Genomic DNA, 57671 nt, shown 5'->3' with positions numbered 1-57671 from the left:
GGCGACGTCTGGCCCGAAATATCCGCTTCAACGACCAGCGCATCGGCGCTCTTCAGCAGTTTCATCAGACCGGCTGGCAGCGGGGACATATCCTGCGTGCCCATATGGATGCTGCCCACCAGGTGAAGGTGCTGCCCGCCGGGAAGCGAGATATCCATGCCGGGCCAGGCATAACGGCGGGGGAAGAGGGCGCGAAACGATGTTTTTATACGATTAAACAGACTCATACGCGCTCCATAAACGGAAAGGTTCATGCTAGCGCGTAGGAGAAGAAGGTTCAATCTTTCGGTTTAAACCGCAACAACCGGTTTGCGTTGCTCACCACGGTAATGGACGAGAGCGCCATCGCCGCACCCGCGACAACCGGGTTCAGCAGCGTGCCGGTCAGCGGCCACAAAATACCGGCGGCAATCGGGATACCGAGCGAGTTGTAGACGAAGGCACCCAGCAGGTTCTGCTTCATGTTGCGCAAGGTGGCTTTTGAAATCGCCAGCGCGTCCGCAACGCCCATCAGGCTGTGACGCATCAGGGTGATGGCGGCCGTCTCAATGGCGACATCGCTACCGCCCCCCATCGCAATACCCACTTCTGCCTGTGCCAGCGCCGGCGCATCGTTAATCCCGTCACCGACCATCGCCACCTGGCGACCCTGGCTTTGCAGCGTCTTGATGGCATCTGCTTTGCCGTCAGGTAATACCCCGGCAATGACCTCGTCAATCCCAGCTTCCCGGGCGATGGCGTTCGCCGTCACAGGATTATCCCCGGTCAACATCACCAGGCGATAGCCCGCATGATGCAGGCGTTGCAACGCCTGCACGCTGTCCTGGCGTAGCGGATCGCGAATTGCCAGCAGCGCCGCGGCCTTGCCATCAACGGCAAGCAGAACCGGGGTTGCGCCCTGAGAGGCCTGAGCTTTCAGGTCTTGTTCCAGGGCTGAGGTCTCAACGCCATGCTCCTTCAGCAGTGCCTGATTCCCCAGCAGCAGCGTGTGCCCTTCGGCGGTACCGCTGACGCCTAAACCGCGCAGGGTACGGAAATTGCTCACCTGCGGCAGGCTGGCATTCCCGGCTTTCTCAATAATGGCGTGGGCCAGCGGGTGGCTGGAGCCTTGTTCAAGCGCCGCGGCGAGACGCAGCGCGTCATCCTGCGTGATGCCTGCCGTTATCACGGCCACTACCTGCGGTTTCCCTTCCGTCAGCGTGCCGGTTTTATCAAACACCAGCGTGTCCAGCGTGCTCGCCCGCTGCAACGCATCTGCATCCCGTACCAGCACACCAAATTCAGCGGCACGGCCTACGCCTGAGATGATCGACATTGGCGTGGCAAGACCAAGCGCGCAAGGACAGGCAATGATCAGCACCGTGGTGGCAATCACCAGGGTATAAACAATTTGCGGTGCCGGGCCGAAGACATACCAGATAGCCGCGCTCAGCAGCGCGATACCGACCACGACCGGCACAAAAATGGCGGAGATTTTATCGGCCAGCTGACCAATTTCCGGCTTACTGCTCTGTGCCTGACGCACCATGCGAATAATGCGTGACAGCGTGGTATGGCTGCCGACCGCACTGGCGGTGAAAAGCACGCTACCGTCCTGCACCACCGTACCGGCATGAATGGCATCGCCCTGGGCTTTCTGTTGCGGGACGGGCTCTCCGGTCAGCATCGCTTCGTCAAACCAGGCTTCGCCCTGAGTGATTTCACCGTCGACGGGAACGCGGTCGCCGGTGGTCAGGCGCAGCGTCATGCCGGGTTGAACTTCAGCCAATGGGACATTTTTTTCACCTGCATCCGTCACGACGCGCGCGGTCGGTGGGGTTAAATCCAGCAGGCGCTCCAGCGCTTTGGAGGAGCGCTGACGGGCGCGCGCTTCAAGCATATGGCCGAGGTTAATCAGGCCGATAATCATCGCGCTCGCTTCATAATAGAGATGACGCGCTTCCATCGGGAACCACTGGGGCCAGACGTTGACGCTCATGGAGTACAGCCACGCCGCACCCGTGCCGAGTGCGACAAGGGTGTCCATCGTCGCGGTGCGATTTTTCAGGCTTTTCCAGGCGCTGGAGTAGAAGTGACCGCCTGCGAAGACCATCACGGCAAGCGTAATCAACCCAATGACCAGCCACAGCGTGCGGTTATCGTCGGTGACCATCATATTGTCACCGATCATACCCCACACCATGACCGGCACCCCAACCAGCAGCGCGACGATGGCCTGCCAGCGGAAGCGTTTCATGGTGGCGACGGCCGTTTCCTGCTGGCGTTCCCGACGTTTGAGGTCATCTTCGATGGCCTCTGCGCCGTAGCCCGCTTTTTCAACGGCCTGCACTAAATCTGCGGCGGAGGCACTGCCCATCACCAGCGCAGTACGCTCCGCAAGATTGACCCGTGCCTGCGCGACACCCGGTACAGCCTGCAAGGCATTTTGTACCCGGGAGACGCAGCTGGCGCAGCTCATGCCGTTGATCAGCAGCTGTTGGCTGTCATCAATATCATCAGCTACCGGAAGCTCAGGAGTGGCCGCTGTCAGTGCTTCCGACGGGGATGATGACTCTGCCAGCGGTTTAGCCTTTGGGTGGCTCAGCTCCGCCCCATAACCAGCCTGTTTGATCGTATCAATCAGCGCATCCGCACTGGCGCTACCGGTGACGGCGGCGTGATCAAGGGTCACTTCAGCGCTGTCTACATCAGGACGCTGTTCCAGACTTTCTTTAACGCGTTTGACACAGTGGCCGCAGGAGAGGCCGTCCAGTGTCAGGTCAATAGTGTGAGACATAACAAAACTCCCGTATAATGATCTGGTCAGATGTTGACCGGCATAACGCTTTTCGCTAACTGTTATGAAGGTTAAACCTTCCATCAAGGGGAAGGTCAAGGGGGAAATGTGAATATCAGTGATGTTGCGAAAAAAACCGGATTGACCAGCAAAGCGATCCGTTTTTATGAAGAGAAGGGGCTGGTGACACCGCCGCTGCGCAGTGAAAATGGCTACCGCAGTTATACGCAACTGCATCTTGATGAACTGACGCTGCTGCGCCAGGCGCGGCAGGTGGGATTTAACCTTGAAGAGTGCGGCGAGCTGGTCACCTTATTTAACGATCCGGCGCGCCATAGCGCAGACGTGAAAAAACGTACGCTGGAGAAAGTGGCTGAGATTGAACGCCACATTACCGAGTTACAGGCGATGCGTCAGCAGCTTCTGGCGCTGGCGGAATCCTGTCCGGGGGATGACAGCGCCGACTGCCCGATTATCGATAATCTGTCCGGCTGCTGTCATCGTAAGGCTCATGCCTGACAGGCTTTAACCCGCAGGGTTATCCCTTCCACCGCAATGACCTCAACCTGCGTGCCGGCGCTGAGGTCATCGTCGGCCACCACGGGCCATGAACTGTCGCCCACGCGCATATGTCCGCGCCCGTTAACCAGCGCCGTGTCGAGCGTAAAACGTTTGCCGACAATCTGCTGCCCGCGCTGATTGAGGTGGGCGTCGAGCGGTTTCTGCTCTGTCACCTGGCGGTTAAGCCAGCGCCACCACAGCCAGGCGGCCAACAGCGTCAGCACGGCAAATAACGCTCCCTGCCACGCCCAGTCCAGGGGCAGTAGCCAGACCACTAACCCGGTAATGACAGCGGCAACACCGCTCCAGAGCAGGTAACCGTTGCCGCCAAGCATCTCCGCGGCCAGCAATAAGCCACCGAGGCTTAGCCAGAATGCATGAGGATGTGCGACGATTAGCTCAATCATTTTTTGCGCTCGTTTCCGCTGTCTTTGATAAGTTCCGTGATCCCGGCGATGGAGCCCATCAGGCTGCTGGCATCCAGCGGCATCATCACCACTTTGCTGTTGTTCGCGGAGCCAATCTCTTTCAGCGCGTCAGTGTATTTTTGCGCAACGAAGTAGTTCACCGCCTGGATATCACCTGCTGCAATTGCTTCAGAGACCATCTGGGTGGCGCGGGCTTCCGCTTCTGCAGAACGTTCACGGGCTTCCGCCTGTAAGAAGGCAGACTGGCGTTCACCTTCCGCTTTCAGGATTTGCGACTGTTTTTCCCCTTCGGCTTTCAGGATCTCTGCCTGACGTACCCCTTCAGCTTCCAGAATGTAGGCGCGTTTGGTCCGTTCCGCTTTCATCTGCGCGTTCATGGAGGCGATCAGCTCTGCCGGTGGGCGCACGTCGCGGATCTCTATACGGGTGACTTTGATCCCCCACGGGTTGGTGGCCTCGTCGACAATGTGCAGCAGGCGGGTGTTAATGCTGTCGCGCTGAGAGAGCATCTCGTCCAGCTCCATTGAACCGAGCACGGTACGAATGTTGGTCATCGTCAGATTTACGATAGCCAGCTCCAGATTGCTGACTTCATAGGCCGCTTTTGGGGCATCAATAACCTGAATAAAACAGACCGCATCAATGGTGACGTTGGCGTTATCCTTGGAGATCACTTCCTGGGAGGGAATATCCAGCACCTGTTCCATCATATTAATTTTACGTCCAATCCTGTCCATGAAAGGGACTATCAGGCTTAAACCCGGCTGGAGCGTGTTGGTGTAGCGGCCAAAGCGTTCAACGGTCCACTGATACCCCTGTGGGACAATTTTGACGCCAGCGCCGACAATAACCAGCGCAACGAAAATAAGGACAGGTATAACGATAAGCATAAAAACCTCCTGTTTTGCATGCTGTGACGAAGGGAACTGCGTGTGTGTTATAAGTCAGTATATCGGCTATCGGGCTGAAATTCGCCCCTGTAAAGAAGGGGGCGCGACGAATACCGGTAAAACCTTTACTCCAGCCATCGACACACCCTATTCGCGCTGCGTTCGTGAAAGGATTATTCTACGCATGGTTGCAATAAAGGTGGTTACAGGATGCATGATGAACAATAAAAATACGCTCTTGCAGGTCAGGGATGTCGGTTTTCGTGTGGCAAATGCCACGATCCTTCAGCATGTCGATTTTTGTCTTTCCCCGGGTGAGTTCAAACTGATAACAGGGCCGTCAGGCTGTGGTAAAAGCACGTTATTAAAGATTGTCGCTTCACTGCTCAGCCCCACTGAGGGCGCTATTCTGTTTGAAGGGCAGGATATCGCGACACTGTCGCCAGAAAGCTATCGCCAGCAGGTCTCTTACTGCGTGCAAACCCCTTCGCTGTTTGGGGACACGGTTTATGACAACCTGGTCTTTCCGTGGCAAATCCGTCATAAAACGCCGGAGCCAGAAAAATTTATCGCCGATCTGGCCCGCTTTGGCCTGTCGAAAGAGACGCTGACTAAATCCATCAATGAATTATCGGGCGGCGAAAAGCAGCGCGTTTCGCTGATTCGCAATCTGCAGTTTTTGCCGAAGATATTGTTACTGGACGAGATCACCAGCGCGCTGGATGAGGTGAACAAACGCAACGTTAACGAGATTATTCATCGTTACGCAAGCGAGCAGAATATTGCCGTGCTGTGGGTTACGCACGATTCAAACGAAATTACCCATGCGGATGACGTCATTACGCTTGAGCCGCAGGGCGGAAAAATGCAGGAGGCAAACCGTGGGTGAGCATAATATTACGAATACGTCGCTGGCGTTTTCGATGGTGCTGGTACTGATCGCTATTGTGGTGAGCTACCGGGAAAAGCTGGGCCTGGAGAAAGATATTATCTGGAGTATCTGCCGCGCGGTTATCCAGCTCATTATTGTCGGCTATGTGCTGAAGTATATTTTTAACGTCAACCACGCGGTGCTGACGCTCCTGATGGTGCTGTTTATCTGCTTTAACGCGGCGTGGAACGCGCAGAAACGCAGTAAGTATATCGATAAAGCGTTTGTCTCATCGTTTATCGCCATTACAACCGGGACGGCGCTGACGCTGGCGGTGCTGGTGGTGTCCGGCTCAATCGAGTTTACGCCGATGCAGGTTATCCCTATTTCCGGGATGATTGCGGGGAACGCTATGGTGGCTGTAGGACTGTGTTACAACAACCTCGGCCAGCGGTTTAGCAGTGAACAACAGAAGCTGCAGGAGAAATTAAGTCTGGGGGCAACACCGAAAATGGCCTCGGCGGTACTGATCCGCGACAGCATCCGCTCGTCGCTGATCCCAACGGTGGATTCCGCAAAAACGGTTGGGCTGGTTAGCCTGCCGGGAATGATGTCGGGGCTGATTTTTGCCGGTATCGATCCGGTCAAAGCCATTAAATATCAGATCATGGTGACCTTTATGCTGCTCTCTACGGCCAGCCTGTCGACCATCATTGCCTGCTATTTAACCTATCGGAAGTTCTACAACGTGCGCCATCAGCTGGTGGTGACGCAGTTGAAAAAGGCGGGGTGACCGCCTCTTTTGCAGGCCCGGTGAGCGCTAGCGGCACCGGGCCTGTTCATCAGTAGAGCAGGGCGTACAGCTGACGGCGGTACGTCGACGCCAGCGCATCGCCGGTGCCCAGCGCGGCCAGGATCTCCTGGAACATTTTCCGCGCCTGACCGTCGGCGGCACCCAGATCGTTTTGCAGATGGCTGAACAGCAGTGCCAGCGCTTCTTCGTTACGTCCCACCTGATGCAGCTGCAGCGCCAGCTGGCTTGCCAGCGCGGCATCGGTCGGGTTATCAGCAACCTGCTGTTGAAGCTGCTGGATCTCCGGCGTGTCCGCCGCCTGTTTCAGCAGATCGATCTGCGCGACCAGACCCTGATAACGGGTATCCTGATCCTGCAGTGGAATGGTCTTCAGCACAGCTTCCGCATCGTCGGAACGGTGCAGGGCAATCTGCGTTTCCGCAAGGAGCAGGCCAATCTGGCTGTCCTGTTTCGACAGCTGCCACGCCTCTTTGAGCAGCGGCAGCGCTTCGTCGTATTTGCCTTCCTGCATCAGTCCCATGGCTTCCTGCGCCTTCAGCTCTTCCTCGCGCGGCAGGACTTTATCCAGCAGGGCGCGGATCGCTTCTTCAGGCTGTGGCCCCTGGAAGCCATCAACAGGTTGACCATTCTGGAACAGATAGACGGTAGGAATCGCGCGCAGGCCAAACTGAGACGCCACCATAGGCTCAGCGTCACAATCCAGTTTGGCGAGAATGAACTGGCCATTGTATTGCGCGGCAAGGCTTTCGAGTACCGGCGTCAGCTGCAGACAGTGTTGACTACGCTCAGACCAGAAGTAGAACAGCACAGGTTTGGTCATGGACTGTTCGAGGGTCTGTTGCAGGTTTGCTTCAGTAATATTGACGATATTCTGTACGGACATGCGGCCTTCTCTTTTATCGGTTTGTTATTTACATGGGGGTTAGCGACGACGCTTCAACTCAACCGTGTAAAATTTTGTCCATCATCCGGCCCGGCAGCAGGCGTTTTAACCAGCCTACCGCATGGGTTACCAGCGTCACCGGATAGCGCATTTTTGGGTTTTCGCTTTCAAAAGCATGGCGCACTTTAGCGACGACTGCTTCCGGCCCGAGCGTAAAGCGTGCGGCGATACCGGGGTTTTCGACCGGTTTATCCGCCTGGGTCTGGTTAACGTTTTCCGTAAAGCGGGTGCGGATAGGGCCCGGCTCGATCAGGCTGACCTTAATGCCGCTGTGACGCAACTCCATGCGCAGGGCATCGGACCAGGCCTCCAGCGCATACTTGCTGGCGGCATAGGCCCCGCGGCCCGGGGTTGAAATCAGCCCCATCACGGAGGAGGTCATCACAATGCGTCCTTCACCGTGCGGCAGCATGGCGGGAAGCAGGCGCATGGTGAGCTGATGGACGCCAAAGAAATTGGTGGAAAACTGTTTTTCCAGCTGCTCGCGGGTGAGCGTGTCCAGGGGACCATACACGCCGTAACCGGCATTGTTAAAAAGGCCGTACAGACGGTTGTCGGTCAGGGTCAGCACCTCATCGGCAGCGCGTTCCACGCTTTCCGGTGAGTCTAAATCCAGTAACACACCGGTAAAGCCCAGCCCGTTCATGCGTTCGACGTCGTCGGGTTTACGGCAGGCCGCCAGTACCCAATATCCCTGACGCTTCAATTCGAGTGCACTTTCAAGACCGATTCCGCTGGAACATCCTGTAATTAAGACCGATTTTTGCATAACTTTACCTGTCAGGATCTCCGCTGAATTAGGAGTCATGTTTAACTAAAGGGGCCAGCCGTGTTGCCATCCAGTCGGCAATAAACGGCTGCGCATCGCGATTGGGGTGGATCCCATCGTCTTGCATCCACTGGGGTTTGAGATAGACCTCTTCCATAAAAAATGGCAGCAGCGGAATATCAAACTCGTTGGCAAGCTTTGGGTAGATCGCGCTAAAGGCTTCATTATACCGACGTCCATAGTTGGCGGGCAGGCGAATTTGCATCAGCAGCGGTTGCGCATTCGCGGCCTTAATATCCTTAAGGATCGTGCGCAGGGTCTGTTCCGTTTGCTGAGGCTGGAAACCACGCAAGCCATCATTACCGCCCAGCTCAACCAGCACCCATCGCGGTTGATGCTGTTTGAGCAAGGCTGGCAGGCGCGACAAGCCTTGCTGCGAGGTATCACCGCTGATGCTGCCATTAATAACCGTTGTCTTACTCTGCCATTTGTCATTGAGCAGAGCTGGCCAGGCCGCGTTGGCCGCCATGCGATAGCCTGCACTCAGGCTGTCACCGAGAACCAGTAACGTGTCCGCTGCCGCCGCGCGGAAGGTCATCAGGATTAAAAACAGGAAGGGCAAATGCCAGCGGAAAACATTGTTGAAGTTCATCGTCTTAAGAAGTCCGTCGGTCAGGGGGAACACGAGCTTTCCATCCTCACCGGAGTTGAACTCGTTGTCAAACGCGCCGAAACCATTGCGCTGATTGGCGAGTCCGGCTCCGGGAAGTCCACGCTCCTGGCCATTTTAGCCGGTCTGGACGACGGCAGCAGTGGAGAGGTCAACCTGGTCGGGCAACCGCTGCATCAGCTTGATGAAGAGGCGCGTGCCGCGCTCCGTGCACGTCATATCGGGTTTGTCTTTCAGTCCTTCATGCTGATCCCGACGCTCAATGCGCTGGAAAACGTTGAACTGCCGGCACTGCTGCGCGGCGGTAACAGCCGTGAAAGCCGCGCCCACGCCAAGGCATTGCTGGAGCAACTAGGGCTTGGCAAACGCCTCGACCATCTTCCGGCACAGCTTTCCGGCGGGGAGCAACAGCGTGTGGCCCTGGCCCGGGCGTTTAACGGCCGCCCGGACGTGCTGTTTGCGGATGAGCCTACCGGAAACCTCGACCGTAAGACCGGGGATAAAATTGCCGACCTGCTGTTTTCGCTCAACCGTGAACACGGGACCACGCTGATTCTGGTGACCCACGATCCGCAACTGGCTGTCCGCTGCGACCGTCGCCTGCGGCTGGTTAACGGTGAACTGCAGGAGGAAGCATGATTGCCCGCTGGTTCTGGCGCGAATGGCGCTCGCCCACGCTGTTGATTGTCTGGATGGCGTTAAGCCTGGCGGTAGCCTGCGTGCTGGCGTTGGGCAGCGTCAGCGATCGCATGGAGAAAGGGTTAAGCCAGCAAAGCCGCGAGTTTATGGCCGGAGACAGGGCGCTGCAAAGCTCGCGTCCCGTCCCGCCGGGCTGGCTTGACGAGGCGCGTAAGCGTGGGCTGAAGGTGGGGGAACAGCTGAGCTTTCAGACCATGACCTTTGCCGGCGATACGCCGCAGCTGGCGAGCGTCAAAGCCGTCGACGACCTTTACCCGCTGTACGGTGAACTGCAGACCAGCCCGCCTGGCTTAAAGCCGAAACCGGGCACGGTGCTGCTGGCGCCACGTTTAATGGCGCTGCTGAACCTGAAAACGGGTGACAGCATCGACGTGGGTGACGCCACGCTCCGTATCGCCGGGGAAGTGATTCAGGAACCTGACTCCGGCTTTAACCCGTTCCAGCTTGCCCCGCGCTTGCTGATGAATACCGCTGATGTGGCGAATACCCATGCCGTGCAGCCGGGAAGCCGCGTCACCTGGCGCTATAAGTTTGCGGGAACGCCCGCCCAGCTTGACGCGTATGAAAAATGGCTGCTGCCGCAGTTAAAACCGGAGCACCGCTGGTACGGACTGGAGCAGGACGAAGGGGCGCTTGGTAAATCTCTCGAACGGTCTCAGCAGTTCCTGCTGCTTTCAGCGCTGTTAACCCTGCTGCTGGCCGTGGCGGCGGTGGCGGTGGCCATGGGGCACTACTGCCGCAGCCGATACGATCTGGTGGCGATCCTCAAAACCCTCGGCGCGGGCAGCGCCCAGCTGCGTAAGCTGATTGTCGGCCAGTGGCTGATGCTGCTGGTGTTGTCAGCACTCACCGGTGGGGCGATGGGGCTGCTGTTTGAAAAGCTGCTGATGGTCATGCTGAAACCGGTACTGCCTGCCGCACTTCCACCGGCCAGCCTCTGGCCGTGGCTGTGGGCGATTGGCGCGATGATGGTGATTTCGGTGCTGGTGGGGCTTCGCCCGTACCGGCTGTTGCTCGCGACGCAGCCGCTGCGCGTACTGCGCCGTGACGTGGTGGCCAACGTCTGGCCGCTGAAGTTCTATCTTCCTGTCATTGTTGCGGTGTCGGTTGGGTTATTGGCCTGGCTGATGGGCGGCAGCACGCTGCTGTGGGCCGTACTGGCCGGGGCGGTGGTGCTGGCGCTGCTGTGTGGTGTGGTCGGCTGGGTGCTCCTTAATGTGCTTAAAAAGCTGACGGTGAAGTCGCTTCCCGTGCGGCTGGCGGTGAATCGTCTGCTGCACCAGCCCTGGTCTACGCTGAGTCAGCTGTCTGCCTTTTCGCTGTCGTTTATGCTGCTGGCACTGCTGCTGGTGCTGCGCGGCGATCTGCTGGATCGCTGGCAACAGCAGCTTCCGCCGGAAAGCCCGAACTATTTCCTGATCAATATCGCCCCTGAGCAGGTGACACCGCTGAAGACGTTCCTGGCGGAACACCAGATTGTGCCGGAGTCGTTCTACCCCATCGTCCGTGCGCGTCTGACGCAGATCAACGGCCAGTCCACAGAGGGAAACAAGGATGAATCGCTTAACCGCGAACTGAACCTGACCTGGCAGGAGAAACGTCCAGATCACAACCCGATTACCGCCGGCAGCTGGCCGCCGAAAGCGGGTGAAGTGTCGATGGAAGAGGGGCTGGCGACGCGCCTGAACGTCAGGCTGGGCGACAGCGTGACCTTTACCGGCGATACGCAGGACTTTAGCGCTAAGGTCACCAGCCTGCGTAAGGTGGACTGGGAAAGCCTGCGGCCGAACTTCTTCTTTATTTTCCCCGCAGGCGCACTGGACGGACAGCCGCAAAGCTGGCTCACCAGTTTCCGCTGGGAAAACGGTAACGGTATGCTGACCCGGCTGAACCGCGAATTTCCGACGGTCAGCCTGCTGGATATTGGCGCGATCCTTAAACAGGTCGGGCAGGTGCTGGAGCAGGTCAGCCGGGCACTGGAGGTCATGGTGGTGCTGGTGACGATCTGCGGCGTACTGTTGTTGCTGGCCCAGGTGCAGGTCGGGATGCGGCAGCGTCATCAGGAGCTGGTGGTCTATCGCACGCTCGGGGCGAGTAAGCGACTGCTGCGCACCACGCTGTGGAGCGAGTTTGCCCTGCTGGGGCTGGTCTCGGGTCTGGTGGCGGCGATGGGTGCTGAGACGGCGTTAGCCGTGCTGCAGACCCGGGTCTTCGATTTCCCGTGGGAGCCTGACTGGCGGCTGTGGTTCACGCTGCCGGTCTGCGGTGCGGTGCTGCTGTCGCTGTGCGGCGGCTGGCTCGGCACGCGATTGCTAAAAGGGAAAGCGCTGTTCCGTCAGTTTGCCAGTTAGTTCAAATCCGTGATAATTACGCACCGGTTTATCTGCTGGTGCGTAATAATTTAGTAGCACAAATCGGTAATACCCATGCATTTAGTAGCACAAAACATTAAAAACCCGCGCACACAGCAAGATTATTTCCAGTTAATATTCACCTGCTAAATATTTAGCAGCGTGTCTATAAAGGAAAAATAATGACTATAAAAAAATCAGCGCTGGCAGTAACAATTGGCGCAGCAGTGGCATTGACCTCCTTCGCATCTCAGGCGGAAATCACGGTTCTTAAACAAGACCCTCAGGCAGGTAACCCGCTGAGCCGTCTTAACTTTACCGTTGGCGGCAGTATTCGTCCTCAGTTCAACATGATGACGGGCGACGGCGATAAAGGCTCCTACAAACGTAATGGCTTCGACGGCGGCACCCGTTTCCGTTTCGCAGCAGATTACTATCTGTTTGATGACATCAGCTGGATCAGCTACTACGAGCTGGGTGTGAACATTCCGGCGCTGTTCAACTGGGATAACCACTACGCTGAAGGTGCTAACGACACCTCTCGCCGTATGCTGTACACCGGTCTGAAGAGCGACACCTGGGGTACGCTGACCTTCGGTCAACAGAACAGCGTTTACTATGATGTGGTTGGCGTGAAAACCGATATCTGGGACTACGACATGATTGGTCAGGCTCCAGGTAACGGGATCAACGGTGACTACGACGGCTCTTATCGTTCACGCAAGATGCTGAAATATAAGAAAACCGTAGGCGATGCGGATATCTATGCATCCTACCTGTTTGAAGACAGCGAATACCTGCCGGGCAATGGCCTGCGTTACAAACGTAAAGGCGGCGGTTCACTGGGTCTGGATTACCACCTGACCACCGATCTGACCTGGGGCGCAGCGTGGAACTATACCCGCGCGGACATGCGTAACCCGGACAACGGCGACAGCAAATCTTACGACCAGAATATCCTCGGTACCGCGCTGAGCTGGACGCCGGATAACTGGACCTTCTCGGCTGGCGGCGGCTGGTACCAGAACTTCCTGACCACCAAAAAAGTGTCTACTGACAACTACTTTGCCGGTGATGCATGGGGTATTGAATACTTCGCAGGGTACAAATTCCCAATCGATCAGTATGCGGTGAAATCCATCCAGCCTTACTTCATGGGTGACCGTATTGAGTACGTGAATGGTCGTAACTACCAGCGTATCGATAACGGCGTGGGTGTTAGCGTCCAGCTGGACTACGGTTTCCGTGTTGATTACGAACACGTGTTCACCTCCAGCACGGATAACCTGGGCGACATGAACCTGGTGCGTCTGCGTTACGACTTCTAAGTTCAGTCAGCAGGGGAGTCACCCCGCTATGAAAACGGCAACCCTGGGTTGCCGTTTTTTTTGCGCGTGATTCAGCGATTGAGCCAGTCAGCAACGTCCTCAAACGTTCCGCGATACACAATCTTCTCCGCCTTTTTTGCCAGCTGCCAGGTGTACATCGGGTCGTAATAGTCGTTCAGCAGCGGGGCAAGCCAGCGCAAATGCGCGTCGGTGCTACCAGAACGTTGTTGCTCCTGCAGCGCGGAATTCAGCAGCGCCGTAAAGTCTGCAAAGCGCTGCAGCCCCAGACGGCGGCGAATGGCAAACAGGCCGTGGTGCAGGTATTCGCTGTACGCGTTCCAGCCCGCCTCTTCGCCAAAGGCAGCAGAAAAATCCGCCCACATATGGTCGAAATACTCTTCACGCAGGCGTTCAAGACGGACATCAAACGGGTCTTCTACTACCACAACAGGCGCCTGAACCATGCGGTCTCGCAGGCATTCCGGCAGGTGGTTGGAACCAATCATCCGCCCTTCATCCTCCAGCACCCAGCGTGCGGCCTCTTTTTTCAACAGCACGACGGCGAGCTGATTTTCGAAGCTCGCCTGCGAAAGCTGTGGTGTAAGCGTGCGGCCAAACGACGAGCCGCGATGGTGTGCCAGCCCTTCCAGATCCACGCCCTGCGCGTGCTGTTTCACCAGCAACGTTTTGCCGCTCCCGGTACAGCCGCCGATCAGCACCATCGGTTTTTGCACCTGCTCAGCGGTTACCTCAATCGCGGTCTGACGCAGCGCTTTATAGCCGCCTGCGATCAGCGGGTAATCCACGCCGCGCGCTTTCAACCAGGCCTGAGTGATATGCGAGCGTTGACCGCCACGCGCGCAGCAGAGGTAGCCGGTGGGGTGGGAGAGGCAGGCTTCGCGCCAGGCGTTAATGCGCATCTCACGGGTATTGCCTGCGACCAGGCTATGGCCGAGAGCAAGCGCAGCGTCCGGCCCCTGGCGTTTATAGCAGGTACCGACGGCGGCGCGTTCATCATCGTTCATCAGAGGCAGGTTGATTGCCGCAGGCATCGCGCCCTGGGCGAATTCGATCGGCGCGCGAACGTCGATTAAAGGGGTATCGGATGCGAGGATCGCGCGATAGTCCGTTCCATCGTTCATGGTTTTTCCAGAAGAAAACTAAGCTGCAATGGGCGGGGATTGTACGCCGGGGAGGGGGAAGGTCAACTCCCCGGCAGAGGAGTATTACTTAAGCTTTGATTGCGCCCAGATAATTCCGCTCGCGTATTCCGGCGGCAGGAGAGGAATAATCGCTTCCAGCGTGGCGCTCAGACGATCGGTGTCGGTATCGTTCAGGTTCAGGTGACCGACCTTACGACCCGGACGCACCTCTTTGTCATACCAGTGCAGATGCACCAGCGGCAGCTTGAGCCAGTCGTAGTTCAGATCGGTACCGATCAGGTTGATCATCACCGACGGGCTGTTCACCACCGGCTGCGGCAGCGGCAGGTCAGTGATGGCGCGCAGGTGCAGCTCGAACTGGCTGATGGACGCCCCGTTTTGGGTCCAGTGACCGCTGTTGTGAACGCGCGGTGCCAGTTCGTTAATCAGCAGACCGGACGGCGTGACAAAACACTCCATCGCCATGACGCCCACGTAACCGAGTTCGTGCATGATGGCAGAGAGCATCTCTTCTGCCTGCGCCTGCTGTTCAGCACTGGCCTGCGGGAATGCAACGCTGGTACGCAGGATCCCGTCCTGATGCAGGTTATGCGTCAGCGGATAAAAAACGGTATGGCCGTCCTGCCCGCGAGCGCCCACCAGAGAGACTTCACCGCTGAAGTTAATGCCCTGCTCAACGATGCACTCCCCGTAGCAATCGTCCGGCAGCTCGTGAGTGTCATCGGCGCGCAGACGCCACTGTCCACGACCGTCGTACCCGCCGACGCGACGCTTCACAATTGCCAGCTCGCCCAGCATTGCAAAAACATCCTTCCACTCGCTTTTATCGGACAACAGCTGCCACGGCGCAGTCGGCAGCCCGAGCTTATCGAACAGCTGCTTTTGCGTCAGACGGTCAGCAATAATGGGAAAGACGTCGCGGTTAACGAAGGCATTGTGACGCGCCAGCTCGCGCGTCAGGGCCGTTTGTGGCCAGCGTTCAATCTCCGCGGTGATCACACTCTGGTGAAACGGCACGGCTTCCGGTTCGTCATCCAACCCGACGGGCCAGACGGCAATACCCAGCGGCTCGCCGGCCTGACGCAGCATACGGCCTAACTGACCATTACCGAGGACACATACCTGCTTCATGCCGCACCCCGCGGGTCCGGATTGTCCAGCACCTCGTCGGTCTGAGCTTTACGCCAGTCCGCCAGACGCTGATGTAACGCTTTATCGTGAGTCGCCAGGATCTGCGCGGCGAGCAGGGCAGCGTTGGCAGCGCCCGCTTTACCAATGGCCAGCGTGCCGACCGGAATGCCACGCGGCATCTGAACGATGGAATAGAGGCTATCGACACCACTTAACGCAGCGCTTTGCACCGGAACACCCAGAACCGGTACCAGCGTTTTGGCGGCAATCATGCCTGGCAGATGTGCTGCGCCGCCCGCACCGGCAATGATCACCTCATAACCCTTCTCTTCGGCGCTTTCGGCGAAGCTGAACAGTTTGTCTGGTGTACGGTGTGCGGAGACCACTTCAACGTGGTGCGGAACATTCAGGATTTCAAAGATTTCGGCGGTGAACTGCATGGTAGCCCAGTCGCTTTTGGACCCCATCACGATGGCGACACGCGCCGGATTATTGCGGGAAGACATGCGTCTTAAAACTCCTGTGGTGCGAAACACACTGCTTTCGAGGGCACAGAGAATAGCATGTAATAGGGGCAAGGAAAACGGTTGCGCGGTTAAAAACTGAGCCGTTGTGGCTCTCAGGAGATAACAAAACAGACCGCGTTCTGGCGGTCTGTTTTATCAGGCATCGATGTGCTTTGATGTGCTTTTGACGGGCGGCACGGTCAGCAGACGTCTTATTTGGTCAGTTCTGCCGTCATGTGAACGCGGTTGTTAAACTGAGCGCTGGTGATTTTGTAAGACGCGCCCTGTTCAGCAGCCTGAGCGGCAATTTTCGCTTCTGCGCGGTCAAGGGTAGAGGCAGTGGCGCTGACGCTCTGAGCAAAAGAACCGAAAGAGATCAGAGAGAGTGCGGAAACTACAACGAAAGTTTTGATGGATTTCATGGTCGTATTCCTTAAATGTTTTATCTGGGATAGGGCGTGTTGCCCTGATGTGATAAATAATAGGCCGACCACGGGCTGATTAAAATCGAAACAATTTGCCGATATTGTTCAAAAAAATAGAATGATTTTTTGGCGGATTAAAACGGGAAAGCGATCAGTTCCACACCGTCAGGCGTGACGCTGACCATTGAACCTTCGCTGTGCCAGGCCCCCAGGACGACGCGGTGGGCCGCTTCGCCGTTGGCGGTAAGGGTATGCACATCGGGACGATGAGTATGACCGTGGATCAACCACTGAACGCGGTGTTTTTCCATGACCCTGACTACCGCCTGGGGATTAACGTCCATAATGGCCATGGATTTGCCGCTGTTCGCGGCCTTACTGTCGGCACGCATTCTGGCTGCGATCCGCTTGCGGATAAACAGCGGCAGAGCCAGGAATAGTTTTTGGATCCACGGGGTATGAACCTTAGCGCGAAACGCCTGATAGCCGGTGTCGTCAGTGCAGAGTGTGTCACCGTGCATGATTAACACCTTTCGGCCATAAAGGTCGAGTACCTGCTCTTCCGGCAGCAGCGTCATGCCGCTTTCGCGGGCGTAGCGCTTGCCGAGCAGGAAATCACGGTTGCCGTGGATAAAGAAGCAGGGGACGCCGGAATCGACCAGCGCGTTAATGGCAGCCGCCATCTCACGGTGCAGCGGGTTGGGATCGTCGTCGCCAATCCAGGCTTCAAACAGGTCACCCAGAATGTAAAGTGCATCGGCACTTTTCGCTTCACCGCGTAAAAAACGCAGAAAACCGGCGGTGATCGCCGGTTCTTCTGTTTGCAGGTGCAAATCTGCAATAAAGAGTGTCGCCACGAATTACTCGCTGACGGTCACGCTGTTAATCACGACGTCTTCTTTTGGAACGTCCTGATGCATGCCGCTGCGGCCGGTCGCCACGGCTTTGATTTTGTCGACTACGTCCATACCTTCAACCACTTCTGCGAAGACGCAGTAGCCCCAACCCTGTAGGCTTTCGCCGGAGAAGTTCAGGAAGTCGTTGTCAGCAACGTTGATGAAGAACTGGGCTGTTGCAGAGTGAGGAGCCTGCGTACGCGCCATCGCCAGCGTACCACGGGTGTTTTTCAGACCGTTGTTCGCTTCGTTTTTGATCGCTTCTTTCGTCGCTTTCTGGTTCATGCCAGGTTCGAAACCGCCGCCCTGGATCATAAAGCCGTTGATCACGCGGTGGAAAATAGTGTTGTTGTAGAAACCTTCGCGGCAGTAGTCCAGGAAGTTTTTAACTGTTTCAGGCGCTTTGTCATCAAAGGTTTTGATTACGATATCGCCATGATTAGTGTGGAAAGTAACCATTTTTGCATCCTGTTCCGTTATTGTGGTACGTCGACCCGCGTTTGGGTCATCTATAGGGGCTTGTTATAGCATAACCACAGGATGCGATCACCTTGCATTGTGTGCTGCTTCAGGTTTGAATTACAGGTAGAATAACCGGTTTTCAACCACACACGTGTTTACATGGAATCTTCGATGTTAAAAATCTTTAATACAATGACGCGCCAAAAAGAGGAATTTAAACCTATCCATGCCGGGGAAGTCGGCATGTACGTGTGTGGTATTACGGTTTACGATCTCTGTCATATCGGCCATGGCCGTACCTTTGTTGCATTCGACGTTGTCTCGCGCTACCTGCGTTTTCTGGGCTACAACCTGAAATACGTGCGTAACATCACCGACATTGACGACAAAATCATCAAGCGCGCGAACGAAAATGGCGAAAGCTTTGTTGCGCTGGTGGATCGTATGATCGCGGAAATGCACAAAGATTTCGACGCCCTGAATATTCAGCGTCCGGACAGCGAGCCGCGTGCCACCCACCATATCCACGAAATTATCGACATCACCGAAAAGCTGATCGAACGTGGTCACGCCTATGTGGCCGATAACGGTGACGTGATGTTCTCCGTGCCGACTGACCCTACCTACGGTCAGCTTTCCCGTCAGGATCTGGATCAGCTGCAGGCCGGTGCGCGCGTTGATGTGGTGGACGTGAAGCGTAACCCGATGGACTTCGTGCTGTGGAAGATGTCCAAAGAGGGCGAACCAAGCTGGCCTTCCCCGTGGGGCGAAGGGCGTCCTGGCTGGCACATTGAGTGCTCGGCGATGAACTGCAAACAGCTGGGCAAACATTTCGATATTCACGGTGGCGGTTCGGATCTGATGTTCCCGCACCATGAAAACGAAATTGCACAGTCAACCTGTGCGCATGGCGGCGAGTATGTGAACTACTGGATGCACTCCGGGATGGTGATGGTTGACCGTGAGAAGATGTCTAAATCTCTGGGCAACTTCTTCACCGTGCGCGACGTGCTGAAATATTACGATGCGGAAACCGTGCGCTACTTCCTGATGTCTGGTCACTATCGCAGCCAGCTGAACTACAGCGAAGAGAACCTGAAACAGGCGCGTGCGGCACTGGAGCGTCTGTACACTGCCCTGCGCGGTACCGATAAATCTGTACCCGCGGCAGGCGGTGAGGCATTTGAAGCGCGCTTTATTGACGTGATGAACGATGACTTCAACACGCCGGAAGCCTACTCCGTGCTGTTTGATATGGCGCGTGAAGTTAACCGTCTGAAGTCAGAAGATATGGCGGCAGCGAATGCATTGGCCTCCCATCTGCGTAAGCTCTCTTCGGTACTGGGTCTGCTGGAGCAGGAACCGGATCTGTTCCTGCAAAGCGGTGCGCAGGCGGACGATAGCGAAGTGGCGGAGATTGAGCAACTTATCAACGCGCGTCTGGAAGCGCGTCAGGCGAAAGACTGGGCGGCAGCAGATGCCGCGCGTAACCGTCTGACGGAAATGGGCATCATTCTGGAAGATGGCCCGCAGGGAACCACCTGGCGTCGGAAATAATTCTGGTGCGCGCTGATGCCCTCTCCCACCGGGAAAGGGTGCAAACACTAAAACGGCAACTGGGTTGCCGTTTTGCTTTTACCTCCGCTTCCACCACAACAGCCCCATCAGCACAACTCCTGGCAGCCACACCCACAGCAGCTCCGACATAATCACCTGATGCCCGTAGGGCGTGGTATAGCGTGACAGCGCAAACGGCGCGACCTTAATGACCTGCCACGGTGCAAAGAACCGTTCATCTGACCACGGCCACAGCCAGCCGACGCCTTTCCCACCGGTGGTGATGGAATCCAGCAAGCTGTGCGACAGCAGAGACACGGTTAAGAACAGCCAGCAGCGGGTCAGACTTGCCCGAAACCATCGTCGGCCCATCAGTACGCAAAGTATCGGCACCACAAAGGCAAACAGCAGGGAGTGGGTAAAGCCGCGGTGGCCGAACACATTACCGTAGGCAACGCCGAACTTAAACGCCAGCACGTCGGCGTCCGGCAGCATGGCGAGGACGACGCCGGCAAACAGCAGGCGGGGAGGAATGATTTTACGTCCCAGGCCTAAGCCCAGACACAAAGGCACTGCAGCGTGGGTGATAACGGTAGGCATTGCGATTATCCATGGCAAAGCAGGGAAATATAGCAGCGAATGGGCGCAATGAGGATGGTGTTAGCGTCTTAATTACGCCGATTCCCGGGCAATAAGCTGCCCGGAAAGGGTGATACGCTGTGTTTGCAGTTCCGGCTCTTTTAGCTTGCGGATGATCAACCCCGCCGTCTGACGCCCCGTCTCCTCACTGGCGGAGGAAACGTAGGTAAACGAGGGAGACGTCAGGTTCACGTGCAGCATATCTTCAAAACCAACCAGCGCGACCTGCTGGGTGAGAAACACATCTTTCCCCACGGTGCGCCCCACCTGATGAATGCCGGAGATGGAGCCGATCATCGCATCCGGCGAGTGGCAGAGCAGGGCGGTGATGGTGTTGTTTTTATCCAGCAGCTGGCGGGTGGCGAAACCTGCGGCCAGCGTGTCATCGCTACACGCAGGCGAGTATTCCTCACGCCAGACCAGGCCGTTCTGGGTCATCGCGCTGCGAAAGCCGAGCAGACGCTGCTCGCGGATAAGGCAGCCTTCACGACCCCCAATGTAGGCAATGTTGCGGTGTCCGCGCTCGATAAGATAACGCGCGGCAAGGTTCGCCGCCTGGCGGTTGTCGCGCATCACCAGATTACATTTTTCATCCAGCAGGGACTGAGAGACCACCACCAGCGGCAGCGGGCACTGGCGGATGTGTTCCGGCAGCGAGGATGCCCGGGTATCAGAGGCCAGATAGATAACGCCGGCGACCCCTTGCTGTTTAAACGACAGCAGGCAGCGCTCAAGATGTTCATGGTCGTTCAGCGGCTGGCCGAGGAAAACCATATACCCCTGTCTCTCCAGCTCCTGGACGATGCTCGCCATCACCTTAATGGAAAAGCTGTCGCTAAAGTCGCGCAGGATCAGGCCGATCAGGTTGGAGGTGTTGGCGCGGAGGTTGGCAGCGGCGACGTTGTGAACATAGCCCAGCGTAGTGATGGCAGCATTGACCTTCGCGATCGTTGCGTCTGAAATTTTCCCTTTCTGGCGCAGCACCAGCGACACGGTGGAGACCGAAACGCCCGCATGCTTTGCGACATCAATAATGCTGACTTTCTTCAAAACCGCTCCCTGAAATTTACCGATTATCAGCCAGATAAGACAACGTCCCCCAGCGTACAGGAGACGTGTCGTTCAGGCATCTTATTATTTGCCAATCATGGTGGACATGGTCTGGGCGATAAACTGTGCTCTGGCACCGAAAATCACCTGAATACCGTTATCACCGACGAACACTACGCCGCGGGCGCCAAGGCCGTTCAGACCGTCCTTATCAACCGCTTCACTTTTTGCCACTTCCAGGCGCAGACGGGTGATGCAGGAGCCGACGGAGTCGATGTTGTGCGCGCCGCCCAGCAGGTTGATGATCTCTGTGGCGAGTTCTGAATCTGACTTATCGTCCGCACTGGCGGTCACTTCTGTACGGCCCGGCGTTTTCACGTCGAAACGACGGATCACAAAGCGGAACGTGAAGTAGTAAATCAGGCCCATCGGAATGCCGATAATAATGGCGTTCAGGAAGTTAGTTTTGTAGCCGTTAAATGACGGCAGGATCCCGAACGACAGGTAGTCGATAAAGCCCGCAGAGAACGACTTGGCGATATGCGCATGCAGCAGATACATGGTCATGTACGCCAGACCGGCCATGATGGCGTTAAAGACGTACAGAATAGGGGCGACGAAAATAAAGGTAAATTCAACCGGCTCGGTGATCCCCGTCAGGAAGCAGGTGAGCGCCGCAGAGAACAAAATACCGGCCGCGATTTTTTTATTTTTGGTGTGTGCTTCGTGGTACATCGCCAGACACGCCGCAGGCAGCGCGAACAGCATCAGCGGGAATTCACCCTGCATGAACTTACCGGCGTTCTGGTAGCTGTCACTGCTGAAGGATTTGACCCCTTCTTCCAGCATCTTAAACCAGATGGTCTGGTCGCCGTGAATCACCTGACCGGCCTGGGTGGTGTAATCCCCAAACGAATACCAGAAAGAGGGATACCAGATGTGGTGCAGGCCGAGCGGGATCAGCGCACGTTCCACCAGACCAAAGATAAAGGTCGAGGCTGCCTGATTATCGCCATTAACCACCACGGAGAGCGCATCGATGCCCGCCTGGATATGCTGCCAGACATACGGCAACAGCAGGCCGAGCAGGAAAGAGAGAAACGCTGTCGCAATCGCCACAAAGCGTTTCCCGGAGAAGAACCCGAGGAACTCTGGCAGCTGCAGGGTGTGGAAACGGTTATAGCACCAGGCGGCGAGAATACCGCAGATCAGGCCGCCGAAGACGCCCATCTGCAACGTCGGGATGCCGACCACCATCGCGTATTTGCCGCCCTGAGACGCCATTTCCGGCGTGATGCTCAAGACGGTGCTGATGGTGATGTTGGTGACAAACACCGAGACCGCCGCCGAGAGCGCGGCAATGCCGGACTCGGATGCCAGCCCCACGGCGGAACCAATGGCAAACAGCATCGGCAGGTTATCAAAGATAACCCCGCCCGCGTTCATCATCAGCGGCAGGTGAAACTTATCGCCAAAGGCCAGCAGCAGGCCCGCAGCGGGAAGCAGTGAAATTGGCAGCATTAACGCGCGACCAATCATCGATAATTTAGAGAGCGATTTAACAAACCCTGATATCAGACTCATGCTGATTTCCCCCGAGTAGCGCTTTTTTGGCGCTGTTATTGTAAGTAGAACGTTTTAGTAGAACGTTCTACTTATCGTGGGGAAAGAGTGAAAAACGCGCAACAGAATTTTCACTTTTCAACAGATGAAATAGTGATTATTTGAAGTCGATCGATAATTAACCGTGATGGGTGTGGGGGAATGTGGGTTCCCTCTCCCGACGGGAGAGGGGGGAGAGCATCAGGCGGTCACCGTCACGGTTTGCCCTTCAAAGCTCACGGTCTGACCCGCGACGATTTTGCAGCGTTTGCGGGTTTCCACTGCGCCGTCCACCTTAACAAGCCCGTCGGCAATGGCGATTTTGGCCTGTGCGCCGCTTTCGGTCCAGCCTTCCAGCTTCAGCAGATCGCACAGCTCAACGTGCGGATGTTTACCTAATGAAAATGTGGCCATCTTACGCGTCCTCTACGTCGTGGTACTCTTCGCATGCCTGCAAAGTATTCTGAATCAGTGTGGCAACGGTCATCGGGCCTACGCCGCCCGGTACAGGAGTAATGTAAGAGGCGCGAGCCGCAGCATCTTCGTAAACCACGTCACCGACCACTTTCCCGTTTTCCAGACGGTTAATACCGACGTCCACAACGATCGCGCCTTCTTTAATCCATTCACCCGGAATAAAGCCCGGCTTCCCGACCGCCACGATCAGCAGATCGGCGTTTTCTACGTGATGACGCAGATTTTTGGTGAAGCGGTGGGTCACGGTGGTGGTGCAACCAGCGAGCAGCAGCTCCATGCTCATCGGACGGCCAACAATGTTTGATGCGCCAATGACCACGGCGTTCAGACCGTAGGTATCTATGTTATAACGCTCCAGCAGCGTAACGATTCCGCGCGGCGTGCACGGACGCAGACGCGGGGCGCGCTGGCACAGACGGCCCACGTTGTACGGGTGGAAACCGTCAACGTCTTTGTCGGGGGCGATACGTTCCAGCACCTTCACGTTGTCGATGCCGGCTGGCAGCGGCAGCTGAACCAGAATACCGTCGATCGCGTTGTCGGCATTCAGGGTATCAATAAGTTCCAGCAGCTCTGCTTCGCTGGTGGTTTCCGGCAAATCGTAAGAGCGGGAGACGAACCCCACCTCTTCACACGCTTTGCGTTTGCTGCCGACATAAATCTGCGATGCCGGGTTGCTGCCGACCAGCACAACGGCCAGCCCGGGGGCGCGTTTTCCGGCAGCTTTACGCGCCTTCACTTTTTCCGCGACCTCAGAGCGCACCTGCTGCGCAATCGTTTTACCGTCAATAATCTTTGCTGCCATCAGAGAGAAGATTCCGTCTGTAACGTTTGAAAGGGGGGATTGCCTGTATTTTGTCAGAAGCGAGCGCCGCTGTCAGTCACCCTTTGCGAGTTTTCATCAGGAGGCCGTAAAAACCCTTCTGAGGGGATGGTCAATTTCTTAGGCAGGATTAGGATGTGACCTGGCGAAATGACAGCGTTTTGACATATTTTAAAATACATTCATGAGCTACTTTGTCTCCTCCGAAATAAGCTTTCAATTAATCAATTGAACGTATTTCTTATTCCCGATTATTCGCGGGAAGGGTTATTTACATTTTAAAGGAATAGACATGAAACTCAGCAACATTGCTTCTACTGTTATTGCTACTCTGGCCCTGGTTGCGGGTGCCGCAAATGCAGAAGATACAGTCACTCCGGTTACCGTAAATGGCGGTACCGTACACTTTAAAGGTGAACTGGTTAATGCTGCATGTTCAGTAAATACTGATTCTTCCGAGCAGACGGTTAACCTGGGCCAATACCGTACCGCGAAGTTCACGAAAGTGGGTGACACCACCTCTAATATTCCGTTCACCATTGAACTGAATGATTGTGACCCGCTGGTTGCGAAAACGGCCGCAGTTGCGTTCACCGGTCAGATCGACGCGACCGACAAAACCCTGCTGGCGGTAACCTCTGGTAACAACGACAACTCCGCGAAGGGCGTGGGCATCGAGATCCTCGACAGCAAATCCACCACCCTGACTCCAGATGGTTCAACCTTCTCTGCCGCGCAGAACCTGATCGAAGGGACTAACACCCTGAACTTCACCGCGCGTTACAAATCAACGGCTGCGACCACCGAGCCAGGCCAGGCAAACGCTGACGCCACTTTCGTAATGAAATACGAGTAATTCCTCCGCACAGGGATGTTCAGGCCTCAGGGAAGAGGCCGTCATACGCAAAGGCCAGGAACGAAGGATGACAAGGACCGGAACACTACTGCTGTTAACCCTTGCGATGGCCTGCCAGGCCTCAGCACATACCGTGGTAATCGACGGCGGCAAAGTTCATCTCAGAGGTGAGCTGGTGAACGGCGGCTGCGCCGTGGCACCCGACAGCCAGAACATGCGCATCGAAATGGGGCAGTACCGAACCAATTCATTTTCCGGTGTGGGCAGTTTTTCCACGGTCAATGTGCCCTTCACCGTGCGGCTGCTGGATTGCAGCGTGGATGTCTCGCGCACCGTGGGGATCCAGTTTCAGGGCGTTACGCCAGCAGAAGATCCGCAGGTTTTTCTGACGACATCGCGGCCAGGTGAATCACCGATAAGCAGCGGCGTCGGGCTGGCTCTTTTTGACGAACAACAACGTCAGATTATCCCGAACGCAACGGCCGTCAGCTGGTTGCCGGTGAATACCAGTGAGCTTGCGTTTCATTTTAGCGCCCGCTATCGGGCTATTTCCGAACACCTCGTGCCAGGCAATATTCAGTCGGATGTCTGGTTTACGTTGATTTATCCATAACACCTGCGAACACATTATTAAAGGTACGGTTGTGATGAATACCCTAATTAAACCAGGACTGTTTTTATCGTTAATTTTAATGATGGTTTCTGCATGCGCAAATGCTTCCGGCGGTATTGCGCTGGGGGCCACCCGCGTTATTTATCCGGCAGATGCAAAGCAAACTTCGCTGGCGATCACCAACAGCAATAAACAAGAGCGCTATTTAATCAACGCGTGGATCGAAAATGCGAACGGGCAAAAAGAAAAAACCTTTGCCGTGACCCCGCCGCTGTTTGTCAGCGAGCCGGACAGCGAAAACACGCTGCGCATTATTTATGCCGGGCCCGCGCTGCCTGCCGATCGTGAATCGCTCTTCTACATGAACGTGAAAGCGATCCCGTCCGTGAACAAAGCGAAAACGGAAAACAATAACGTGCTGCAGCTGGCTATCCTGTCGCGGATCAAGCTGTTTGTCCGCCCGACAAATCTGCCGATGCAGCCGGAAGAGGCGCTCTCGCAGCTGCGTTTTGAGCGCGTCGGCAACCACCTCAAAGTCAGTAACGCTTCGCCGTATTACATCACGCTGGTCAATATGAAGCTGGGCGGACAGACGCTGGATAACCTGATGGTTGCGCCTAAAAACTCGGCGCAGCAGGTACTGCCAGCCGCCGCAAGCGGTACGCTCTCCTGGCAGAGCGTGAATGACTACGGTGCCATTACGCCGGCGCGTAGCGTCAACCTGTGAGCAGAGTCAGGGCGATGAATAATCACCAGGGACGTTACTGCCCGGTCGCACTGGCGCTGATGGCAGCGCTCTGGCCACAGGCTGGCTGGAGCGAAAGCTACTTTAACCCGGCCTTCTTGTCCGATGACACCGCCAACGTGGCGGATTTATCGCGTTTTGAACAAGGTCACCAGCAGGCGCCTGGCGTTTATCGCGTGGATATCTGGCGTAACGATGAGTTTATCGCGACGCAGGATGTGCGCTTCGAGCAGGCCGACAATACACCGCCGGTTGCCGGTGGGCTGTCGCCGTGCATTACGCGCGTGATGCTGGAGCGTTTTGGCGTCAATATCGCGGCCTTTCCTGAGCTGGTTAACGTAAAAGGGGAGACCTGTATTCCCCTGGCGAAGGCTATTCCCGGCAGTGAGATCGCGTTCAACTTTGCCTCGTTGCGCCTGAATATCAGCCTGCCACAGGTGGCGATGCAGAACAGCGCACGCGGTTATATTCCGCCCGATCAATGGGATGAAGGGATCCCTGCCGCGCTGGTGAACTACAGCTTTACCGGCAACCGCGGGAGCGAGGACGACAGCTATTATCTGAACCTGCAGAGCGGGCTGAACTATGGCGCGTGGCGTTTACGCAATAATGGCGCATGGCGTTATACACAGAATAACGGGCAGCGGCACAGCAACTGGCAGAATATTGGCACCTGGGCGCAGCGCACCGTGATCCCGCTGAAAAGCGAGCTGGTACTGGGCGACAGCAATACCGGTAATGACGTTTTCGACAGCGTGGGTTTTCGCGGCGGGCGGCTCTTCTCGTCTGACAGCATGTACCCGGACAGCCTGCAGGGCTACGCGCCAACCGTTCGCGGCATCGCCCGAACGCCCGCCAAAGTGGTCGTTCGACAAAACGGCTACGTTATCTATCAAAGCTATGTACAGCCTGGCGCCTTTGCCATCACCGATCTTAACCCAACCTCGTCAAGCGGTGACCTTGAGGTGACGGTTGAAGAGAAGGATGGCAGCCAGCAGCGCTATACCGTGCCGTATTCCACCGTGCCCCTCCTGCAGCGCGAAGGTCGCTGGAAATATGACCTGGTGGCCGGGGATTACCGCAGCGGCAACAGCGAACAGGATACGCCATTCTTCACGCAGGGTACGTTGATTACCGGGCTTGGCGACGGCTACACGCTGTACGGCGGTACCCAACTCGCGTCACGTTATACCGCGGTGGCCATCGGGGCGGGGAAAAACCTCGGTGACTGGGGGGCAGTGTCGCTCGATATCACCCATGCCCGCAGTCAGCTCGCGGATGACAGCCGCCATGAAGGGCAGTCGCTGCGTTTCCTCTATGCAAAATCGCTTAACGGATTCGGAACCAACTTCCAGCTGCTGGGCTACCGCTACTCCACAAAAGGGTTCTACACCCTGGACGATGTCGCGTGGCGTTCGATGGAAGGCTACCAGTATGCCGACAACCAGGATGATGACGGTGTGCCGGATGTGGAGAGTTATCACAACCTGACGTGGAATAAAAAAGGGCGTTTCCAGCTCAATATTTCCCAGTCGCTGGGGGATTACGGCTCGGTCTATATCTCCGGTAGTGAACAGACGTACTGGGGCACCGATGAGTCCAACCTCTGGTATCAGCTGGGGTACGCGGGTGGCGTGAAGGGCGTCAACTACTCCGTGTCCTGGTCATGGAACAAATCGGTCGGGATAGACGGCACGGACCGAATCGCGTCGTTTAACCTCTCCGTACCGTTCAGCCTCTTTACCCGCCAGGGTTTTCGTCGGGACAGCGCCATTGACCGCGCCTATGCCACGGCGTCAGCCAGCCGTAATAGTGATGGCGACACAAGCTGGCAAACCGGGGTCAGTGGGACGTTGCTGGAAGATCGCAACCTGAACTACAGCGTGACCCAGGGCCACACCAGCAATAACGGCTCAAGCGGAAGCGCCAGCGCGAACTGGCAGGCAACCTACGGCACGCTGGGGGTTGGCTACAACTACGCACGCGACCAGCACGATCTCAACTGGCAGCTCTCCGGCGGCGTGGTCGGCCATGCGGATGGCGTAACCTTCAGCCAGCCGCTGGGTGATACCAACGTTCTGATCAAAGCGCCGGGAGCATCGGGCGTGAGCGTGGAAAACCAGACCGGTGTGAAAACCGACTGGCGTGGCTATGCGGTGATGCCGTATGCCACCGTCTACCGCTATAACCGCGTGGCGCTGGATACCAACACCATGAGCAATAACACCGATATCGAAAATAACGTGAGCAGCGTGGTGCCGACAAAAGGGGCGCTGGTACGCGCCAGCTTTGATACCCGTATTGGCGTGCGCGCCCTGCTGACCGTCACGCGCGGCAACCAGCCTGTGCCATTCGGTGCCGTGGTGCGTGAAACCCAGAGCGGCGTCACCAGTATGGTGGGCGATGACGGACAGATTTACCTGAGCGGCCTGCCGCTGGAAGGTGAACTGCTGATCCAGTGGGGCAACGGGATGCAATCCCAGTGTCGTGCGCACTACAGCTTGCCAGAAAAGAGCCTGCAACAGGCAATCACACTTAAGGGGATTCGCTGTGAGTAAAATCCATTGCCTGGCTTTATCACTTCTCTCTATTTTGCCCGTGGGGAATGCCTTAGCCACCGTGTGTGTGAATGAAAAGGGCGTCCCTACGGAGGTGCATTACGACCTGACGGATAAATTTAACAGTTCGAATAACCAGATCGGACAGGTGGTGACGCTCAGCGAGAAATCGCAGTGGGTGGGGGTGAATGCCGTCTGCCCGAAGGGCACCACCGGAAACACGACCAAACGTAGTTATGTTACCGATTACCCGGTCACGGGAACGAGTGATGGCTATCAGTACCTGAAGCTAAACGACTATCTGGATGGGGCAATGAAAATTACGGACAGCTTTGCTGGCGTATTTTATCCGCCCAAAAGTTACATCCAGATGGGGAGTCACCCGAACGTCTCTAAAAACAAACCGTTTGGCGTTCAGGATTCCAGCCTCGTCTTTCGCCTTAAAGTGACACGACGGTTTATAAATATGGTGGTGATCCCGCGGGCGACCATGTTCCGCGTCTATGTCACCACTACCTCTTCTGATCCGTTAACCTCGCCGGTCTACACCATCAGCTACAGCGGGACCATTCAGGTGCCGCAAAGCTGCGCCATCAATGCGGGGAATATCGTGGAGTTTGACTTCGGCGATATCGGGGCCTCCCTGTTCAGCAAGGCCGGGGCGGGTAACAAACCGGAGGGGGTAACCGCGCAAAGCAAAACCATCGCCATCAAATGCACCAACGTGGAAGCGAACGCAATGCTGACGATGCGCGTTGAGGCAGAAAAGGTCTCCAGCAACGCGGTGGTGTCGGATAACCCCGATGTGGGGTTTGTGATTGCCAACGAAAGCGGTACCCCGCTAACGCCCAACAACCTGACCAGCAAAATCCCGTTCCGTCTCGACGACAGCGCGCAGGCGCTGGTGGGGATCCGGGTCTGGCCGGTCAGCGTGACGGGGAATAAGCCTGCTGAAGGCCGTTTCACGTCGCGGGGTTATCTGCGTGTGGATTACGATTAAGGGGAAGAGATGCGGAACCGGAACTGGCATTTCGCCGCGATGACACTGATGATGCTTCACGCCAGCGCGCAGGCAGCCACTGCGCTGGGGGAGATCAATATTCAGATGTACGGCAACATTGTTGATTTTACCTGTGTGGCCGAGGGCAGCGATAGCGACAAGAGCGTCACGCTGGGAACCTGGCCCACGAAACAGCTCAGCACCACGGGAAGTCGCACGCAGCCCATGCCGTTTACGCTGAAGCTGACCGGCTGTCCGCCAGGTGCGGCGTCCATTACGTTTTCGGGTAAAGCCGACGGAAGCAATAACGGGTTACTGGCGCTCAATGACGCCAGTACGGCAAGCAACGTTGCCGTCGAGATCAGGGATGCGGATAAAACGCGTCTGGCACTTCAGCAGGCCAGCCAGCCGGTAGCGGTTGATGCGCAGGGAAATGCGACATTGTCATTTTATGCCAATTATATTGCCACTGCTGATAACCCTCAGCCCGGACGGGCTGATGCTGATGCCACCTTCATGATTAATTATAATTAGCGCTGACCGCACTCCCTGCAGCTCGGATAAGCTGCAGGGAGTGAATTCAGGTTATAGCAGTTCGTGTGCTTTGGCATAATCAATTAATTCAACGATGCTTTGCACACCCAGCTTGGAATAAATATTGGATTTATGTGCGCTGATGGTTTTGTTGCTTAATAGTAACTGCTCTGCAATCTCCTTATTGGATAAACCATTTGCCAGGTAACGTAATACCGTCACCTCACGATTCGATAATGGCATATCCGCGACCATCCCTTTCCCCGAACCCAAATGGTTTATAAAATTCAACGTTTCCGACGGGAAAAAAGAATAGCCCATCAGGATCATTTCAACGGCGTTGTAGATCTCGCCCAAATCTTTTCGTTTACTGACAAAACCATTTGCCCCGGCGCGAATGGCGCGTCCTGCGTAAAAAGACTCGGATTTTGAAGAGAGGAACAGGACCTTGATGTCTTTATTTAAGTTTCTGATTCTCTTCAGTAAAGCGAAGCCATCTGTGCCCGTAAGTTCGATGTCCAGGATCACCAGATCGATAGGGTGGTTACGGATACAGTCAAGGACTTCATGGCTGTCGCCAGACTTGAGTTTGACTGTGATGTTTTTATTTTTCTGTAGCAGGACTTCTATCGACATTCTGACGATAGGGTGTTCGTCCATAATGATAACGGATGCCGGTTTCATTTTTAATGCCTCAGACTGTTAAAAGCGTTATGCCGAGTTTGGTTAAAACTCTCGAAATGCCGGAAGGATAAATGTGCAGATCCTTATACCGTAGTATTTCCCTGGAAAGAGCGAAAGCATCCTTGTTAACGTAGTGAAGAAATCTATGCCTCAGCGCGGTCATCTCATTTGGCTGGTGTTGGCAAAAAGGTTTTTCTTATTCATATTTGATACGCGTCTTATTATACCGTGTAAGTTTTTTCCGAAAACCCTGTAAATTACCCCTCGCTTATTACTTTGTATTATCTTCTGGATCCGAATAGCTATTTTTTTAAAATTAGCTTAAATATCCTGTTATCCCATTTACCACATCTTTTGATCTTTATGTAATAACAAAAAATGACATATCACACTGTATGTTGATCAAATGTTAACAAATCGACAGCCGTTTTCAGGGGCTGAAAGCGGGATCGGATGGCGAAAAAGTGTTCACAGAGGGCACCAGACCTTCGTTTGAAAGTGATCGGGTCGCCGCCGGAAAGGGCACCCGTCGTACAGCAGAACATACTACAGACTTCGCTTTTGACTGCCAGGCAGTCTCGCCGAGCCGCTTGTTTTTACATCATTATCGTCTTATTAACTCCTTTATCAAACACTTAACGCACGGAGGAAAGTGCTGCAGATTATTCATTCTGTGACATTTCACATGGTTTAAGCCCGTAAATTAGGAATAGTTATAAAATTGAAATTATTGTTAAAATTTAACAAATAAGTAACATGATTGATAAGTAAATTCCTAAAGGTCTTTAGGAAATAAGGGCTTAGTGGGTGGGTTAGAAGGTGCAGTCTGAGAGGTTATTGAGAAGGTGTAGCAGTTCCTGGCGATGGGTCAGACCCAGTTTCAACAGAATGCAGCTGAGACGATAGATAATGCGGCTATAGGGGCGATTCTGCATCAACGCTATCTGGCGAAGGGTCTTCCCCCGCGATAACTCCTGCAAAATAGGCCATTCGGTGCGGGAGAACCAGTCTTTATCGCAGCCCTGGGGAGGGCTGGTATCCATCAGGCTGTGCTGGAAAGCAGACGGCGTCAGCTGACGTTCGAGCACGTGAAAAGGGCCCGCCGCTTTGCAGAACAGGCGAGTATCGTAATTATCCGCCCTGACTAACAGATAGGGCGTCAGAAAAGGGGGATAGAGGCTATGCCTTCTGAGCTGATCCAGCTTGTCGATCAGCGCAGTGGAGCGGCTTTCAATATCCACCACCAGGCGGGCGGATGGCCACTGGGCCAGGGCGCTAAACGCATCCTCAAGCGTGGGATAGTCGCAACAGCTGCTCAGGGGAAATTGGCCGTTGAGAAAACCGGTGCGCAGAAAATGATCCTCCGTCACCAGAATGATAAACGGAGCGTCTGTTTTGCGGGGCTGGCTGATGGACTGACTCAAAAATTCGAGCCGGTCGAAGAAGGGGGGAGCAAAAGGCGAGCGCGTAAATCCCAGTGCATCACTTCCTGTACGCCGCCGCCGGTAACGGCGCACTGTCATTCGCATGGCCTCCCCCCTGGAAATGGCTTTTTAATCCTCCGGCCATGTCCAGGACGGCCAGTAATAGCCCTGGCCGAGTTCTGCGCCTGCCTGCAGTGCCCAGGTACAATCCTGCTCAGTCTCAATACCTTCAATAAGCACTTTCCCGGCAAGCTGAAAGCACCGGGACACCAGTTGCCGTAGCGCGGGTGTGGCGCGTAAACGCCAGAATGCATCCTTATCGATTTTTACGCCGCTTAACGGTAACCGGCAGGATAAAAAGGGCGGGATGAGTGTTTCATCAATGTCATCCAGCCAGATACCGTGACCTTGTTTTATGAGCTGCAACAGGCTCCGGGTAACGGTCTGCCTCTGCGCGGCTGACAGCGTTAAAAAAGCACTGGGGTCGACAAGTTCAATATTCAGCGGCGGACATTTTATCCGGCTAAGCCGCTGAAAAGCGTCGGGCTCTGTCAGGACGGTTATCGGCAGATTAATGAAAAAATTATTACAGTGCGGGGTATTTTTTAACGCGGTGAGCTGTGCTTCAAGCAGCGTTATCGACCAGTCTGCAGACTGATGGCGGAAAAAGGCTTCGCTATGCTGCGTTTCAGACAGGACGCTAAGGACCTCTACGCCGACCCTGCGTAAAGAGGAGAGGGCGACGATGGGCTCAAGTTTGATGCCGACGATGTCCTGAGAAAGGTACTGTAACCGGGGGGGCGTATAGGTCAGGTTTTGCGCTGTCACTCCATGGTCCTGTTGTCTGTCAGCCTCCAGGCGGCCGGGATACCTCACACTAGTGTGACGAGCTGACGCTCAGGAAAACAGCAGGCGTTACTTAAATGCAACTAAGCCTTTTCGCAGCGCGAAATTCTACGACGGAAAAGCGATGAATGTTGAAAAAACAGCCGTATTTACAATCGGCTAGCGGTAATTGCCCCTGAAAGCCGAAAAGGCATTGACTCACCTGCCATTGACCGTATAATTCCAGGCGTTTCACCACCGCGAAGTTCACTCTTCTCAGTGCGCCCTTAGCTCAGTTGGATAGAGCAACGGCCTTCTAAGCCGTAGGTCGTAGGTTCGAATCCTACAGGGCGTGCCATTTACTGCCTTCACCGTTTTTGCTTACACTCTTCCGTTTTACGCTAAATACACGTTTATGCCGATCTCATTCTGTCGATTAAATAATCGGGAAATAAATAGAACGCTAATCAATATTTGTTATTTTTCCAGCCTAAGGTTTTCTTAATCTTTATTTCATCCATTTTTATAATCTGGATTTTTATCATATTTATCCGCTGTATAAGAATATTTTACACTTTTACGACTAAACTTGATTGATACTAATTATCATTAGCGTTTTTGTATGCTTTAATCCTGTCCCACAACGCTATGCGTGGTAAATCACCCTGGTCTATAAAGGATATGTTCATGAATTCTCGCCTGTTGTCATGCTTCTCGCTTGCCTTGTTGTCTTCATCTCTTTTCCTTTCCACACAAGCACTTGCCGCTGATAACAACGAAGGTATCGTTGTTTATAACGCGCAGCATGAAAATCTGGTGAAGTCGTGGGTAGACGGTTTTACCAAAGAAACGGGTATTAAGGTGACGCTGCGTAATGGCGATGACAGCGAGCTGGGTAACCAGCTGGTTCAGGAAGGCACGGCATCACCTGCAGACGTGTTTCTGACGGAAAACTCGCCTTCAATGGTTCTGGTGGATAATGCCAAACTGTTCGCGCCACTGGATGCAGAGACCCTGAAGCAGGTGCCTGCGGAATTTCGTCCTGCGCACGGCCGCTGGATCGGGATTGCTGCGCGTAGCACGGTGTTTGTCTATAACCCGGAAAAATTGAGCGAACAGCAATTGCCAACATCGCTGATGGATCTGGCGAAACCTGAGTGGAAAGGCCGCTGGGCGGCATCGCCGTCAGGCGCGGATTTCCAGGCGATCGTAAGTGCGATGCTGGCCCTGAAAGGCGAGCAGGCCACCCTTGAGTGGCTGAAGGCGATGAAAACCAATTTTGTGGCCTACAAAGGTAACAGCACCGTGATGAAAGCCGTTAACGCCGGCCAGATTGATGGCGGTGTGATTTATCACTACTACCGTTTTGTCGATCAGTCCAAAACGGGTGAAAACAGCAAAAACACCCAACTCTACTACTTCAAACATCAGGATCCGGGTGCCTTTGTCAGCCTTTCCGGCGGTGGCGTACTGGCGTCCAGCAAACACAAAGAACAGGCTCAGGCATTCATCAAGTGGATCACCGGCAAAGAAGGTCAGGAGAGCCTGCGCACCAATAACGCGTTTGAATATGCGGTTGGCGTGAACGCGGCCTCTAACCCGAAACTGGTTCCGCTGAAAGATCTGGATGCGCCGAAAGTGGAACCTTCAACGCTTAACAGCAAAAAAGTTATCGAGCTGATGACGCAAGCCGGCCTGCTGTGATCCTGAGAGTTAAGTGAACGCCTTATGTCTGGTCTGAGTCTCGACATCGGAAAAAACAGGATGCAGGAGCCTGCCCGCAGGCGACCTGCGCTGCCGATGGTTGCGTTAGCTGTCTTATTTTCATTAATGGCGCTTCTGCCTCTGGGTTTTATCATTGCCATTGGCATTGAGACGGGCTGGGAGACCATTAAGACGCTGGTGTTCCGCCCGCGTGTTGCTGAACTGCTCAGCAACACGCTGTGGCTGACGGCCTTAGCGGTTCCGCTTTGTATTGTGACCGGCGTGGCGATAGCCTGGCTCACGGAGCGTACCCGGCTGGCCGGGCGGGGAATATGGTCTGCGCTGGCGGTCGCCCCGCTGGCAATCCCCGCGTTTGTACAAAGCTATGCCTGGGTGAGCGTCGTCCCCTCCCTGCACGGTCTTTCCGCGGGAGTATTTCTCTCTGTTTTAGCCTACTACCCGTTTATCTACATGCCGGTTGCCGCGGTACTGCGCCGCCTCGACCCGACGCTTGAAGATGTGGCCGCGTCGCTCGGCACGCCGCCGTGGCGGGTCTTTTTCCGCGTAGTGTTGCCGCAGCTCAAGCTTGCTATCTGCGGCGGGGCGCTGCTGGTCGCGCTGCACCTGCTGGCGGAATACGGCCTGTACGTGATGATCCGCTTTGATACGTTCACCACCGCGATTTATGACCAGTTTCAGTCTACCTTCAGCGGCCCGGCAGCCAATATGCTGGCGGGCGTGCTGGCCTTATGCTGTCTGGCCATCTTAATGCTGGAAGGAGTGACGCGCGGAAAAGCACGCTATGCGCGCATCGGCGGCGGGGCAGCACGTGAACAGAAACGCTGGCCGCTGAAGCCGGTCGCGGCCACGCTGGGCCAGCTGTTTTTCCTCACGCTGATCGTGCTGGCGCTGGGCGTACCGTTAATTGTGCTCTGTCGCTGGGTCTGGCTGGGCGGTATTGAGAACTGGATGAGCGCGGACCTCTGGCACTCCCTGCGCCAGACGCTCATGCTCGGCGTGGGTGGGGCACTGCTGACCACGGCCTGCGTGATCCCCATTGCGTGGCTCGGTATCCGTTATCCGCACCGCGTTTTCCGGATGCTGGAAGGGTGTATCTACATCACCAGCTCGCTGCCGGGGATTGTAACCGCTCTCGCGCTGGTAACGGTGACGATTCATTACGCCCGCCCCATTTATCAGACGGAAATTACGCTGTTCCTCGCCTATCTGCTGATGTTTATGCCCCGCGCGCTCATCAACCTGCGGGCCGGGATTGCACAGGCGCCGGTAGAGCTGGAAAACGTGGCGCGTAGCCTTGGCAGCACGCCTGCGAAGGCGCTGTGGAGCGTCACCATGCGGCTGGCCGCGCCGGGTGCCGCCGCGGGGGCTGCGCTTGTTTTTCTCGGCGTCAGCAACGAACTGACCGCCACGCTGCTGCTCTCCCCGCTGGGAACACGCACGCTTTCCACCGGTTTCTGGGCGCTGACCAGTGAGATCGATTATGTTGCCGCCGCGCCGTACGCGATGCTGATGATCCTGATTTCACTCCCGCTGACCGCCATCCTCTACGTGCAGTCGAAAAAAATTGCAGGACTATGACATGCTTGAATTGACGTCCATTTCTAAATCCTTTTCCGGTGTGCAGGTGCTCGACAGCTTAAACCTGAGCGTTGCGCCGGGGAGCCGGACGGCGATAGTCGGGCCGTCCGGGTCAGGGAAAACGACGCTGCTGCGCATTCTTGCCGGCTTTGAAACGCCGGACGCCGGGCGGATAGTGATGCAGGGCCGAACGCTGTTTGACGAAAACAGCTTCGTTCCCGCCCATCTGCGCGGCATCGGCTTTGTTCCCCAGGAGGGGGCGTTATTCCCGCATCTCAGCGTTGCAGACAACATTGCCTGGGGGCTGGACGGCACGCGCCACGAAAAGCGCCAGCGCGTAGAGGCGCTGATGGAGATGGTGTCGCTGGACAGGCAGCTCGCGACCCACTGGCCGCATGAGATTTCTGGCGGACAGCAGCAGCGTGTGGCGCTCGCCCGCGCGCTGGCTCAGCGTCCTTCATTGATGCTGCTGGATGAGCCGTTCTCGGCGCTCGATACCGGTCTTCGCGCCATGACCCGCAAAGCGACCGCTGACCTGCTGGCGGAAGCGGGCGTTGCCTCGATTCTGGTGACGCACGATCAAAACGAAGCGTTATCTTTTGCCACCCAGGTGGCGGTAATGCGTTCCGGGCGCTTCACCCAGGTGGGTACCCCGTATGACGTCTACACTCAGCCCGTTGATGAAGAGACCGCGCTGTTTCTGGGCGACGCGGTGATCCTGCCCGCTCAGCTTACCGCCGGCCATGCGGTGTGCGCGCTGGGTGAGATACCCACCAACAATACGCATGCCACCGGGCAGGGCCGCGTCATGATGCGCCCAGAACAACTGCGCGTGACGGCGTGCGCGCCGCATGAAAGCCCGGTGTCGATAATTGATGTCGATTTTACCGGTCATTTGTCCACGCTCACCCTGGCGTTTGCCGGGCATCAGGAGCCTGTTGTTCTGAAGACCGTAAGCCAGCCTGGCTGGAATCCGGGTACGGCTGTGCGTATTGATGTTGCGGGAACCGCCCGCGTTTTATCGTTCTCCCGCCGCGCCTGAAAGACCGTCCCGGAAACGGGGCGGTTATGCCACGCTATCCCGTCCATACGTCCTCCTGCTTTCCCACGCTTGTTAACCGATTTTCTCACGCAGTGACGTGCGTTTACGCTTGCTAACAATCATGTAATGCGTATAGTTCTCATTTGCATTGCACTTGATTACATTCTAAGGCCCGACAACGGGCCCTTTTTGCGCGCACGTTTAATGAGTTAATTATGAACAACACGAAAAGGCATAAAACGCTGCTGGCTCTCGCCATTGGCGCGGTCACGCACTCCGCCCTGGCGGCGGATGAAAAGAAAGAAGACACCCTGATTGTCCAGTCTGCGCCTGCCAGCGATTTTAAACCCGGCGGCGACCAGCTTGTGCCGGCGTTCCTTGACGGGCAGGTGGCGAACGGCGGACGCATGGGGATGCTGGGGCAGCAAAACGCCATGGACGTGCCGTTTAATATCATCAGCTACACCTCGAAGCTGGTAGAAGACCAGCAGGCGAAAACCATTGCTGATGTGGTCGCTAACGACGCGGGGGTGCAGTACGTGCAGGGCTACGGCAACAGCGCCGAAACCTTCCGTATCCGTGGCCTGAAGTTTGACGGGGATGACATGACCTTCGGCGGCCTGTCCGGCGTTCTGCCGCGTCAGGTGGTGGATGCGCAGATGGTCGACCGCATTGAGATTTTTAAAGGGGCAAACGCCCTGATGAACGGCGCGGCAAGTTCAGGCGTGGGGGGAATGATTAACCTTGAGCCGAAACACGCGGATGAAACGCCGCAGGCAAAAGTGGGCGTCGATTACACCTCTGATTCCCAGTTTGGCACCACGCTGGATGCGGGCCGTCGCTATGGCGACAACGACCAGTTTGGCGCGCGCGTGAACCTCGTCCATCGCGAAGGGGAAAGCGGGGTGCCCAACGATCGCCGCCGCACTACGCTGCTCTCCACCGGCCTCGACTACAAAGGCGACAATTTCCGCACCTCTCTGGATGTGGGGTATCAGAAGAAAACCTTCCATGGCAGCCCGACCAGCGTCAATATCTCCGCCGTGGATTTCGTGCCTGAACCGCCGAAAAACGATCGCAACTTCTCGCAGAAATGGGCCTACAGCAACATCGAAAATGAATTCGGGATGTGGCGCAGCGAGTACGACATTACCGATAACTGGACGGCCTATACCGGCCTCGGTGCGCAGCACGCTCACGAAGAAGGGATTTACAGCGCGCCGAAGCTGCTGGATAAAAGCGGTAAGGCGACGGTCAGCCGTCTTGATACCAACCGCATCAGCGATTCCGTCAGCGGGATGGCGGGTATTCGCGGTAACTTTGCTACCGGCTTCGTAACGCATAAAGTCAACGTCGGTTACTCCGCGATGACCAAAAACGAAAAAATCGGCTGGAAAATGTCGTCGGCGGCGGATAACCCAACCACCAATATCTATCACAATACCGGTGTGGATATGCCGGACAGTTCCAGTTTCAACGGCTTAGGCGGAAAATACAGCGATCCGCTCACCAGCGGGCGTACCCGGACGCAGGGCTGGCTGTTGAGTGATACGCTGGGCGTGCTGGACGACAAACTGCTGTTTACCGCCGGGGCGCGTCATCAGAAGGTGGTCATTCGCGGATACAACAAAATTACCGGGCAGGAAAATAAAGCAGACGGCTTCGACGGCAGCCGCTGGATGCCTACCTACGGCGTGGTTTACAAGCCGTGGGAGGCGATCTCCCTGTATGCCAACCACACCGAAGCGCTGCAGCCGGGTCAAACAGCCCCCAACACCGCCACCAACTACGGGCAGAGCACCGGCATCGTTCACTCTAAGCAGAACGAAGTGGGCGTGAAGGCGGATTTTGGTCGCGTGGGCGGCTCCCTGGCGCTGTTTGAGATCAAAATGCCGTCGGCGATCCTCAACAGCAACGGTCATTATGGTCTTGATGCCGAGCAGCGTAACCGCGGCGTGGAGCTGAATGTGTTCGGTGAGCCCCTGCTGGGCGTCCGTCTGAACGCCAGCGCTACCTGGCTGCAGGCGGAGCTGACCAAAACCAACAACGGCCTCAACCAGGGTAATGATGCGATTGGCGTTCCGAATTTCTATGCCGTTCTGGGCGCAGAGTATGACATCAAACCGATTGATGGCCTGACCGCTACCGCGCGCGTGAACCACTCCGGCACGCAATACGCGGACCTGGCGAACACCAAAAAGCTGGACAGCTATACTACGCTGGATCTGGGTATGCGTTATCGCTTCGCCGTTAACCACAATCAAAATCAGATGACGGTGCGTGCGGGTATCGACAACGTGACCAATGAAAACTACTGGTCCAGCGTGGATGATTCAGGTACCTACATTACCCAGGGCGAACCGCGTACCTTTAAAGTCTCGGTGGGCTACGCATTCTGAGAACGCCGCTCGTTATCCGGGGCAGGGATGCCCCATTCCCTTGCTACCACCAGCCTGAAGTGTTAAAACGTGCCCCTTCTAAAAAAGAGACAGGGGTAGGGCGTGAAAGACGCGTCATCCGCTTCAGGCACCGGTAGCGCTGAAGCTTCGTCGGAACAGAATCCGACGCTGCAACGTGGTTTGCAAAATCGACATATACAGTTAATTGCCCTCGGTGGGGCTATCGGTACCGGGCTGTTTCTCGGCATCGGCCCGGCCATTCAGATGGCGGGGCCGGCGGTATTGCTGGGCTATGCCCTCGCCGGGATTATCGCCTTCCTGATCATGCGCCAGCTCGGCGAGATGGTCGTCGAAGAGCCTGTGTCAGGCTCGTTTGCGCACTTTGCGTATAAATACTGGGGCCCGTTTGCGGGGTTCCTCTCCGGCTGGAACTACTGGGTGATGTTTGTGCTGGTGGGGATGGCAGAGCTGACCGCTGCTGGCATCTACATGCAGTACTGGCTCCCGGATGTGCCCACCTGGATTTGGGCGGCGGCCTTCTTCATTATCATCAATGCCATCAACCTTGTGAACGTCCGTTTGTACGGTGAAACCGAGTTCTGGTTTGCGCTCATCAAGGTGCTGGCGATTATCGGCATGATTGGTTTTGGCCTGTGGTTGCTGTTCTCGGGTCACGGCGGTGAGCGTGCCACGATCGACAACCTGTGGCAGCACGGGGGGTTCCTGGCGACCGGCTGGAAGGGGCTTATCCTTTCGCTGGCGGTGATCATGTTCTCTTTCGGCGGGCTGGAGCTGATTGGTATCACTGCCGCTGAAGCGCGCGACCCGCATAAAAGCATTCCGAAAGCGGTCAACCAGGTGGTGTACCGTATTCTGCTGTTCTACATCGGTTCGCTGGTGGTATTGCTCGCGCTCTATCCCTGGGTTGAGGTGAAATCAAACAGCAGTCCGTTTGTGATGATTTTCCACGATCTCAACAGCAATGTGGTGGCCTCAGCGTTGAACTTCGTTATTCTGGTGGCGTCACTTTCGGTCTATAACAGCGGCGTCTACTCCAACAGCCGGATGCTGTTTGGCCTCTCCGTGCAGGGGAATGCGCCGAAGTTCTTAACCCGCGTCAGCCGTCGCGGCGTGCCGGTGAATTCTCTGCTGTTGTCCGGTGCGATCACCTCTTTGGTGGTGGTGATCAACTACCTGCTGCCAAAAGAGGCGTTTGGGCTGCTGATGGCGCTGGTGGTTGCCACCCTGCTGCTGAACTGGATCATGATCTGCCTGGCGCACCTGCGTTTTCGTGCCGCGATGCGTCGCAAGGGACGTGAGACGCAGTTTAAAGCGCTGCTTTATCCGGCAGGAAACTATCTCTGCATCGCTTTCCTCGGGTTGATCCTTGTGCTGATGTGCACCATGGACGACATGCGGCTTTCCGCGATGTTGCTCCCGGTGTGGGTCATCTTCCTGTTTGCGGCATTTAAACTTTCCCGCAAGCAATAATGCATGCCGTCCTCTCCCGGTGGGAGAGGGCGAGCTATCCGGTTTCTCATCCCAACGCGATTAACCTCTTTATCGTGACCCCTCTCCCAAATCTCTCCTGATCCACAGGATCTTTATTTTGTAATCGATTACTTTTCATTTGAGGGTATTTGTAATCGATTACTTTTCTAGGGTGAGGCTCATTATGGTGTCAACAACTGAAAGTAGTGGAAAGGTGATAGCGCAGCACCGGCTGCTGGTTCCGCGTCTGTCGCTGATGATGTTTCTGCAGTTTTTTATCTGGGGTAGCTGGTCGGTCACGCTGGGTCTGGTGATGACCCAGCACAACATGTCGTTGCTGATTGGTGATGCGTTCTCCGCCGGGCCCATCGCCTCTATTTTGTCGCCGTTCGTGCTCGGGATGCTGGTGGATCGCTTCTTCGCCTCGCAGAAGGTGATGGCGGTAATGCACCTGGCGGGCGCGACTATCCTGTGGTTCGTTCCGGGGGCGCTGATCGCTGAAAATGGTGCGCTGCTGATCGGCCTGCTGTTTGGCTACACGCTTTGTTATATGCCGACGCTGGCCTTAACGAACAACATCGCGTTTCACAGCCTGGCAAACGTCGATAAAACCTTCCCGGTGGTGCGCGTGTTCGGCACTATCGGCTGGATTGTCGCGGGGATCTTTATCGGCGTTACCGGCGTAGCCTCCAGCGTCACGATCTTCCAGGTTGCGGCGGCGAGCTCCGTGCTGCTGGCGCTCTACAGCCTGACGCTGCCGCACACGCCCGCCCCGGCAAAAGGGCTGCCGGTCCAGGTTCGCGATCTGTTCTGCGCTGATGCGTTTGCCCTGCTGAAAACCCGCCACTTCCTGGTCTTTTCCGTCTGCGCAATGCTGATTTCCGTGCCGCTTGGCACCTACTACGCTTACACCGCCTCATATCTGGCGGATGCCGGGATTGCTGATGTCAGCACCGCAATGTCGTTCGGCCAGATGTCAGAGATTGTCTTCATGCTGGTGATCCCGCTGCTTTTCCGCCGTCTGGGCGTGAAAGTTATGCTGCTGGTCGGCATGCTGGCGTGGTTTGTCCGTTACGCGATGTTTGCCATGGGGGTGAGTGAGGAGGGACGTTTCCTGCTCTATCTCGGCATCCTGCTGCACGGTGTGTGCTATGACTTCTTCTTTGTGGTGGGCTTTATCTATACCGACCGCGTGGCGGGCGAAAAGGTGAAAGGCCAGGCGCAGAGCATGATCGTGATGTTCACCTATGGCATCGGCATGCTGCTTGGTTCGCAGATTTCTGGCGCGCTGTATAACCGTCTGGTGGCGGGACAGGCCGCGCCGCAGGCGTGGGTCACCTTCTGGTGGATCCCGGCGGTGGCGGCAGCGGTGATTGCGCTGATTTTCCTTCTCACGTTCAAATATGACGATGACAAGGCGTAACGTTCAGGAGGTGGTATGAGAACGATTAAGGGACCCGGTATTTTCCTGTCGCAGTTTATCAGCGGAGAAGCGCCGTTTAACTCGCTGGATGGGCTGGCAGGCTGGGCAGCAGGTAAGGGCTACAAAGCCGTGCAGATCCCCTGCAATCATCCGCACATTTTTGACGTGGAGAAAGCGGCTGAGAGCCAGACCTACTGTGACGACATTACCGGCACGCTGGCGGAGCACGGGCTGGCGATCAGCGAGCTGTCGACCCATCTGGAAGGGCAGCTTATTGCGGTGAACCCGGTCTACGGCGACGCGTTTGACCATTTCGCGCCGGCAGACGTGCGGGGTAACGACGCGGCCCGTCGGGCGTGGGCAACCAGCAAACTGAATCAGGCGGCGGCGGCCTCCGCAAAATTAGGCCTGACAGCGCACGCCACTTTTTCTGGATCGCTGGCGTGGCCATTTTTCTACCCGTGGCCGCCGCACAATGCGCAGCGTTTTCAGGACGCTTTCCAGACGCTGGCAACCCGCTGGCGGCCCATTCTGGACACCTTTGATGAGCACGGCGTCGATGTCTGTTATGAGCTGCATCCGGGGGAAGATCTGCATGACGGCGTGACGTTTGAGCGTTTTCTGGCGCTTGTGGACAACCACCCGCGCTGCAATATTCTCTACGATCCCAGCCATATGCTGCTTCAGCAGATGGACTACCTGACGTTTATCGATCTCTACCATGCGCGCATTAAAGCGTTTCACGTCAAAGATGCAGAGTTTCGTCCCAACGGGCGCAGCGGCGTATACGGTGGCTACCAGCCGTGGCTTCATCGCGCGGGTCGCTTCCGGTCGCCGGGCGACGGGCAGATCGACTTCACCGGTATTTTCAGCAAACTGACCCAGTACGACTACGAGGGCTGGGCAGTGCTGGAGTGGGAGTGCTGTCTTAAGGATGGCGATACCGGTGCCCGCGAAGGCAGCGAATTTATCCGTCGTCATATCATTCCGGTATCCGGGCGCGCGTTTGACGATTTCGCCGCGGGAGGCAGCCATGATTAACGTCGGGATCGTCGGCAGCGGCTTTATCGGCCCGGCGCACATTGAGGCGCTGCGGCGTCTCGGCAGTGTGCAGGTGGTCGCCCTGTGCGACAGCTCGCTTTCACAAGCGCAGGAAAAGGCGCGCCAGCTGAATGTGCCCCATGCTTACGGGAACGTTGAGGCACTGCTCGCCCATCCGGATCTGCACGTGGTGCATAACTGCACGCCAAACCATCTGCACGCAGAGATTAACCGCCAGATTTTGCGGGCGGGTAAGCATGTTTTTTCCGAAAAGCCGCTGTGTATGACCCCGGAAGAGGCCCGCGAGCTGGTGGCTCTGGCTGAGCAGACGGGCGTGGTACACGGCGTCAGCTTTGTCTATCGCCAGTTTGCGATGGTGCGCCAGGCGGCCAGCATGAGGCGCGAGGGCAGTCTCGGTCGGCTGTTTGCCACACATGGCAGCTACCTGCAGGACTGGATGCTGCTGGAAACCGACTATAACTGGCGGGTGGATGCCGCGCTGGGCGGCGCGTCGCGCGCGGTGGCGGATATTGGCTCCCACTGGTGCGACACGGTGCAGTTTGTGACCGGGCGGCGGATCACTGACGTGATGGCCGATCTCGCCATCGTCTGGCCAACGCGCAAGGCCAGTGCGGCGGGAAACCGGACCTTCACGGATGATCGTAGCGCGAACGATGAAGACAAACCGGTCACCACCGAAGATTTTGGCTCGGTGCTGGTGCGCTTCGACGATGGCAGCAAAGGCAGTTTTAACGTCTCGCAGGTCAGCGCCGGGCGCAAAAATCGACTGATGTTTGAAGTTAACGGCAGCGAACGGTCCGTGGCGTGGGATCAGGAGGTGCCGCAGCAACTCTGGATCGGCCATCGCGCGCAGGCAAACCAGACCCTCTCCGACGATCCAAACCTGATGAACCGTGACGTGGCCGAAAGCGCCCATTTTCCCGGCGGACATATCGAAGGCTGGCCTGATGCCTTTAAAAATATGATGGCGCAGTTTTACCGCGCCGTGATGCAGGGGGAGATGCCGGCACAGCCGCTGTTTGCGACGTTCCATGAAGGCGCGAACGTCATGTATATCATTGATGCGATAGTGAAAAGCCATCGGCAACAGCGCTGGGTGCGCGTTGCGTATTGACGCGTTGCCCGGTTCGCCGGGCAACGAATTTATGGTAGCCTGCATAAAACGTTAACCGCAGGAAATGCCGTCGCTATGTCCATTCAGAAAATCGCTCAGCTTGCCGGGGTGTCCGTGGCAACGGTCTCTCGCGTGCTTAACAACAGCGATACCGTGAAAGCGAAAAACCGCGAACGCGTCCTGCAGGCGATCAAAGAGAGTAATTACCAGCCCAACCTGCTGGCGCGCCAGCTGCGGACTGCCCGCAGCTATATGATTCTGGTAATGGTGTCGAACATCGCTAACCCGTTCTGCGCCGAAGTGGTGAAAGGCATTGAAGAGGAAGCCGAAAAGAACGGCTACCGCATTCTGCTGTGCAACTCCGGCTCTGACATTGAACGCTCGCGTTCGGGGCTGAGTTTGCTGTCCGGTAAAATTGTCGACGGCATTATCACCATGGATGCCTTCTCAAAGCTTCCTGAACTGGCTGCCCTGATTGGCGCTGCGCCGTGGGTGCAGTGCGCCGAATACGCCGATGCCGGTGCGGTCTCCTGCGTGGGGATTAACGACGTGGACGCCTCGCAGCATGCCGTCAGCCAGCTTGCCGACGGCGGGCGCGGGCGGATCGCGATGATTAACCACGACCTGAGTTATAAATATGCCCGCCTGCGCGAGCGCGGCTATAAGAGCGTTATCCACCTGAAAGATCTGGCTTACCAGGCGGTGGAATACGCCAGCGATCTCAGCTTCAGCGCCGGAATAGCGGCGATGCAAAATCTGCTGAAGGAAAACCCGCCTGACGCGGTCTTTGCCGTTTCCGATACCCTGGCGGCAGGCGCATTGCATGCGATCCAGCAGGCGGGATTACGCGTGCCGGAAGACATTGCGGTAGTCGGGTTTGACGGTACGGAACTGGCGGAGATGATTTCGCTCACCACCATCGAACAGCCGTCGCGGGATATTGGGCGCAAGGCGGTCGATTTGTTGTTGAATAAAATCGATAACCCGGATGCGCCCACGGAAAGAGTGATGATGGACTGGCGCTTTATCTCCCGCGCCAGCGCCTGATTATTTCGCTATTACGCCAGCCAGCGAGCGAATATCGTTTCCGGTCGGAGATTGATGAATACGCAGACCAAATTCATCCACCACCGCGAATATATGGTCGAAAATATCGGCCTGAATCGCCTCATATTCCGCCCAGACGACCGTGTTAGTGAACGCGTATATTTCAACTGGCAGCCCGTTAGCTTCTGGCGCTAACTGGCGAACCATCAGCGTCATATCTTTGCGGATCCGCGGGTGATTACGCAGATATTCATTTAAATAGGCGCGGAAGGTTCCAATATTGGTCATTTTGCGCAGGTTCAGCACCGATTCGCCTTCACCGTTTTCCTGATTCCAGAGCGAAATTTCTTCGTGACGCGCCGCCATGTACGGCTTAAGCAGCTTCGCCTGAATCAGCTGCTGTTGCTCCTGCTCGTCGAGGAAGTGGATGCTGGTGGTGTCTATATTCAGGCTACGCTTGATACGTCGCCCGCCGGAGGCCGACATGCCGCTCCAGTTGATAAAGGCATCAGAGACCAGTGCCCAGGTCGGAATGGTGGTGATGGTATTGTCGAAGTTGCGCACCTTGACGGTGGTCAGGCCAATGTCCGTGACCGTGCCGTTGGCTCCGTATTTTGGCATCTCCAGCCAGTCACCGAGTTTAAGCATGTCATTGGCGGAGAGCTGGATCCCGGCGACAAGCCCGAGGATCGGGTCTTTAAACACCAGCATTAACACCGCAGCCATGGCGCCCAGGCCGCTAATCAGAATGGCTGGCGACTGACCAATCAGCAGCGAGATAATTAAAATCCCCACCAGAATAGCGCTCACCAGTTTTATTCCCTGGAAGATGCCCTTCAGCGGGAGCTGCGAGGCTGTCGCCATCTTTTGCGAAAGATTGAAAATGACGTCCAGCAGCGAGAAGAACGAGAGCAGGGCATACACCATCACCCACAACTTTGCGCAGGTGGTGAGCATTTCCGCGGCTTCGCTGCCTTTTTGCAGCCACAGTACCGCCTGAACGTTGACAATTATCCCCTGCAGGGTAAAGGCGACACGGTGAAATAACTTGTTCTGGGTAATGATTTGCAACCATAAATGGCTGCTGGCCTGCGCGCGTTTCTCAAAGGCCCGCAGGACCACTTTGTGCAGAATAAAATGAACGATGAGTGCGGTAAGAAAAATAATACCAAAGATAATCACTAAAGAGGTGGTGTGATTAATTTCAATGCCTAACTCTTCAACCTGAGCAATTAATTCCTGCATAACGTCTCCTGTATTGATGCAGCCCCATAATGGCGGCTGCGGATCTATTATGCAAATTCGTCAGGGTTATTTGACGGCGTGGCAGGTCGTCACCACCGGCAGGCACAGTCGATGGCGAACCCGCAGCGTCGCCAGCGCGAGGATCACCATCAGGCCAGTTTCCACCGCGAGGAAGAGGGTGATCGCCTGGGTGTAATCTCCGTGATGATTTTGCAGACCGTGCAGCAAAATCGCGCCAAAGATGGCCGGGCCGAGTCCAAGCGCCGCCTGCTGCAGCGTGCTCAAAATGGCGCTCGCCGCCCCGGCGTCATCAGACTGAATATCGCGCATGCCAATACGATAAAAACTGTTCACGATCAGCGCCTGACCGTAGCCGACCAGCCCGGTCGCGGGTGCCAGCGTCAGCGCGGTATTGTGCATTCCCCAGAGGCGGAAGGTGACAATCAGCGCCAGCAGGCCCGCTATCTGGATCGCCAGACCGGTGAGCAGAATGGTACTGGTGCTGTAGCGGGCAATCAGACGTGGGGCAAACCACGCTGAAATAAAGTAGGTGACACCCAGGGCGATAAAACTGTTGCCAGACTGCCACGGCGCCATCCCCAGACCGGTTTGCATGGTTAACGCCATGCAGAACATAAAGCCGGACCAGACGCTAAAAAAGAGCAACGCAATCAGCACGCCAAAGCGGATACTGCGCAACTGCAGCAGGCGCGGCGGGATCAGCGGATGCGCATCGTCCCGTTCTTTTTTGCGGGCGTTGAGGGCCATCAACCCGGCAAGCGGAATAATGGCGATAAGCGCGACCTTGAGCGGCCAGGACCAGTGCCACTGCGGGCCAAGCGCCATCGGGAACAGCAGGCAGCAGAGGATGATCGCCAGCAGGACGGTGCCCGTCCAGTCAATGCTTGATGGCGTGTCGCGGCGGGTTTCCGGCACGTAGCGGCGGCTCATGGCCAGCACCACCAGACAAATCGGCACGTTGATAAAGAAGGCGTTGCGCCAGCCGAGGCCGGCAATGTCCGCCGATACCAGCCAGCCTCCGCCCATCTGGCCGACGATAAACGCGATGCCGCCGATGCCGCCAAAGAGGCTGATGGCCTTCGCGTGGGCCGTGCCTTTCAGCGTTACGTGCAGGGTGGCGAGAATTTGCGGCATGATCAGCGCCGCGCCAGCCCCCTGAAGAATACGGGCGCCCAGCAGTTGTTCAATGTTGCCTGCCATTCCGCACAGCAGCGAGGCCAGGCCAAAGCTCGCCACGCCCCACATGAAAAGACGTCGGCGGCCAAGGTTATCCCCCAGCTTGCTGCCGAGGGCAAGGCAGACGGCAAAGGCCACACCGTAGAGGGCAACAATTAATTCCAGCTCGGTGGCCGTAGCGTGCAGCGAGTGGGTGATAGCATCCAGCGCCACGTTGGTGATTGAGGTATCAATCAGCGGCAGCATCTGGCCGGTTAACAGCAATATCAGGCCTGCGCGGCCCGGTGAAACGACTGACGTATTCATGGTAACTCCATTGCGTCATTCAACAGATGGTCGTAGCATCAACGATCTGATAAACGGGTACCAGTTCTTGCTTATACTGGTACTGGCACTACCATGCAGGGGGATTTATGGCGCTGATGTCTGAACCCGTCGTCTCGCTCAAGGATGACACCCGAAAACAACTTGGTGCGTTTTTACGCGCCCGACGCGAAAGCCTCGATCCGCAGCGGCTCGGCCTGCCGCGCAGCGGTCGACGCCGCACGCCCGGGCTGCGCCGTGAAGAGGTGGCCCTGCTGGCGGACGTCGGGGTGACCTGGTACACCTGGCTTGAGCAGGGCAGGGACGTCAATCCGTCCAGCGCGGTGATGGCCGCCGTGGCAAAAGCGCTGCAATGTACCCCGACCGAAGCGCGCCATCTTTTTGTGCTGGCCGGGCTACCGCCGGGTGAAGCACCGCAGGCCACCTGCTGTGAAGGGATCAGCGAAGGCACGCGCCGCCTGCTTGATACGTTGATGCCGAAACCGGCCAGCATTCAGAAACCCAATTTCGACATCGTGGCGTGGAACGACAGCTTTGGTCATCTGATGGGGGTCGATTTCAATGCGATCCCCCCGGAAGACCGCAACTGTATTTATCTGTTCCTCACCCACCCGGCATGGCGCGCCCGTCTCGGCAGACGTGACGATGTGCTGCCCGTCTTTGTCTCCTATTTCCGGGCGGCGATGGCCGAGCACCGGGGTGACCCGCTGTGGGAAGCCAAACTGGCGCGCTTCTTTGCGGTGTCTGAGGAGTTTAAAAATCTGTGGCATCAGCGCAATGACGTGCGCGGTGTGGAAAACCAGCTCAAGTTGTTTACCCATCCTGAGCTTGGGGAATTTACCCTGCAGCAGATGTACTGGTACTCTGCTCCACGAAACGGTTCCCGGTTGCTGGTGTATCTGCCAGTAGATGAAGCCGGGGAGAGAGCAATGGAATGGCTGACGGAGCAGGCAAAATGAAGGTTACCGGCAAACAGGAGCGGCTGCTACGCCGCGCACTCAACGAGTGGCAACAGGAAGGCACATTAACCGCTGACGACCATCAGCGGCTGGCCGGTACGCTTCAACGCGTGACCATGGACTGGCAGCGGCTGAGCCGCTATGCCTTCTGGACGGCACTCGCCTGCGTCATTATCGCCATCGGCAGCCTGTTTTCGGACAGCGAAATGATGGCGCGCATTATCGAATTCTTCGCTTTTTCCTCCCTTGCCCGCATCGGGCTGCCGGCACTGATGGCCGTGCTGTTTTATCTGTGGGGCTTCAGCCGCCAGCGGCGGGAGACGCAGTGGCATTACAGTACCGAAGCGATTTTGTTCCTCGGAGTCTTGTTTACCGCCGTCGCGCTCTGGCAGCTGGGTGAACGGCTGGATAACGGCAGCGGCCACATCGCCCCCCTGTTCCTGGCCGGCTGTGCCGTCTATGGCCTGGTAGGCTTTTTCGGCCGCTCCGGGCTGGTCTGGCTGTTCTTCTTGCTCTCGCTTGGCAACTGGTTTGGCGCGGAGACGGGCTATATGTCCGGCTGGGGCGCTTACTGGCTGGGGATGAACTATCCAGTGCGCTTTATCTTTTTCGGCGGCGCGCTGCTGGCCCTGTGCTGGATCCTGCGCGCTCTGCTGCAGTCCCGTCATCTCTACACCACCAGTAAAGCGATGGGGCTGACGTATCTCTTTGTCGCCCTGTGGATCATGTCGATATTTGGTAATTACGATATCGATAACTGGTACAGCGTGACCCAGGCCTCGTTGCTGCCGTGGGCGCTGCTGTTTGCGGTGGCGGCGGTTCTCTGTATTTACATCAGTCTGAAAACCGACGATGGCATGCTGCGCGGGTTTGGCCTGACGTTCCTCGCCATTAACCTCTATACCCGCTACTTCGAATACTTCTGGGATGGGATGAACAAGGTGGTGTTCTTCCTGATTCTGGCGGCGTCGCTGGCGGTGATAGGGCGGTATGCGGAGCGGATCTGGCATGCCGGGCGTGCGGAGAAGTAAGTTTTGCGCGTGTTGATCGGGAAGACGCAGAAAACGCCGTCTGCGTGAGAAGCTGGTTCAATGGCGAAACCAGGCAGATGACGCGTGATTGAAAACGGGCCGCAGTAGCGGCCCGTTTGTCTTAGCACTCGGTCACAATCGTGCTCAGCGGCAGGCGAGATTTTGGCAGCGTGGCGTTGAAATCTTCCACGCTGTGGTGTCCAACCGGGACCACCACCAGGCTGGTGAAGCCTTTCTCTTTCAGGCCAAACTCTTCGTCGAGGATGGCGGCGTCAAAACCTTCAATGGGTACGGCATCCAGGCCCAGCGCGGCCACGCCTAACAGGAAGTTACCGACGTTGAGGTAAACCTGTTTCGCCATCCACTGGTCGTCATCTTTCAGATCCACGCGGTGCATATCGGCGAAATAGCAGCGACCTTTGTGATTCGCCGCTTTTGCTTCTGGGGTATTGAAGCGACCGTCGGCCTCTTCCTGATCGACGACGCGCTCAAGCCACGCATCGTCCATGGCGGTTTTCGCGCAGAACACCACCACATGAGAGGCGTCCATCATTTTGCGTTCGTTGAACACGTAAGTGCCTGCCGCAGATTTGGCCACGCGCGCTTTACCTTCCTCAGTGCTGGCAATAATAAAATGCCATGGCTGGGAGTTCGTGCTGGACGGGCTGTACTGCAGCAGGGTTTTGATCTTCTCCGCTTCTTCAGCGGTCAGTTTCTTGCTTGGGTCAAACGCCTTGGTGGAGTGGCGTTTCAGGGCAACGGAAATGATATCCATAACAACTCCTGGTGATAAAATTCGCCCGCGTGCGGGCGCGAAAAGGAGTGCAGATTACCGTGCGAAGCGGGAAAAGATAAGTGCATTTTGAGCGCTTAATCTGTTCGTCTCAGACGAACAATCAGCGCGGCCTGATCCATTTCTGGTCTTTTTTCGGCAGCTTATCGACGACCAGATTCCAGGAATCGTTGATGAGATCGGCCACCAGTTCCGGCGTAACATCGTCGGTGCCGTAGAGTGAAATCCAGTGTTTTTTATTGAGATGATACCCCGGCTCAACGCCGCGGTAGATCTGCTGGTTTAACAGGGATTTTTCCGGCTCGGATTTCAGGCTGACATGCGGTCGCCCGTGAGCAATCGCAACAATCATGAAAATCTTGCCACCCACTTTAAACACATCAAATTCCGGCCCGAACGGCCAGCAGTGTTCGGTGAACGGCAGTTCCAGCGCCACGCGTTTGGCGTGTTCCTGCAGCGATTTACTGTCCATCAATATCCTCGGAGGCGAGTCCACGCCACATGGCTTCAAAGCCCAGCGCTTTAAAATCGACGGCGCGGGACGGATCGCGGGTGGCAAATTCCATGGTGGTTTCGGCAAGCGATAAGAACATGGCATCACCAAAGGTACGAAACTCATCGGACATAAATACCGGGCGCACTGCGCGACGGCACAGTTCATGCAATTCCGGGAACATCTCCTGCACGGCCTGCTCCGTTTCGGCGCTGATCTTCTCGCTGACGCCAAGCTGGCGAATGGCGGCGTGAGCGACAGGATTACGGATGCCCCAGTCCACGTAGCTGTTCCAGATATTGCGGGTATGTTCTTTGGGGAGGGTGAGCGTGCGATCAAGCTCCGCCAGCATCGTCTGGCAGAGATCCTGCTTCAGGTGCAGATAGAGGGCATTCAGCAGATCGTCTTTGGTAGCAAAGTAGCGGAACAGTGTGCCTTCAGCGACGCCCGCGTTCCGGGCAATTAAGGCCGTTGAGGCGGCAATACCTGACTGTGCAAATGCAGCGGTTGCTGCGTCCAGTAAGGCCTGTTTTTTATCTTCACTCTTCGGACGTGCCACTAAATTGTTCCTCCTGTCAATTGTAAAAACCTTGATTGAAACACGTGCTTTGACAGGCTGCAACGCGCAATGTCAAAGATCGAAAACGTCTTGACGACTTTATCATCATATCTATAATGAGTGCTTACTCACTCATAATCAAGTTCAACCCGCGTAAACCATCGGATGGGGCGCGTTTTCGGGTCAGGATATGAAAAAGCCTCTATTCATCTGCGTGGTGTTCGTCATGATTATTGCTTCAGCTGCGAGTTTACCTTTTGTCCTGAATCCTGGATTTGGCCAGCCACCGCAGGGTGCGCAGCTTACCGAAGTGGAGGCCTCCCCGCAGTATCGCGACGGGAAATTCCACAATACGTTGCCGACACCGGGCTTCACCGGCGAGCAAAATATGCTGGTGGCGTGGTGGCAATTTCTGACCCGCAAAACCGAAAATGCCCGTCCCGCGCAGCCGCTGCCGCTGGTGAAAACCGATCTCGCCAGTCTGCCGCTGGAGCAGGACACGCTGGTCTGGCTCGGTCACTCGTCGTGGTATATGCAGCTGGCGGGTAAACGTATTCTGATTGACCCGGTACTCAGCAACTATGCCGCGCCGTTCTCGTTCCTCAATAAAGCTTTTGCGGGCGAGTATCCCTGGCATGCGCAGAACATGCCGGAGATCGACCTGCTGATCATCTCCCACGATCACTACGATCATCTGGATTACGCCACCATCAGGGCGTTACTGCCGAAGGTGAAACGTGTGGTTACCCCGCTGGGCGTTGGATCTCATCTGCGCTACTGGGGCATGAAGCCGGAAATTATCGACGAGCGCGACTGGAACCAGTCGGTGCGCATCAGTGATGACTTAACGGTGCACGTCCTGCCGGCACGTCACTTCTCCGGACGCGGGATTAAACGCGATCAAACCCTGTGGGGGAGCTTTATGTTCGTCACGCCGGCGCAGAAGGTTTATTACAGCGGAGACTCAGGTTACGGCCCGCACTTCAGGGCCATCGGTGAGCAGTTCGGCGAGGTGGATTTAGCCATCATGGAAAACGGCCAGTACGATCGGGACTGGAAGTACATTCACATGATGCCGGCGGAAACGGCGCAGGCGTCGGCTGACCTTAACGCGAAAGCTGTAGTGCCCGGTCATAACGGACGCTTTGTGCTGGCGAAACACACCTGGAACGATCCGCTGATCCAGCTGGCGCAGGCCAGCAAAGATAAAAATTATCGGCTACTGACGCCGGAGCTGGGTGAACCTGTTCACGTGAGTGATACCACGCAAACCTTTCGTGAGTGGTGGGAATAATGTTTAAGCGAGAAGCAGAGGGGGAGAGCAGTATGACCATTTCCGCTCAAGTCATCGACACCATCGTCGAGTGGATCGACGACAACCTGCACCAGCCATTACGTATCGAAGAGATCGCCCGCCACGCGGGTTACTCGAAATGGCATCTGCAGCGTTTGTTTATGCAGTATAAGGGCGAAAGTCTCGGGCGTTACATTCGCGAACGCAAGCTGCTGCTGGCAGCGCGTGACCTGCGTGAATCGGACGAGCGTGTCTACGATATCTGTTTGCGCTACGGCTTTGATTCGCAGCAGACGTTTACGCGTATCTTTACCCGTACCTTCAACCAGCCGCCTGGCGCGTACCGCAAAGAGAACCACAGCCGGACACACTGAACGTGTCGTTATGCAGAAATCCGACCGGGTAAGGCGCAGCCGCACCCGGTTTTTTTACTTACGATGCCAGTGAAAACCAGCGACGCCAGACGAAACGCAGGATGAAGAATTCGAGGGCGCCAAGCAGTAAAAACCACACGCAGAACAAAATGGTGTACAGCTGGTTAAGATCGACCATGTGGAAGATCGTCATCAGCTTTTTCGCCAGCACCAGCCCAAGCGACGGCGCAGGTAACAGCAGGCAGGAGAGCAGGGCCATCAACAAAATGCCCCCCGCTGTGAGCAGCGATTCTAACGGGTGTTTCATCTTAATGTTAATCGTCAGTTAAAAATGTCATTGTCCGGCATCGCGGAACGTAAAGCAATATAAACCCGGCAGACGTTTTTTGTTAAATCGAATGCACTTTTCTGCGAATAAATAACTGAAAGAGAATAATCTCTCAGAAGCGATTAAATTATTATCGCGTTATGTAAATAAATGTCCTTGTCATGCAAATAATTTTACAAACATATAAGTGCTATATCCAATTAACGTGGCAATAACAATGGCTGCGACAATGTATAACGCCAGGCGGCGTGCGCGATAAATACCAAACATGGTTCCTCCTCGTTTAGCGTTGGTTTAGAAATATTTTGTAAAAATCATCGTATTCGAATAATATTTATTAGTTTTGAATATCCCGGCAGTAATTATATTGCGGTAGATCAATTTTACCCGCAAGCCTTAAAAATGAATTTATTAAAGCCAGAAAGGAATTCAGGCTTCCGTCCACCGTATATTGAAGGAAAAATACGATGACCAAAAAAAATCTCTCTCAGAACATGCCACCTGCTGGTGGGCAGGCGTATCAGCAGACCGTTGAGCAAGTGCTTGCTAACAAGCAGAGCCAGGCAAATGGCCTCGACCGTGCTGAAGCGCAGGCACGTCTGCATCAGTATGGCCCTAACGCGTTGCCGGAGAAAAAAGGCAAACCCGCCTGGCTACGTTTTCTCGCCCATTTTAATGATGTACTGATTTACGTTCTGCTTGCCGCGGCGGTATTAACCGCGGTTATGGGCCACTGGGTCGATACGCTGGTTATCCTCGGTGTGGCGGTAATCAACGCGTTAATTGGCCATATTCAGGAAAGCAATGCGGAAAAATCCCTGAAGAGTATTCGCAATATGCTCTCCAGCGAAGCGCGCGTCATTCGCAATGGCAATCATGAAACGCTACCGACAACTGAAATAGTCCCGGGCGATATTATTGTATTACGCGCGGGGGATCGTATTCCGGCGGATATGCGTTTAATCGAAGCGCATAATTTACGCGTGGAAGAGGCTATTCTGACCGGCGAATCTACCGTGGTGGATAAACACATTAATCCGCTGACCGGTGAATTACCGCTGGGCGACCGCACTAACCTGGTCTTTTCCGGTACGACCGTGAGTGCAGGGGGCGGCATTGGCGTGGTCATTGCCACCGGGCAAGAGACTGAACTTGGCCACATTAACCAGATGATGGCGGGTATTGAAAAGCATCGTACGCCGCTGCTGGTGCAGATGGACAAGCTGGGGAAGGCGATCTTCGCCATTATTCTGGCGATGATGGCGGCACTGTTTGTCTTCAGCCTGGTGTTCCGCGAAATCCCCATGGGCGAGCTGCTGCTCTCTCTGATTAGCCTGGCGGTCGCGTCCGTGCCGGAAGGTCTGCCAGCCATTATTTCTATCATCCTTTCTCTTGGCGTGCAGGCGATGGCACGCAAGCGGGCGATTATCCGCAAGCTGCCAACGGTTGAAACCCTGGGGGCGATGACCGTGGTCTGCTCGGATAAAACCGGCACCCTGACCATGAACGAGATGACGGTGAAAGCCATCATTACTGCCGACAGTTGCTACCGCGTGGACGGTAACAGCTACGAGCCGGCGGGGAACATTTACCTGGAAGGCAGCGACGAGCCGATGCAGATCCAGCCGGGCACCGTGCTGGAGCAGTACCTGCGCACTGTCGATCTCTGTAATGACAGCCAGCTGATTCAGGACGAACGCGGTCTGTGGGGCATCACCGGTGGGCCGACCGAAGGGGCGCTGAAGGTGCTGGCGGCGAAGGCGCATCTTGAGCCGGTGATGACCACCCTGATTAACAAGATCCCGTTCGATTCGCAGTACAAGTACATGAGCACCCACTATCAGATTGGTCACGAGGAGCACATCCTGATTACCGGCGCGCCGGACGTGATTTTCGCGCTGTGTAAACAGCAGCAGGCCCGTAACGGCGCTGAAGCGTTCGACCGCGCTTACTGGGAAACCGAGATGGAGCGCTATGCACGTCAGGGGCTGCGTATGGTTGCCGCGGCGTTCAAACCGGCGAACGGTGAGCAGGCGCTGACGCATGACGATCTGAATCACGGGCTGATCTTCCTCGGTATTGCCGCAATGATGGATCCACCGCGTCCTGAAGCGATTGATGCGATTCATGCCTGCCAGCAGGCCGGGATCCGCGTGAAGATGATCACCGGGGATCACCCGCAGACGGCAATGAGCATCGGTCAGATGCTCGGGATCACCAACAGCGAGCAGGCGGTGACGGGCTACCAGTTGGAGAAAATGGACGACGCTGAGCTTGCAGACGCCGCGGTGAAATATGACATTTTCGCCCGTACCAGCCCGGAGCATAAGCTGCGCCTGGTGAAAGCCCTGCAGGACAAGGGTGAGATCGTGGGCATGACCGGCGACGGTGTGAATGACGCTCCGGCGTTGCGCCAGGCGGACGTGGGCATCGCAATGGGCATCAAAGGCACCGAAGTGACCAAAGAGGCGGCGGATATGGTCCTGACCGACGATAACTTCGCGACCATCGCCAGCGCGGTAAAAGAGGGGCGTCGCGTTTACGACAACCTGAAGAAAACCATTCTGTTCATTATGCCGACCAACCTGGCGCAGGGGTTGCTGATTGTTATTGCGCTGTTGGCAGGGAACATTATCCCGCTGACGCCGGTACTGATTTTGTGGATGAACATGGCAACCTCCGCCACGCTCTCCTTTGGCCTGGCCTTTGAAGCCGCCGAGCGCAACATCATGAAGCGTCCGCCGCGTCAGACCGGACAGCACGTGATGGATGCGTACGCCGTATGGCGCGTGGTTTTCGTCGGGACCATGATTGCCATCGCCGCCTTTGCGCTGGAAGCCTGGCTGGCACCGCGCGGCCACAGCGCGGAGTTCATCCGTACCGTGCTGCTGCAGATGCTGGTCTGCGCCCAGTGGGTATACATGATTAACTGCCGCAACACTGAAGGGTTCTCCCTGAACCGTGGCCTGCTGGCGAACAAAGGGATTTGGCTGGTCACAGGCGTGTTGTTCCTGCTCCAGGCGGCAATCATCTACCTGCCGTTTATGCAGATGCTTTTCGGCACGGAAGCGCTGCCTCTGCGCTACTGGTTCGTCACGCTGGCGGTAGCCGCGGTGATGTTCT

Annotated in this window: 54 protein-coding genes and 1 tRNA gene (2 of these 55 cut by a window edge); 28 read left to right on the top strand and 27 right to left on the bottom strand. The window is 56.1% G+C overall.

Annotation, left to right across the window (positions count from 1 at the left end):
* Positions 1 to 227, bottom strand: the start of a protein-coding gene (locus BJ887_RS18665) for a TraB/GumN family protein (RefSeq protein WP_044858267.1). 568 nt of this gene lie to the left of the window's left edge; only the first 227 of its 795 coding nucleotides appear in the window; it begins with the start codon at positions 225 to 227; its stop codon lies beyond the left edge, outside the window.
* Positions 228 to 277: 50 nt separating this feature from the next.
* On the bottom strand, positions 278 to 2776 hold the full coding sequence (gene copA, locus BJ887_RS18660) for a copper-exporting P-type ATPase CopA (protein ID WP_121340275.1): 2499 nt from the start codon (positions 2774 to 2776) through the stop codon (positions 278 to 280).
* A 108-nt stretch (positions 2777 to 2884) separates the two neighbouring features.
* Between copA and cueR the strand changes: the two genes are divergently transcribed.
* Positions 2885 to 3295: a Cu(I)-responsive transcriptional regulator gene (cueR, locus tag BJ887_RS18655; protein ID WP_014168923.1), complete on the top strand. Its 411-nt coding sequence runs from the start codon at positions 2885 to 2887 to the stop codon at positions 3293 to 3295.
* On the opposite strand, the gene BJ887_RS18650 is transcribed toward cueR, so the two are convergent.
* Together BJ887_RS18650 and BJ887_RS18645 are read right to left on the bottom strand one after the other, a co-directional pair.
* Complete coding sequence (locus BJ887_RS18650; RefSeq protein WP_014168924.1) at positions 3286 to 3744, bottom strand: NfeD family protein; 459 nt, start codon at positions 3742 to 3744, stop codon at positions 3286 to 3288. The genes cueR and BJ887_RS18650 overlap by 10 nt on opposite strands.
* Entirely contained in the window at positions 3741 to 4655 is a 915-nt protein-coding gene (locus tag BJ887_RS18645; protein WP_014168925.1) for an SPFH domain-containing protein, read from the bottom strand. The genes BJ887_RS18650 and BJ887_RS18645 overlap by 4 nt, the downstream gene beginning before the upstream one ends.
* A 217-nt stretch (positions 4656 to 4872) precedes the next feature.
* Here BJ887_RS18645 and fetA point away from each other — a divergent pair, with 217 nt between their 5' ends.
* A complete protein-coding gene (fetA, locus tag BJ887_RS18640; RefSeq protein WP_047955126.1) occupies positions 4873 to 5544 on the top strand; it encodes an iron efflux ABC transporter ATP-binding subunit FetA in 672 nt (223 codons plus the stop codon).
* Positions 5537 to 6319, top strand: a complete 783-nt coding sequence (gene fetB / locus BJ887_RS18635) for an iron efflux ABC transporter permease subunit FetB (protein ID WP_121340274.1) — start codon at positions 5537 to 5539, stop codon at positions 6317 to 6319. The genes fetA and fetB overlap by 8 nt, the downstream gene beginning before the upstream one ends.
* 49 nt (positions 6320 to 6368) lie before the next feature.
* On the opposite strand, the gene BJ887_RS18630 is transcribed toward fetB, so the two are convergent.
* The 3 genes from BJ887_RS18630 to tesA are packed head-to-tail and all read right to left on the bottom strand — an operon-like array spanning position 6369 to position 8704.
* On the bottom strand, positions 6369 to 7223 hold the full coding sequence (locus BJ887_RS18630; protein WP_025204830.1) for a co-chaperone YbbN: 855 nt from the start codon (positions 7221 to 7223) through the stop codon (positions 6369 to 6371).
* 58 nt (positions 7224 to 7281) lie between these two features.
* A complete protein-coding gene (locus BJ887_RS18625; protein WP_086532865.1) occupies positions 7282 to 8091 on the bottom strand; it encodes an SDR family oxidoreductase in 810 nt (269 codons plus the stop codon).
* Positions 8081 to 8704 (bottom strand): multifunctional acyl-CoA thioesterase I/protease I/lysophospholipase L1, encoded by a 624-nt coding sequence (gene tesA / locus BJ887_RS18620; protein ID WP_025206538.1) that lies wholly within the window; start codon positions 8702 to 8704, stop codon positions 8081 to 8083. Before tesA ends, BJ887_RS18625 begins: the two co-directional genes overlap by 11 nt.
* On the opposite strand from tesA, the gene ybbA reads away from it, so the two are divergent.
* The 3 genes from ybbA to BJ887_RS18605 all read left to right on the top strand — a co-directional run bounded on the left by ybbA (position 8675) and on the right by BJ887_RS18605 (position 13100).
* Positions 8675 to 9361 (top strand): putative ABC transporter ATP-binding protein YbbA, encoded by a 687-nt coding sequence (gene ybbA / locus BJ887_RS18615; RefSeq protein ID WP_121340273.1) that lies wholly within the window; start codon positions 8675 to 8677, stop codon positions 9359 to 9361. The genes tesA and ybbA overlap by 30 nt on opposite strands.
* Complete coding sequence (gene ybbP, locus BJ887_RS18610) at positions 9358 to 11772, top strand: putative ABC transporter permease subunit YbbP (RefSeq protein ID WP_121340272.1); 2415 nt, start codon at positions 9358 to 9360, stop codon at positions 11770 to 11772. Before ybbA ends, ybbP begins: the two co-directional genes overlap by 4 nt.
* Before the next feature lie 182 nt (positions 11773 to 11954).
* The gene (locus tag BJ887_RS18605) at positions 11955 to 13100 is read left to right on the top strand and encodes a porin (protein ID WP_014168933.1); all 1146 of its coding nucleotides are present in this window, start codon (positions 11955 to 11957) and stop codon (positions 13098 to 13100) included.
* A gap of 71 nt (positions 13101 to 13171) precedes the next feature.
* On the opposite strand, the gene mnmH is transcribed toward BJ887_RS18605, so the two are convergent.
* The 6 genes from mnmH to ppiB form a co-directional block, all read right to left on the bottom strand.
* Entirely contained in the window at positions 13172 to 14242 is a 1071-nt protein-coding gene (gene mnmH, locus BJ887_RS18600; RefSeq protein ID WP_121340271.1) for a tRNA 2-selenouridine(34) synthase MnmH, read from the bottom strand.
* A gap of 84 nt (positions 14243 to 14326) precedes the next feature.
* Positions 14327 to 15394, bottom strand: coding sequence for a 5-(carboxyamino)imidazole ribonucleotide synthase (gene purK / locus BJ887_RS18595; RefSeq protein ID WP_040016808.1), 1068 nt, complete (start codon positions 15392 to 15394; stop codon positions 14327 to 14329).
* Complete coding sequence (purE, locus tag BJ887_RS18590) at positions 15391 to 15900, bottom strand: 5-(carboxyamino)imidazole ribonucleotide mutase (protein ID WP_020885164.1); 510 nt, start codon at positions 15898 to 15900, stop codon at positions 15391 to 15393. The genes purK and purE overlap by 4 nt, the downstream gene beginning before the upstream one ends.
* Before the next feature lie 212 nt (positions 15901 to 16112).
* Positions 16113 to 16322: a YdgH/BhsA/McbA-like domain containing protein gene (locus tag BJ887_RS18585; protein ID WP_121340270.1), complete on the bottom strand. Its 210-nt coding sequence runs from the start codon at positions 16320 to 16322 to the stop codon at positions 16113 to 16115.
* Between the two features lie 137 nt (positions 16323 to 16459).
* A complete protein-coding gene (gene lpxH, locus BJ887_RS18580) occupies positions 16460 to 17182 on the bottom strand; it encodes a UDP-2,3-diacylglucosamine diphosphatase (RefSeq protein ID WP_040016809.1) in 723 nt (240 codons plus the stop codon).
* Positions 17183 to 17185: 3 nt separating this feature from the next.
* Positions 17186 to 17680, bottom strand: a complete 495-nt coding sequence (gene ppiB / locus BJ887_RS18575; protein ID WP_014168939.1) for a peptidylprolyl isomerase B — start codon at positions 17678 to 17680, stop codon at positions 17186 to 17188.
* Positions 17681 to 17854: 174 nt separating this feature from the next.
* Between ppiB and cysS the strand changes: the two genes are divergently transcribed.
* Entirely contained in the window at positions 17855 to 19240 is a 1386-nt protein-coding gene (cysS, locus tag BJ887_RS18570) for a cysteine--tRNA ligase (RefSeq protein WP_020885161.1), read from the top strand.
* Between the two features lie 78 nt (positions 19241 to 19318).
* Here the strand turns inward: cysS and BJ887_RS18565 are convergent, their stop codons facing one another.
* From BJ887_RS18565 to folD, 5 genes are all read right to left on the bottom strand, one after another.
* Positions 19319 to 19840: a metal-dependent hydrolase gene (locus BJ887_RS18565; RefSeq protein ID WP_040016810.1), complete on the bottom strand. Its 522-nt coding sequence runs from the start codon at positions 19838 to 19840 to the stop codon at positions 19319 to 19321.
* A 72-nt stretch (positions 19841 to 19912) separates the two neighbouring features.
* Positions 19913 to 20929, bottom strand: coding sequence for a Mal regulon transcriptional regulator MalI (gene malI / locus BJ887_RS18560; protein WP_121340269.1), 1017 nt, complete (start codon positions 20927 to 20929; stop codon positions 19913 to 19915).
* 84 nt (positions 20930 to 21013) lie between these two features.
* Complete coding sequence (locus BJ887_RS18555; RefSeq protein WP_014168943.1) at positions 21014 to 22513, bottom strand: PTS transporter subunit EIIC; 1500 nt, start codon at positions 22511 to 22513, stop codon at positions 21014 to 21016.
* Positions 22514 to 22732: 219 nt separating this feature from the next.
* Positions 22733 to 22945, bottom strand: a complete 213-nt coding sequence (gene ybcJ, locus BJ887_RS18550) for a ribosome-associated protein YbcJ (RefSeq protein WP_014168944.1) — start codon at positions 22943 to 22945, stop codon at positions 22733 to 22735.
* A gap of 1 nt (position 22946) precedes the next feature.
* Positions 22947 to 23813: a bifunctional methylenetetrahydrofolate dehydrogenase/methenyltetrahydrofolate cyclohydrolase FolD gene (folD, locus tag BJ887_RS18545; RefSeq protein WP_014168945.1), complete on the bottom strand. Its 867-nt coding sequence runs from the start codon at positions 23811 to 23813 to the stop codon at positions 22947 to 22949.
* Between the two features lie 310 nt (positions 23814 to 24123).
* On the opposite strand from folD, the gene fimA reads away from it, so the two are divergent.
* The 6 genes from fimA (at position 24124) to sfmF (ending at position 30137) form a co-directional block, all read left to right on the top strand.
* Positions 24124 to 24687 carry a type 1 fimbrial major subunit FimA gene (gene fimA / locus BJ887_RS18540; protein ID WP_121340268.1) on the top strand — a complete coding sequence of 188 codons (564 nt, stop codon included), beginning with the start codon at positions 24124 to 24126 and terminating at the stop codon, positions 24685 to 24687.
* Positions 24688 to 24754: 67 nt separating this feature from the next.
* Entirely contained in the window at positions 24755 to 25300 is a 546-nt protein-coding gene (gene fimI, locus BJ887_RS18535) for a type 1 fimbrial protein subunit FimI (RefSeq protein WP_121340267.1), read from the top strand.
* Between the two features lie 34 nt (positions 25301 to 25334).
* Positions 25335 to 26027: a type 1 fimbria chaperone FimC gene (gene fimC, locus BJ887_RS18530; protein WP_020885156.1), complete on the top strand. Its 693-nt coding sequence runs from the start codon at positions 25335 to 25337 to the stop codon at positions 26025 to 26027.
* Between the two features lie 14 nt (positions 26028 to 26041).
* A complete protein-coding gene (locus tag BJ887_RS18525; protein ID WP_068795143.1) occupies positions 26042 to 28603 on the top strand; it encodes a fimbrial biogenesis usher protein in 2562 nt (853 codons plus the stop codon).
* Positions 28596 to 29603, top strand: a complete 1008-nt coding sequence (gene fimH, locus BJ887_RS18520; RefSeq protein ID WP_121340266.1) for a type 1 fimbria D-mannose specific adhesin FimH — start codon at positions 28596 to 28598, stop codon at positions 29601 to 29603. Before BJ887_RS18525 ends, fimH begins: the two co-directional genes overlap by 8 nt.
* A 9-nt stretch (positions 29604 to 29612) precedes the next feature.
* Positions 29613 to 30137 (top strand): fimbria assembly protein, encoded by a 525-nt coding sequence (gene sfmF / locus BJ887_RS18515; protein WP_044858286.1) that lies wholly within the window; start codon positions 29613 to 29615, stop codon positions 30135 to 30137.
* Positions 30138 to 30188: 51 nt separating this feature from the next.
* On the opposite strand, the gene fimZ is transcribed toward sfmF, so the two are convergent.
* From fimZ to BJ887_RS18495, 3 genes are all read right to left on the bottom strand, one after another.
* Entirely contained in the window at positions 30189 to 30821 is a 633-nt protein-coding gene (gene fimZ, locus BJ887_RS18510; RefSeq protein WP_014168952.1) for a fimbria biosynthesis transcriptional regulator FimZ, read from the bottom strand.
* 812 nt (positions 30822 to 31633) lie between these two features.
* Positions 31634 to 32350: a response regulator transcription factor gene (locus BJ887_RS18500; protein WP_032677572.1), complete on the bottom strand. Its 717-nt coding sequence runs from the start codon at positions 32348 to 32350 to the stop codon at positions 31634 to 31636.
* Positions 32351 to 32374: 24 nt separating this feature from the next.
* Complete coding sequence (locus tag BJ887_RS18495; protein ID WP_121340265.1) at positions 32375 to 33073, bottom strand: EAL domain-containing protein; 699 nt, start codon at positions 33071 to 33073, stop codon at positions 32375 to 32377.
* A 278-nt stretch (positions 33074 to 33351) separates the two neighbouring features.
* Between BJ887_RS18495 and BJ887_RS18490 the strand changes: the two genes are divergently transcribed.
* The 10 genes from BJ887_RS18490 (at position 33352) to BJ887_RS18445 (ending at position 45951) form a co-directional block, all read left to right on the top strand.
* Positions 33352 to 33428: transfer RNA gene (locus BJ887_RS18490), tRNA-Arg, on the top strand.
* Positions 33429 to 33757: 329 nt separating this feature from the next.
* Positions 33758 to 34774, top strand: coding sequence for an iron ABC transporter substrate-binding protein (locus BJ887_RS18485; RefSeq protein WP_121340264.1), 1017 nt, complete (start codon positions 33758 to 33760; stop codon positions 34772 to 34774).
* Between the two features lie 24 nt (positions 34775 to 34798).
* Positions 34799 to 36373, top strand: coding sequence for an iron ABC transporter permease (locus BJ887_RS18480; RefSeq protein WP_014168956.1), 1575 nt, complete (start codon positions 34799 to 34801; stop codon positions 36371 to 36373).
* Position 36374: 1 nt separating this feature from the next.
* Positions 36375 to 37415: an ABC transporter ATP-binding protein gene (locus BJ887_RS18475; protein WP_025204783.1), complete on the top strand. Its 1041-nt coding sequence runs from the start codon at positions 36375 to 36377 to the stop codon at positions 37413 to 37415.
* Positions 37416 to 37630: 215 nt separating this feature from the next.
* A complete protein-coding gene (locus tag BJ887_RS18470) occupies positions 37631 to 39814 on the top strand; it encodes a TonB-dependent siderophore receptor (protein ID WP_121340263.1) in 2184 nt (727 codons plus the stop codon).
* Between the two features lie 102 nt (positions 39815 to 39916).
* Positions 39917 to 41305 (top strand): phenylalanine transporter, encoded by a 1389-nt coding sequence (gene pheP, locus BJ887_RS18465; protein WP_020885145.1) that lies wholly within the window; start codon positions 39917 to 39919, stop codon positions 41303 to 41305.
* A gap of 184 nt (positions 41306 to 41489) precedes the next feature.
* On the top strand, positions 41490 to 42728 hold the full coding sequence (locus BJ887_RS18460; RefSeq protein ID WP_121340262.1) for an MFS transporter: 1239 nt from the start codon (positions 41490 to 41492) through the stop codon (positions 42726 to 42728).
* 15 nt (positions 42729 to 42743) lie between these two features.
* Complete coding sequence (locus BJ887_RS18455; RefSeq protein ID WP_121340261.1) at positions 42744 to 43769, top strand: sugar phosphate isomerase/epimerase; 1026 nt, start codon at positions 42744 to 42746, stop codon at positions 43767 to 43769.
* A complete protein-coding gene (locus tag BJ887_RS18450; RefSeq protein WP_121340260.1) occupies positions 43762 to 44904 on the top strand; it encodes a Gfo/Idh/MocA family protein in 1143 nt (380 codons plus the stop codon). The genes BJ887_RS18455 and BJ887_RS18450 overlap by 8 nt, the downstream gene beginning before the upstream one ends.
* A gap of 75 nt (positions 44905 to 44979) precedes the next feature.
* Entirely contained in the window at positions 44980 to 45951 is a 972-nt protein-coding gene (locus BJ887_RS18445) for a LacI family DNA-binding transcriptional regulator (RefSeq protein WP_059306704.1), read from the top strand.
* Here the strand turns inward: BJ887_RS18445 and BJ887_RS18440 are convergent, their stop codons facing one another.
* Complete coding sequence (locus BJ887_RS18440) at positions 45952 to 47196, bottom strand: mechanosensitive ion channel family protein (protein ID WP_014168964.1); 1245 nt, start codon at positions 47194 to 47196, stop codon at positions 45952 to 45954. It lies immediately after the preceding gene.
* Between the two features lie 66 nt (positions 47197 to 47262).
* The gene (locus tag BJ887_RS18435) at positions 47263 to 48699 is read right to left on the bottom strand and encodes an MFS transporter (RefSeq protein ID WP_121340259.1); all 1437 of its coding nucleotides are present in this window, start codon (positions 48697 to 48699) and stop codon (positions 47263 to 47265) included.
* Between the two features lie 107 nt (positions 48700 to 48806).
* On the opposite strand from BJ887_RS18435, the gene BJ887_RS18430 reads away from it, so the two are divergent.
* Together BJ887_RS18430 and BJ887_RS18425 are read left to right on the top strand one after the other, a co-directional pair.
* A complete protein-coding gene (locus BJ887_RS18430; protein ID WP_014168966.1) occupies positions 48807 to 49676 on the top strand; it encodes a helix-turn-helix transcriptional regulator in 870 nt (289 codons plus the stop codon).
* Entirely contained in the window at positions 49673 to 50707 is a 1035-nt protein-coding gene (locus BJ887_RS18425; protein ID WP_121340258.1) for a DUF2157 domain-containing protein, read from the top strand. Before BJ887_RS18430 ends, BJ887_RS18425 begins: the two co-directional genes overlap by 4 nt.
* Before the next feature lie 121 nt (positions 50708 to 50828).
* Here BJ887_RS18425 and nfsB read toward each other — a convergent pair whose 3' ends face one another.
* The 3 genes from nfsB to BJ887_RS18410 form a co-directional block, all read right to left on the bottom strand.
* Positions 50829 to 51482, bottom strand: a complete 654-nt coding sequence (gene nfsB, locus BJ887_RS18420; protein WP_032677585.1) for an oxygen-insensitive NAD(P)H nitroreductase — start codon at positions 51480 to 51482, stop codon at positions 50829 to 50831.
* A 121-nt stretch (positions 51483 to 51603) separates the two neighbouring features.
* The gene (locus BJ887_RS18415) at positions 51604 to 51972 is read right to left on the bottom strand and encodes an MmcQ/YjbR family DNA-binding protein (protein ID WP_121340257.1); all 369 of its coding nucleotides are present in this window, start codon (positions 51970 to 51972) and stop codon (positions 51604 to 51606) included.
* Complete coding sequence (locus BJ887_RS18410; protein WP_020885134.1) at positions 51962 to 52552, bottom strand: TetR/AcrR family transcriptional regulator; 591 nt, start codon at positions 52550 to 52552, stop codon at positions 51962 to 51964. Before BJ887_RS18410 ends, BJ887_RS18415 begins: the two co-directional genes overlap by 11 nt.
* A 190-nt stretch (positions 52553 to 52742) precedes the next feature.
* Here BJ887_RS18410 and BJ887_RS18405 point away from each other — a divergent pair, with 190 nt between their 5' ends.
* Together BJ887_RS18405 and BJ887_RS18400 are read left to right on the top strand one after the other, a co-directional pair.
* Complete coding sequence (locus BJ887_RS18405; protein WP_020885133.1) at positions 52743 to 53846, top strand: MBL fold metallo-hydrolase; 1104 nt, start codon at positions 52743 to 52745, stop codon at positions 53844 to 53846.
* 32 nt (positions 53847 to 53878) lie between these two features.
* A complete protein-coding gene (locus BJ887_RS18400; protein WP_020885132.1) occupies positions 53879 to 54220 on the top strand; it encodes a RamA family antibiotic efflux transcriptional regulator in 342 nt (113 codons plus the stop codon).
* Positions 54221 to 54278: 58 nt separating this feature from the next.
* Here BJ887_RS18400 and BJ887_RS18395 read toward each other — a convergent pair whose 3' ends face one another.
* Positions 54279 to 54527 carry a DUF1158 domain-containing protein gene (locus BJ887_RS18395; RefSeq protein WP_025204775.1) on the bottom strand — a complete coding sequence of 83 codons (249 nt, stop codon included), beginning with the start codon at positions 54525 to 54527 and terminating at the stop codon, positions 54279 to 54281.
* A gap of 488 nt (positions 54528 to 55015) precedes the next feature.
* On the opposite strand from BJ887_RS18395, the gene BJ887_RS18390 reads away from it, so the two are divergent.
* A protein-coding gene (locus BJ887_RS18390; protein WP_078774932.1) for a cation-transporting P-type ATPase crosses the window boundary here: on the top strand, positions 55016 to 57671 show its 5' portion. It continues 53 nt past the right edge of the window; 2656 of the gene's 2709 nt are visible here — the first part of the coding sequence; its start codon is at positions 55016 to 55018; the stop codon falls past the right edge of the window.

This window comes from Enterobacter sp. WPR_3_1 (assembly GCF_003635055.1).
Taxonomy (GTDB): domain Bacteria; phylum Pseudomonadota; class Gammaproteobacteria; order Enterobacterales; family Enterobacteriaceae; genus Enterobacter; species Enterobacter ludwigii.
Note: the sequence above shows the minus strand (reverse complement) of the source record. Positions and strands in the feature narration are given on the sequence as shown.

Coding starts and splice junctions, on each gene's coding strand:
- copA (WP_121340275.1), bottom strand. CDS start 2,776: ATGTCTCACACTATTGACCTGACACTGGACGGCCTCTCCTGCGGCCAC.
- BJ887_RS18650 (WP_014168924.1), bottom strand. CDS start 3,744: ATGATTGAGCTAATCGTCGCACATCCTCATGCATTCTGGCTAAGCCTC.
- BJ887_RS18645 (WP_014168925.1), bottom strand. CDS start 4,655: ATGCTTATCGTTATACCTGTCCTTATTTTCGTTGCGCTGGTTATTGTC.
- fetA (WP_047955126.1), top strand. CDS start 4,873: ATGAACAATAAAAATACGCTCTTGCAGGTCAGGGATGTCGGTTTTCGT.
- BJ887_RS18630 (WP_025204830.1), bottom strand. CDS start 7,223: ATGTCCGTACAGAATATCGTCAATATTACTGAAGCAAACCTGCAACAG.
- BJ887_RS18625 (WP_086532865.1), bottom strand. CDS start 8,091: ATGACTCCTAATTCAGCGGAGATCCTGACAGGTAAAGTTATGCAAAAA.
- ybbA (WP_121340273.1), top strand. CDS start 8,675: ATGCCAGCGGAAAACATTGTTGAAGTTCATCGTCTTAAGAAGTCCGTC.
- tesA (WP_025206538.1), bottom strand. CDS start 8,704: ATGAACTTCAACAATGTTTTCCGCTGGCATTTGCCCTTCCTGTTTTTA.
- ybbP (WP_121340272.1), top strand. CDS start 9,358: ATGATTGCCCGCTGGTTCTGGCGCGAATGGCGCTCGCCCACGCTGTTG.
- BJ887_RS18605 (WP_014168933.1), top strand. CDS start 11,955: ATGACTATAAAAAAATCAGCGCTGGCAGTAACAATTGGCGCAGCAGTG.
- mnmH (WP_121340271.1), bottom strand. CDS start 14,242: ATGAACGATGGAACGGACTATCGCGCGATCCTCGCATCCGATACCCCT.
- purK (WP_040016808.1), bottom strand. CDS start 15,394: ATGAAGCAGGTATGTGTCCTCGGTAATGGTCAGTTAGGCCGTATGCTG.
- purE (WP_020885164.1), bottom strand. CDS start 15,900: ATGTCTTCCCGCAATAATCCGGCGCGTGTCGCCATCGTGATGGGGTCC.
- BJ887_RS18585 (WP_121340270.1), bottom strand. CDS start 16,322: ATGAAATCCATCAAAACTTTCGTTGTAGTTTCCGCACTCTCTCTGATC.
- ppiB (WP_014168939.1), bottom strand. CDS start 17,680: ATGGTTACTTTCCACACTAATCATGGCGATATCGTAATCAAAACCTTT.
- cysS (WP_020885161.1), top strand. CDS start 17,855: ATGTTAAAAATCTTTAATACAATGACGCGCCAAAAAGAGGAATTTAAA.
- BJ887_RS18565 (WP_040016810.1), bottom strand. CDS start 19,840: ATGCCTACCGTTATCACCCACGCTGCAGTGCCTTTGTGTCTGGGCTTA.
- BJ887_RS18555 (WP_014168943.1), bottom strand. CDS start 22,513: ATGAGTCTGATATCAGGGTTTGTTAAATCGCTCTCTAAATTATCGATG.
- ybcJ (WP_014168944.1), bottom strand. CDS start 22,945: ATGGCCACATTTTCATTAGGTAAACATCCGCACGTTGAGCTGTGCGAT.
- folD (WP_014168945.1), bottom strand. CDS start 23,813: ATGGCAGCAAAGATTATTGACGGTAAAACGATTGCGCAGCAGGTGCGC.
- fimA (WP_121340268.1), top strand. CDS start 24,124: ATGAAACTCAGCAACATTGCTTCTACTGTTATTGCTACTCTGGCCCTG.
- fimI (WP_121340267.1), top strand. CDS start 24,755: ATGACAAGGACCGGAACACTACTGCTGTTAACCCTTGCGATGGCCTGC.
- fimC (WP_020885156.1), top strand. CDS start 25,335: ATGAATACCCTAATTAAACCAGGACTGTTTTTATCGTTAATTTTAATG.
- BJ887_RS18525 (WP_068795143.1), top strand. CDS start 26,042: ATGAATAATCACCAGGGACGTTACTGCCCGGTCGCACTGGCGCTGATG.
- sfmF (WP_044858286.1), top strand. CDS start 29,613: ATGCGGAACCGGAACTGGCATTTCGCCGCGATGACACTGATGATGCTT.
- fimZ (WP_014168952.1), bottom strand. CDS start 30,821: ATGAAACCGGCATCCGTTATCATTATGGACGAACACCCTATCGTCAGA.
- BJ887_RS18500 (WP_032677572.1), bottom strand. CDS start 32,350: ATGCGAATGACAGTGCGCCGTTACCGGCGGCGGCGTACAGGAAGTGAT.
- BJ887_RS18485 (WP_121340264.1), top strand. CDS start 33,758: ATGAATTCTCGCCTGTTGTCATGCTTCTCGCTTGCCTTGTTGTCTTCA.
- BJ887_RS18480 (WP_014168956.1), top strand. CDS start 34,799: ATGTCTGGTCTGAGTCTCGACATCGGAAAAAACAGGATGCAGGAGCCT.
- BJ887_RS18475 (WP_025204783.1), top strand. CDS start 36,375: ATGCTTGAATTGACGTCCATTTCTAAATCCTTTTCCGGTGTGCAGGTG.
- BJ887_RS18470 (WP_121340263.1), top strand. CDS start 37,631: ATGAACAACACGAAAAGGCATAAAACGCTGCTGGCTCTCGCCATTGGC.
- BJ887_RS18460 (WP_121340262.1), top strand. CDS start 41,490: ATGGTGTCAACAACTGAAAGTAGTGGAAAGGTGATAGCGCAGCACCGG.
- BJ887_RS18455 (WP_121340261.1), top strand. CDS start 42,744: ATGAGAACGATTAAGGGACCCGGTATTTTCCTGTCGCAGTTTATCAGC.
- BJ887_RS18450 (WP_121340260.1), top strand. CDS start 43,762: ATGATTAACGTCGGGATCGTCGGCAGCGGCTTTATCGGCCCGGCGCAC.
- BJ887_RS18445 (WP_059306704.1), top strand. CDS start 44,980: ATGTCCATTCAGAAAATCGCTCAGCTTGCCGGGGTGTCCGTGGCAACG.
- BJ887_RS18440 (WP_014168964.1), bottom strand. CDS start 47,196: ATGCAGGAATTAATTGCTCAGGTTGAAGAGTTAGGCATTGAAATTAAT.
- BJ887_RS18435 (WP_121340259.1), bottom strand. CDS start 48,699: ATGAATACGTCAGTCGTTTCACCGGGCCGCGCAGGCCTGATATTGCTG.
- BJ887_RS18430 (WP_014168966.1), top strand. CDS start 48,807: ATGGCGCTGATGTCTGAACCCGTCGTCTCGCTCAAGGATGACACCCGA.
- BJ887_RS18425 (WP_121340258.1), top strand. CDS start 49,673: ATGAAGGTTACCGGCAAACAGGAGCGGCTGCTACGCCGCGCACTCAAC.
- nfsB (WP_032677585.1), bottom strand. CDS start 51,482: ATGGATATCATTTCCGTTGCCCTGAAACGCCACTCCACCAAGGCGTTT.
- BJ887_RS18415 (WP_121340257.1), bottom strand. CDS start 51,972: ATGGACAGTAAATCGCTGCAGGAACACGCCAAACGCGTGGCGCTGGAA.
- BJ887_RS18405 (WP_020885133.1), top strand. CDS start 52,743: ATGAAAAAGCCTCTATTCATCTGCGTGGTGTTCGTCATGATTATTGCT.
- BJ887_RS18400 (WP_020885132.1), top strand. CDS start 53,879: ATGACCATTTCCGCTCAAGTCATCGACACCATCGTCGAGTGGATCGAC.
- BJ887_RS18395 (WP_025204775.1), bottom strand. CDS start 54,527: ATGAAACACCCGTTAGAATCGCTGCTCACAGCGGGGGGCATTTTGTTG.